Origin of the sequence: Bifidobacterium oedipodis (assembly GCF_012932425.1) — a bacterium.
Classification (GTDB): domain Bacteria; phylum Actinomycetota; class Actinomycetes; order Actinomycetales; family Bifidobacteriaceae; genus Bifidobacterium; species Bifidobacterium oedipodis.
Genome location: NZ_JAAIII010000006.1, coordinates 173,015 through 230,335, shown reverse-complemented (window position 1 = coordinate 230,335; position 57,321 = coordinate 173,015). Strand labels below are relative to the sequence as shown.

General features: G+C 59.3%; 40 protein-coding genes (1 of these 40 running past the window's edge). 9 read left to right on the top strand and 31 right to left on the bottom strand.

What is annotated here, in order from left to right; translation table 11 throughout:
* Positions 1 to 461: 461 nt before the first annotated feature.
* Positions 462 to 1,214, top strand: a complete 753-nt coding sequence (locus G1C95_RS10375) for a Sir2 family NAD-dependent protein deacetylase (RefSeq protein WP_169172862.1) — start codon at positions 462 to 464, stop codon at positions 1,212 to 1,214.
* Between the two features lie 145 nt (positions 1,215 to 1,359).
* On the opposite strand, the gene ilvA is transcribed toward G1C95_RS10375, so the two are convergent.
* From ilvA to G1C95_RS10315, 12 genes are all read right to left on the bottom strand, one after another.
* Positions 1,360 to 2,625 carry a threonine ammonia-lyase gene (ilvA, locus tag G1C95_RS10370; RefSeq protein WP_169172861.1) on the bottom strand — a complete coding sequence of 422 codons (1,266 nt, stop codon included), beginning with the start codon at positions 2,623 to 2,625 and terminating at the stop codon, positions 1,360 to 1,362.
* Positions 2,626 to 2,732: 107 nt separating this feature from the next.
* Positions 2,733 to 3,875 carry a hypothetical protein gene (locus tag G1C95_RS10365; protein ID WP_169172860.1) on the bottom strand — a complete coding sequence of 381 codons (1,143 nt, stop codon included), beginning with the start codon at positions 3,873 to 3,875 and terminating at the stop codon, positions 2,733 to 2,735.
* 12 nt (positions 3,876 to 3,887) lie between these two features.
* On the bottom strand, positions 3,888 to 4,544 hold the full coding sequence (locus G1C95_RS10360; protein ID WP_205832809.1) for an ATP-binding cassette domain-containing protein: 657 nt from the start codon (positions 4,542 to 4,544) through the stop codon (positions 3,888 to 3,890).
* Positions 4,545 to 4,549: 5 nt separating this feature from the next.
* Positions 4,550 to 5,770 carry a hypothetical protein gene (locus G1C95_RS10355; RefSeq protein ID WP_169172859.1) on the bottom strand — a complete coding sequence of 407 codons (1,221 nt, stop codon included), beginning with the start codon at positions 5,768 to 5,770 and terminating at the stop codon, positions 4,550 to 4,552.
* Positions 5,771 to 5,830: 60 nt separating this feature from the next.
* On the bottom strand, positions 5,831 to 6,460 hold the full coding sequence (locus tag G1C95_RS10350) for a hypothetical protein (RefSeq protein ID WP_169172858.1): 630 nt from the start codon (positions 6,458 to 6,460) through the stop codon (positions 5,831 to 5,833).
* 159 nt (positions 6,461 to 6,619) lie between these two features.
* Positions 6,620 to 7,237 carry a hypothetical protein gene (locus G1C95_RS10345; RefSeq protein WP_169172857.1) on the bottom strand — a complete coding sequence of 206 codons (618 nt, stop codon included), beginning with the start codon at positions 7,235 to 7,237 and terminating at the stop codon, positions 6,620 to 6,622.
* Between the two features lie 169 nt (positions 7,238 to 7,406).
* Positions 7,407 to 8,579 (bottom strand): sensor histidine kinase, encoded by a 1,173-nt coding sequence (locus tag G1C95_RS10340; RefSeq protein ID WP_169172856.1) that lies wholly within the window; start codon positions 8,577 to 8,579, stop codon positions 7,407 to 7,409.
* Entirely contained in the window at positions 8,576 to 9,250 is a 675-nt protein-coding gene (locus G1C95_RS10335) for a response regulator transcription factor (protein WP_169172855.1), read from the bottom strand. The genes G1C95_RS10340 and G1C95_RS10335 overlap by 4 nt, the downstream gene beginning before the upstream one ends.
* Before the next feature lie 211 nt (positions 9,251 to 9,461).
* Complete coding sequence (locus tag G1C95_RS10330) at positions 9,462 to 11,288, bottom strand: glycoside hydrolase family 13 protein (RefSeq protein WP_169172854.1); 1,827 nt, start codon at positions 11,286 to 11,288, stop codon at positions 9,462 to 9,464.
* Positions 11,289 to 11,643: 355 nt separating this feature from the next.
* Entirely contained in the window at positions 11,644 to 12,516 is an 873-nt protein-coding gene (locus tag G1C95_RS10325) for a carbohydrate ABC transporter permease (RefSeq protein WP_169172853.1), read from the bottom strand.
* A gap of 18 nt (positions 12,517 to 12,534) precedes the next feature.
* On the bottom strand, positions 12,535 to 13,440 hold the full coding sequence (locus G1C95_RS10320; protein WP_169172852.1) for a carbohydrate ABC transporter permease: 906 nt from the start codon (positions 13,438 to 13,440) through the stop codon (positions 12,535 to 12,537).
* A 22-nt stretch (positions 13,441 to 13,462) separates the two neighbouring features.
* Positions 13,463 to 14,752: an ABC transporter substrate-binding protein gene (locus G1C95_RS10315; RefSeq protein WP_169172851.1), complete on the bottom strand. Its 1,290-nt coding sequence runs from the start codon at positions 14,750 to 14,752 to the stop codon at positions 13,463 to 13,465.
* A 178-nt stretch (positions 14,753 to 14,930) separates the two neighbouring features.
* On the opposite strand from G1C95_RS10315, the gene G1C95_RS10310 reads away from it, so the two are divergent.
* Complete coding sequence (locus G1C95_RS10310) at positions 14,931 to 16,139, top strand: ROK family transcriptional regulator (RefSeq protein WP_169172850.1); 1,209 nt, start codon at positions 14,931 to 14,933, stop codon at positions 16,137 to 16,139.
* Between the two features lie 92 nt (positions 16,140 to 16,231).
* Here the strand turns inward: G1C95_RS10310 and G1C95_RS10305 are convergent, their stop codons facing one another.
* The 6 genes from G1C95_RS10305 to G1C95_RS10280 form a co-directional block, all read right to left on the bottom strand.
* Positions 16,232 to 18,574 carry an alpha-galactosidase gene (locus tag G1C95_RS10305; RefSeq protein ID WP_417852274.1) on the bottom strand — a complete coding sequence of 781 codons (2,343 nt, stop codon included), beginning with the start codon at positions 18,572 to 18,574 and terminating at the stop codon, positions 16,232 to 16,234.
* 294 nt (positions 18,575 to 18,868) lie between these two features.
* The gene (gene tadA / locus G1C95_RS10300) at positions 18,869 to 19,330 is read right to left on the bottom strand and encodes a tRNA adenosine(34) deaminase TadA (RefSeq protein ID WP_417852270.1); all 462 of its coding nucleotides are present in this window, start codon (positions 19,328 to 19,330) and stop codon (positions 18,869 to 18,871) included.
* A gap of 6 nt (positions 19,331 to 19,336) precedes the next feature.
* Positions 19,337 to 21,409 carry a Na+/H+ antiporter gene (locus G1C95_RS10295; RefSeq protein WP_169172848.1) on the bottom strand — a complete coding sequence of 691 codons (2,073 nt, stop codon included), beginning with the start codon at positions 21,407 to 21,409 and terminating at the stop codon, positions 19,337 to 19,339.
* Between the two features lie 208 nt (positions 21,410 to 21,617).
* Positions 21,618 to 22,442 carry a sulfite exporter TauE/SafE family protein gene (locus G1C95_RS10290; RefSeq protein ID WP_169172847.1) on the bottom strand — a complete coding sequence of 275 codons (825 nt, stop codon included), beginning with the start codon at positions 22,440 to 22,442 and terminating at the stop codon, positions 21,618 to 21,620.
* 59 nt (positions 22,443 to 22,501) lie between these two features.
* The gene (locus G1C95_RS10285; RefSeq protein ID WP_169172846.1) at positions 22,502 to 23,260 is read right to left on the bottom strand and encodes an alpha/beta hydrolase; all 759 of its coding nucleotides are present in this window, start codon (positions 23,258 to 23,260) and stop codon (positions 22,502 to 22,504) included.
* A 72-nt stretch (positions 23,261 to 23,332) separates the two neighbouring features.
* Entirely contained in the window at positions 23,333 to 24,217 is an 885-nt protein-coding gene (locus tag G1C95_RS10280) for a hypothetical protein (protein WP_169172845.1), read from the bottom strand.
* 464 nt (positions 24,218 to 24,681) lie between these two features.
* Between G1C95_RS10280 and dcd the strand changes: the two genes are divergently transcribed.
* Both dcd and G1C95_RS10270 read left to right on the top strand, forming a co-directional pair.
* A complete protein-coding gene (gene dcd / locus G1C95_RS10275) occupies positions 24,682 to 25,263 on the top strand; it encodes a dCTP deaminase (protein ID WP_169172844.1) in 582 nt (193 codons plus the stop codon).
* A gap of 91 nt (positions 25,264 to 25,354) precedes the next feature.
* On the top strand, positions 25,355 to 26,809 hold the full coding sequence (locus tag G1C95_RS10270; protein WP_169172843.1) for an FIVAR domain-containing protein: 1,455 nt from the start codon (positions 25,355 to 25,357) through the stop codon (positions 26,807 to 26,809).
* A 274-nt stretch (positions 26,810 to 27,083) separates the two neighbouring features.
* Here the strand turns inward: G1C95_RS10270 and G1C95_RS10265 are convergent, their stop codons facing one another.
* Complete coding sequence (locus G1C95_RS10265; RefSeq protein ID WP_169172842.1) at positions 27,084 to 30,056, bottom strand: cation-translocating P-type ATPase; 2,973 nt, start codon at positions 30,054 to 30,056, stop codon at positions 27,084 to 27,086.
* Between the two features lie 215 nt (positions 30,057 to 30,271).
* Positions 30,272 to 31,558 (bottom strand): MDR family MFS transporter, encoded by a 1,287-nt coding sequence (locus tag G1C95_RS10260; RefSeq protein ID WP_417852273.1) that lies wholly within the window; start codon positions 31,556 to 31,558, stop codon positions 30,272 to 30,274.
* Positions 31,559 to 31,743: 185 nt separating this feature from the next.
* Here G1C95_RS10260 and rlmB point away from each other — a divergent pair, with 185 nt between their 5' ends.
* Positions 31,744 to 32,736, top strand: a complete 993-nt coding sequence (gene rlmB, locus G1C95_RS10255; RefSeq protein ID WP_169172841.1) for a 23S rRNA (guanosine(2251)-2'-O)-methyltransferase RlmB — start codon at positions 31,744 to 31,746, stop codon at positions 32,734 to 32,736.
* A 209-nt stretch (positions 32,737 to 32,945) separates the two neighbouring features.
* On the opposite strand, the gene G1C95_RS10250 is transcribed toward rlmB, so the two are convergent.
* From G1C95_RS10250 to G1C95_RS10240, 3 genes are all read right to left on the bottom strand, one after another.
* Positions 32,946 to 34,358, bottom strand: coding sequence for a DUF4032 domain-containing protein (locus tag G1C95_RS10250; RefSeq protein WP_169172882.1), 1,413 nt, complete (start codon positions 34,356 to 34,358; stop codon positions 32,946 to 32,948).
* A 268-nt stretch (positions 34,359 to 34,626) separates the two neighbouring features.
* Positions 34,627 to 35,607 carry a hypothetical protein gene (locus tag G1C95_RS10245; protein ID WP_169172840.1) on the bottom strand — a complete coding sequence of 327 codons (981 nt, stop codon included), beginning with the start codon at positions 35,605 to 35,607 and terminating at the stop codon, positions 34,627 to 34,629.
* A 614-nt stretch (positions 35,608 to 36,221) separates the two neighbouring features.
* Complete coding sequence (locus tag G1C95_RS10240) at positions 36,222 to 37,349, bottom strand: ABC transporter ATP-binding protein (protein ID WP_169172839.1); 1,128 nt, start codon at positions 37,347 to 37,349, stop codon at positions 36,222 to 36,224.
* A gap of 306 nt (positions 37,350 to 37,655) precedes the next feature.
* Between G1C95_RS10240 and G1C95_RS12665 the strand changes: the two genes are divergently transcribed.
* Entirely contained in the window at positions 37,656 to 37,781 is a 126-nt protein-coding gene (locus G1C95_RS12665) for a hypothetical protein (protein WP_277348212.1), read from the top strand.
* Between the two features lie 34 nt (positions 37,782 to 37,815).
* Here the strand turns inward: G1C95_RS12665 and G1C95_RS10235 are convergent, their stop codons facing one another.
* The 4 genes from G1C95_RS10235 to G1C95_RS10220 form a co-directional block, all read right to left on the bottom strand.
* The gene (locus G1C95_RS10235) at positions 37,816 to 39,177 is read right to left on the bottom strand and encodes an ATP-binding protein (RefSeq protein ID WP_169172838.1); all 1,362 of its coding nucleotides are present in this window, start codon (positions 39,175 to 39,177) and stop codon (positions 37,816 to 37,818) included.
* Between the two features lie 183 nt (positions 39,178 to 39,360).
* The gene (locus G1C95_RS10230; RefSeq protein WP_169172881.1) at positions 39,361 to 39,915 is read right to left on the bottom strand and encodes a GtrA family protein; all 555 of its coding nucleotides are present in this window, start codon (positions 39,913 to 39,915) and stop codon (positions 39,361 to 39,363) included.
* Between the two features lie 155 nt (positions 39,916 to 40,070).
* A complete protein-coding gene (locus G1C95_RS10225) occupies positions 40,071 to 42,497 on the bottom strand; it encodes a glycoside hydrolase family 3 C-terminal domain-containing protein (RefSeq protein WP_169172837.1) in 2,427 nt (808 codons plus the stop codon).
* 199 nt (positions 42,498 to 42,696) lie between these two features.
* A complete protein-coding gene (locus G1C95_RS10220; RefSeq protein WP_169172836.1) occupies positions 42,697 to 43,416 on the bottom strand; it encodes a LytR/AlgR family response regulator transcription factor in 720 nt (239 codons plus the stop codon).
* Between the two features lie 220 nt (positions 43,417 to 43,636).
* On the opposite strand from G1C95_RS10220, the gene G1C95_RS10215 reads away from it, so the two are divergent.
* On the top strand, positions 43,637 to 44,590 hold the full coding sequence (locus G1C95_RS10215; RefSeq protein WP_169172835.1) for a LysR family transcriptional regulator: 954 nt from the start codon (positions 43,637 to 43,639) through the stop codon (positions 44,588 to 44,590).
* A gap of 108 nt (positions 44,591 to 44,698) precedes the next feature.
* Here the strand turns inward: G1C95_RS10215 and G1C95_RS10210 are convergent, their stop codons facing one another.
* Positions 44,699 to 47,602 (bottom strand): glycoside hydrolase family 3 N-terminal domain-containing protein, encoded by a 2,904-nt coding sequence (locus tag G1C95_RS10210; RefSeq protein ID WP_169172834.1) that lies wholly within the window; start codon positions 47,600 to 47,602, stop codon positions 44,699 to 44,701.
* Between the two features lie 346 nt (positions 47,603 to 47,948).
* On the opposite strand from G1C95_RS10210, the gene ucpA reads away from it, so the two are divergent.
* Together ucpA and G1C95_RS10200 are read left to right on the top strand one after the other, a co-directional pair.
* A complete protein-coding gene (ucpA, locus tag G1C95_RS10205) occupies positions 47,949 to 48,749 on the top strand; it encodes an SDR family oxidoreductase UcpA (RefSeq protein WP_169172833.1) in 801 nt (266 codons plus the stop codon).
* 333 nt (positions 48,750 to 49,082) lie between these two features.
* Positions 49,083 to 50,225: an ATP-binding protein gene (locus G1C95_RS10200; RefSeq protein ID WP_169172832.1), complete on the top strand. Its 1,143-nt coding sequence runs from the start codon at positions 49,083 to 49,085 to the stop codon at positions 50,223 to 50,225.
* Positions 50,226 to 50,297: 72 nt separating this feature from the next.
* Here G1C95_RS10200 and bilR read toward each other — a convergent pair whose 3' ends face one another.
* The 3 genes from bilR to G1C95_RS10185 all read right to left on the bottom strand — a co-directional run.
* Entirely contained in the window at positions 50,298 to 52,433 is a 2,136-nt protein-coding gene (gene bilR, locus G1C95_RS10195) for a bilirubin reductase, long form (RefSeq protein WP_205832808.1), read from the bottom strand.
* Positions 52,430 to 55,402 carry a glycoside hydrolase family 3 protein gene (locus tag G1C95_RS10190; protein WP_169172831.1) on the bottom strand — a complete coding sequence of 991 codons (2,973 nt, stop codon included), beginning with the start codon at positions 55,400 to 55,402 and terminating at the stop codon, positions 52,430 to 52,432. The genes bilR and G1C95_RS10190 overlap by 4 nt, the downstream gene beginning before the upstream one ends.
* Positions 55,403 to 55,838: 436 nt before the next feature.
* A protein-coding gene (locus tag G1C95_RS10185; protein WP_169172830.1) for a beta-glucosidase crosses the window boundary here: on the bottom strand, positions 55,839 to 57,321 show its 3' portion. The gene runs 1,400 nt beyond the window's last position; the window shows 1,483 of its 2,883 coding nt (coding positions 1,401–2,883); the start codon falls outside the window, past its right edge; its stop codon occupies positions 55,839 to 55,841.

The window sequence follows — 57,321 nt, the reverse complement described above, 5'->3', positions numbered from 1 at the left end:
CAAAAACCCCAACCCCCATCAACGCCCCTCGGCGACTCCCACCAACAGGCAGGAGCGGGGATCGGACTGGCAATCATTGACTATAAAGAAGTAGTACAAACACACTCTTGAGTTCTCAAACCACCACACACAGCCAACCAGAAGCAACCCCACACAGGAGCAAACCCCTCGCCGACCGGCAGCAAGAGATAAACATACTCCCTTTGGCGACATCGCGCAAATCAGGGCAGCACAAAATGGCGAAAAGCGTTGCAAACACTGGCCTCCCTCGGCGTGTCGCACGCCGGCTTCTTTGGGGCGAGACCATGATGCTAACGGTCATTTCGTCGCTGATACCTTCAGTGTAAGCTGCCAAACTACGGATCGGCAGCTATGCAATCACTATTCGCCAACGTGTCGCGTACCGTTCATCTTGGGATCCTTTCCCTCCTATACCGGCCACAGCGCACTAGGATTGAAGCATGAGCACAACAATCGCAGTATTAACCGGCGCAGGCATCTCCACCTCTGCCGGTATTCCGGATTTTCGTGGTCCCGATGGTGTGTGGACCAAGCATCCTGACCAAATGAGCGTCTATGACATCGATCTGTTTCTGCACAACAAGGAGGATCGCGAATACTCCTGGCGTTGGCAGAAGGAATCACCGGTATGGAATGCACAGCCTGGCGCAGCGCATAAGGCATTGGTCAAGTTGGAGCAAGCCGGCATGCTGTCGCTGCTGGCCACACAAAACTTCGATGCCTTGCATGAGAAAGCCGGCAACAGCAGTGACGTCATTGTGAACCTGCATGGCACCATCGGCACTTCGCACTGTATGAAATGCCATAAGCAATATGCCACTGCGGACATCATGGCCCACTTGGATGAGGAACCGGATCCGCATTGCCATCGCAGGCTGCCATATCGCGGGGATATGCCCTGCAATGGCATCATCAAAACCGACGTGGTGTATTTCGGCGAAGCGCTGCCGGATGGCGCGATGGAAAAATCGTATGAACGCGCCTGCAAAGCCGACGAGCTGTGGGTAATCGGCTCGACCTTGGAGGTCTACCCCGCAGCCAGCATCGTGCCGGTTGCGGCGCAGGCCGGCGTGCCCATCACCATTATGAATATGGGCAGCACACAATATGATCGCCTGGCCACACGTCTTATTCACGACGACATCGCTGTGGCCCTGCCGAAGCTGGTGGACGAAACCATCGCCAAAGGATAGGCCCAGCACGCAGTCAACCGATAGCAATCAAAGGTTTATATAGAAGAAAAGCCCTGCGGTAAGAAGCCATTTGAGGCTTACTACTGCAGGGCTTTCTGCTTACCTAAGCCAAGGGGTCGCCGCTCGGCAAGGCAATAATCAGTAATTAGTAAATGCGCTTGGGGCTGTAGCCTGCGGAGCGCAGAGCAGCGAAGACCCGATCAATATGGTCGGGGCCACTGGTTTCAACGGTGACGCCGAGGGATACCGCGTTCGTGTAATGACCGGAGGCTTTGAACTGGTCGTGGTTCAGAGCGATAACGTTGGCACGCTCCTGCGCCAGCAACGTGGCAACCTTAACCAGCTGGCCCGGAGTATCGGGCAGTTCAACCTCAAAGTTCATGATGCGGCCACGGGCGATCATGCCCTTCTGAATCACTGCACCAATCGACACCGTGTCTTCGTTGCCGCCTGACAGAATCGGCACGACCACATGGTTGCCACCGGCTGCGGCAAACTTGCGCGAGCGCAGATTCAGATGTTCCAGCGCAGCCAGCGACACCGCACCAGCAGCTTCAACCACCAGCTTGTGCTTTTCAAGCATCAACAGAATCATCTCGTTGATATCACGCTCGGAGACGGTGACCAGATCATCCAAGAACTCATTGAGCAGCGCAAAGGTCAGATCACCCGGACGCTTGACTGCCACGCCTTCGGCCGAAGTGAGCACCTGGTCGGCCGGCATCACACGGCCTGCGGCCAACGAGTTCTTCCATGCGGGGCTGCCCTCAGGCACGGCACCAATCACGCGAACTTCGGGTTTGAACGTTTTGATGGCCAATGCCACGCCAGCACCCAGGCCGCCGCCGCCCAACGGCACAACCACATCGGTGACGTTGGGCACATCTTCCAGGATTTCCAAGCCGATGGTGCCTTGGCCGCACAGCACCTCGTAATCATCGAAAGGCGGCACATAAATCATGCCCTTGGTTTCACTAAGCTCCTGCGCATGCGCGGCGGACTCGTCGAACACTTCGCCGACCAGCTCCACCTCGGCCCCATAGGCCTTGGTTGCATCAACCTTCAGCGGCGGGGTGATCTGCGGCATAACGATGGTGGCGCGAGCACCACGTTCGCGAGCCGCATAAGCCACGCCCTGAGCATGGTTGCCGGCCGAAGCGGTGACGATGCCATGGGCCAGTTCCTCATCAGTGAGGGAAGCGATCTTATTGTAAGCACCGCGAATCTTGAACGAACCAGTGACCTGCAGATTCTCCGGTTTCAGCAGAATCTCATGGCCGGTCAGCTCGCTCAACTGCGGGGATGGGATAATTTCGGTATGCTTCGCGGTACCCTTCAACCGCTCGGCGGCAAGTTTCAATTCAGCCGCGTGGTCACGCTGCAATGCTTTGAGGACGTCCTTTTGTTCCATACTGGCTTATTGTATGCGCTGCCCGGCAAACGTCCGATCGCGCGTTCAGCGGGCGGACTGGATGCCATCGCGAGCAGCGAGATACCACCCGCTGGCGATGGGATGAGTCATCGGTTCTTGAAGTAGCGGAAGAGATGTTGCTCGCGAATCATCACAGCTGTGAAAAGCGCTCCGACAAGCCCGCCGATCGCCGCCGCGACAGGCACACGCAACACAGTATCCGTCAGCGCCCATGCGTCCGCATTATTGGGATTATTCAGCCACGTCCATGCGAGAAGAGGACTGGCCAGCAACACCGCAACGACCAACCATAAGCCGGTCTCCAGCATCAGCTGAGTCACCAATGCCTTTTTCGGCACACCGCAGTGCAGGGCGGACGCACATTCCAACCGTCGCATGCGAATAGCGATGACGCCAAGTAGCAGGCCGGCTGCGAGTGCAACGACCGGCACCCATATGGTGAGCCGTTGATGGTAAAGCGCCACGGCGTCAAGTTCTGTGCCATGGGAGGTGTTGAGCTGGGAGACCACCGGCCGTTCCTGCCCGGTGGCACTATCGCCGACGGTGGCCAATTGCAGCAGGCTTTCGATATTGCTAGGCACCGGCCACGCCTTGACCCAGCATGAGTCGAAGCGTTCGGCCCGATCGGCCGGCACCGGTTCCAGCACCGCGTAGGAGTAGCCACTTTTACGGCCGTCGTCCGGCCAGTCGTAGACGCCGCCGATACTCGCCTGACGTCCATCATTCAACGGCACGGTTTCGCCGGCGGAGGCATGCAAGGGTTCCGCAGCCTCGCTGGAAAGCCATATGCCTGAGTCTAAGGCATCTGAGATATCTGAGACGATACTTGCTACGCCATCGGTTGCGCCGCCGGTAGAGTCGGAGAACAATGCAATCGCCCCTTCGGTGACCTCATAGGAGGGCACGCCTGTGGCGGGTAGCGTGGCAAAAGTGATTTTGCTATCGGCTTGCCGGAGGGCGCCTGCCGCACGCACCCCTTGCAATGATGCCAACGATTCGCAAGCCACCGGGTCGATACGACCGGCGTAATTGATGACATATGTGGATCCTCCTGCCGCCACATAATTGTCCACTTGCGCTTGAATGCGACTGATGGTTAGCATATCGGCACCGCAGAGTAGGCCAATCACAGCGGCGAGCGCCACGGCGAACGCACAAGCGTGGGTGGTACCGGAGGTTATGCTGCGGCGAACTTCCCCAAGTACACCCACCAATCGCATGCGCATCATGTCGTCTCCTCTTTACGATTGATAATTCCGCAAATCGATTAGATCGGTGCAGGCGTCGCGTGTGCGCGGATCATGCGTGGCGATGACAACGATTGCGCCCGACATCGACAGATTGTTGAGCCGTTCGTTCACCGTGGCGGCGGTGTTGAGGTCGAGTTGCGCGGTGGGCTCGTCCACCAGCAGCAGTCCCGCGCCCGATGCGACGCCGCGCGCCAGCATCAGACGCTGCGCTTCGCCGCCGGAAAGGTCCTTGAAGGGCTTGCTCTCCACGTCAGACAGGCCGAAGGCGTCGAGCAGCTCCCGCGCATGGTTTTGCGCGTCGCGGCGACGCTCTCCGCGCGCCACGAACGGCAGCGCCACATGGTCCAAGGCCGCGCGACGGGCCACGCCATGTGGGTTCTGCAACACCCATGCGATACGCCCGCAGTCAACGCGCTCCACACGGCCCGCATATGGTTTGACCCACCCCGCGATAATGGACAGCAACGTCGATTTCCCCGAGCCGCTGGGCCCGGTCAGGGCATAGACATGCCGCGGCAGCAATGTCAGCATGAGGTGGCGGAACAGCATATCCTCACCCGCACGGTCGAAGGTATGCCCCACATCGGTCAGATGCACGGCACGCCCGCCAGCATGATCGTCGTAATCGTCGTGATCTTGAGTGGCCATGTCGCTCACCTACATGGCTTGGGGTCGGTAGGATTGACCTCGACCATGGTGATGTCGGCATCGTTCTCGATCTCGACCATGGTTTTGCCCAATTGGCTGGAGATGATGCGCACCGGCACGGATTCGCCAGCGGACGCCACACAACCCAGGCCGTCGGATACATGGGTTACGGCGGAAGGCGGTACGGTAACCGCGCTGATCGGTGTTTTCAGCCGCCATGTGTATGAGACGGAAAGCGCGCCGGAGCCGCCCGTTGAGGATGCTGTACCGGCGTCGGAGGTCATCATGCCTCCCGATGATCCGCCCGAGCCTGCAGACAATGTGGCCAAACGGTATTCCGTGCTGGCGGCGATGGCCGACAGCAGCGCGACATCCGTCAGTTCGGTGGTACCGGAGGGTACGTCAAAGGTCTGTTCACCAATGACGAGCGTGCGGTCGCCCGCAACCACGTCATTCGCGGCGGTAGGAAGCGTGGCTTTGACCGGGGTGGCGGCGGAGACGAAAACCGCCTGCCCGGATGTCGCCTGCTGCCCGACAGAGATGGAGCAGGATGCGATGCCCAAGGATTCAGCGGGCAACCACATAAAGGACTCCGGCCCGATTCCCCATCCCGATTCGGCGGTGAGCCGTTTCGCGCCGACTGTATCAGCGAGCGCGTTATAGGCAGTGATAGTCTCCCATGTCATCCAGTCAGAATCGGGTGCCGCGTAGCCCAACACGCGAAGCGTCTGATTCAGGGACCGTGCGTCGGCACCGCTCATGCCGCTGGTCAGGGTGCGGTACAGCGGCATCTGCGTATGCAGAGCGAGGACCGGCACGGCGTCCACGTCCATCAATGATCCTCCAGAGGCGATCGTGCCGCCGACGGTACAAGTCGAGGCCGTCACCGTACCGGATATCGGTGAAATGACAGTGGTGGATGAGCCGAGCCCCACCGACAACGACACCGAACGCGAATCATCGAATGGGGCGCTGCTTACCGTGATGGAGCCGGCATCGGTCGATGACGTCAACGAGGAGGGAATTCGCGAGCGAGTCAGCAGGAACCCGCCGCCCACTCCGACCGCCACCAGCACCAATGCCAGCACGACGATAATCGACACGGAAACCGCGTTTCGCGCGGCCTTGCGTTCAGCGAGGTGCAGTCTGCGCTGCTCACGACCCTCGGCTCGCTGGTCAGGCTCGTACTCGCCGCCAACGGTGGTATTCGAATCCGTCCCCTTCATTCCGGCCTCCTTGTCTTGCGATACACGGTCTCACCGTGCCCCACGCTTCACGGTTTTCATCTATTCCGCGTGCACCGGATCCGCTTCGCAGTCGTAGAAGTAACGATAATCCTCCGGATTCTGCTCCCAATCCAGATACTGGCCAAATCGTTCCGTATACGCATCGTGGTCCTGAAGCAGGTTTCGATATTCAGGCACTGTCATCCCAGGTTCAAGATACTCATGCCGCACCAGACAATCGATGGTCAGCTGGGTTAAGGCATCATCGCTCAGTTTGTCAGGGTTCTTGTTCACCGATTGGTAGAGGGGCATGATATCCATATAACCGGTCTGCGTCTGGCATTGCTCCGAGGCCGCATCAACGTCCGATTTCTCCGGATTGGGATTATCGGCGTTGCCTGCGATCTGTTCGCCGCTTTCCACGTCGTATGACCACGTCAGGCCATGGGAGGACATGCAGTCCTCGTATTGCTTCTTGAACTCCTCGAATTCCGCATCGGTGATTGTGGAATCCTTCACGATGTCCCGAATCAGCGCATGCTCCGTGCTCTCATACACGTTTTGAAAATCCGCCGCATACGGCCCGGTAAACGTCGCTGCCTCGCCGCTCGCCGCGGATCCGCCGCAGCCCGCGCACCCCATAAGCAACGCCATCGCCACCATAAGAGCCGTCATCTCACGTCTCATCATCCATCCCTCCATGAATCGACTGTCGCCTCATTGCCGAAGCCGCAAGAACAGTACCCAGCTTAAGAACAGGAACGCTCCTAACACACAGCAATATGCTCATCATGCAGTTCTTTCGACTACATATGAGGAATATGACGATGCTTCCGCGCCACGACTTGTTCATGCGGATGGATCCGTCTCACACGAAAACCACTGTTGGGTGTCGGCGCTGTCCGTATCTTGGTAGTAATCGGCAAACGGGCTATTCGCCAACGGATCACTGTCTGTCGAATCCGATGTGGCACCCATGATGTCCTTGTATTCTTCGATACTCATCCCCGAATCAATCAGACCATGCCGTTTCCGGCATTCGAATACCTTCTGCTGAAGCTCATCGTCGCTGACGTTATCGGGATTGGCGTGCATCTGCTGATCCAGCGGAACAAGATCGAAATACCCCGTCTGGTTGCGGCATTGCTCGATTTTTTCGCTTAGCTGATCGGGCTCGTATTGCGAGAACTGATCCGCCACGGATTCGCTGCCATCGTCGCGCGAATAACTTGAGGTCAGGTCATACTGAGCCAGGCACTGGTTGTACGACTCCATAAACTCCTCAAATTCGGCATCCGTAATGGAACCGTCTTTCAGAATGGCGCGAACCATGTCATTATCGGTGCGAGATTCGATGCGTTGTATCTCCGCGCTCCAAGGATTCGCGGATTTCTGCCCTTCCCCACCACCATTCGAACAACCCGTAAGCGTCAGTCCCATGACCAAACACAGAACCGGCAATACCATCCGCGCCTTACTCACCATAGCCGTCCCCTGTGTGCTCGAAAGCTGCTACAACAACTTCGATGGTAGAAAGGCGACATATGGCGACGCCCTCAACAATCCCAACCTGTAGTTCTTTCGACTACATGCGCGGATGTCAAATGTTCACATTGAGCTTGCGGCTTGTTGGCAATCACGACATAGGAATGAAAACGTACAGGTTCCACTGCTCATTCTGAGCTGTTGCCGATAGCATCCCTCCGGCAGCCTCAATACGCCCGTTATATATCTGGAGTCCTTTCCCATATGACGTCCGCGACTCAGACTTGGCGAGCGCATTGGTTTGCGTAATCTCCACTGAGTTATCGCATAACGTTATGGTCATTTGATATGTCCCTTGTCGTTCGCAATGCTTGGAAATATCGACATAGACTTCCGCAAGAACGTCGAACAGCAACCGTTTTCGCGATGCGATTGGTTTGGCGATCAATCCAAAATCGTTAATTCGAGCGCGTCCCTGTAGCCCTTGATTATGCATGGCTTCGTCCTGACGACTACACCATTGAGCAAGCTCATCATGCAATTGCTCCGATATGACTCCGGCATATTCATCAGAAGGCACTAACGACAAGCAATCTATCACCGCATGAAGTTCTTGAATGCTACGCGCCGATTGTTCCGCAACCAGCTGCCAACTGGCGGTGTTCGCGGAATTCCCACTACGCTCAAGATTTTTCTGTGATTCCAAAGCAATGGTGGTAAGACCATTGGCAATCTTGTCGTGCAGCTGTGCAGCGATGGATAGATTCTGTTCATATTGCCGACGGGCTTGGTCTTGTACGAGTTCCGCGGCCTTTTGTTCGACACCACGATTCTTATCAACCACCTGGCGACAGATATAACCAGCCATTGCAGAAAACACCAATACACCAAGCAAACTGACGCCAGACCCATAGTCAAGACCCTGACCGTAGTCGCTGTAAGTAATAATCTGCCCCAATTGCAGTATTGAGAAACCAGCCGCCGCAAGGATGGCGGCGCCTAACGTGCCTTCGCAATATGCAAATAATCCTATTGCGAAACACACGCCCCATAATCGACTTGGGCCACCAACCGCAGGGTATAGGCAACCTGCAAGCTCTAGCACCATCAAAGCCAAGCAGCCTATCTGTGGGAATACCGGCAGCGCGGCGACCACCAGTAAATGCAATACACCAACAACGCAGCTATATGTATTTATCGGGGAGGCTGCCATCCAATCAATAATGCTCAGAACAACAATGAATACTGTTACAGCGCATCGCCAAGGATATTGGCTGATAAATGTATGTGCTCGCTGCACCAGCATGGACAATTGCTGTTTCATGCTGCACGCTCGCCGGTCCAGACGGCTGCGGCTTCGGCGGCTGTGCGCACATGAAGTTTGGCTTTGGCTCGGGCCATCAGGGAGTTGACAGTCGGCTCTTTGCATTCCAGTCGCTGGGCGATCTGCTTATTCGTCAAACCTTGGGCTTTCAGATCCAACGCCTCCTGCTCCCTCATCGACAGCAACTGTCGCGGTGAGCGGGGATGGTTTTTAACCCGCACATGTGCGGTGATCGTTCCTTCAAAACGCTCGCCCCATGTGCCGCCGCAGGCCACGGTTCTTATGGCCGAACGCAACGTATCGCGATCAGCTTTGGAAACAATGCCCTGAGCCCCTGCGATTGCAGCTTCGCGCTCATAAATATGCAAGGGGAAGGATGTCACCGCGAGTATTGCCACGGCATCGGTTCTTTCACGCACCCGCCTGCACACATCGGTTCCGGACAGCGCATTGCGCGATTCTCCCAACGACATGTCCACCAGCAGCACATCGGGCTTCATATCGGCACCTGTTGCCAATCGCACCGCTTCGTTCGCGTCTGTTTGCGTCCAAATCACAGTTCCCATTCGCAGGGATTCCACAATTTCCGTTAATCCGATAATCGTAATCGGATCATTATCAAGAATCGCAAACCGAATCGACGGAACACATCCATCATTGGCCGGCATCATTGTCCTCCCCGCACATCGCACTGCTCTCCGCACACCATAATAGCGACCATGAACTGTGCCGCAGCGACTCGGCTTCGCAGTCACACAAATAGAGCGACAGCGAGAACCGCAGATAGCAGCAGATAGCAGCAGATAGCACAAGGGTCATGCATACTGAGACGACAGCCCAGCACACATGACCCTTGATATGTGGTGTTCAGGTGATTACGCGTTACAGCGCAATGACGACGGCCTCCCAATCGCGCAGCTCGTGGTTGGTCAGGGAAGCCACGGCGTGGGCCGCCCCTTGCGTGGAGATGACGATCTGCTGCTCGTTAACACCGCCTTCGAGCAGCGCGGCGCAGTCAGCGGGAACGTCAACGTCGCGGCCAGAAAGGTTGGCCATAACCAGCAGAGTCTTCTCACCCAGTGTGCGGGTGAAGGCGTAGACGTGCTCACCAGTGGCATCCACCAGCTGGAAGTCGCCGGCGGCAACCACGGGGTCGTTGTGGCGCAGGGCGATGAGCTGCTTGTAGAAGGCGTACACCGAGCTGGGATCGTCGAATTCGGCGGCCGCGTTGATTTCGGCATGGTTCGGGTTGACGGAAATCCACGGTTCAACCGGCGCATCGGGAGCGGTGAAACCGGCGTACTTCGAGCCATCCCACTGCATCGGGGTGCGGGCGTTGTCGCGGCTGATCAATGCCAGGGCGTCCATCATCGATTCTGCACCCTGCACCTTGGCTTCCTCGACCCTCTGGCGGAACGAGTTGAGGGATTCCAGGTCGCGGTACTGGTCGAGACGAGTGAAGTGGGCGTTGGTCATGCCCAATTCCTCACCCTGGTAGACGTAAGGGGTGCCACGATGCATGTGCAGCAGCAGTGCGAAGGCCTTGGCGCTGGCTTCGCGCGCTTCCTCGGTGGAGTCGTCGCCCCAGCGGGACACCACGCGCGGCTGGTCATGGTTGCAGAAGAACAGGCTAGCCCAGCCGGCCTGCTTAACCGCCGACTGCTGATCGGCGAGACGCTCACGCAGGTTCTTCACCTCGAAAGGCACCACATCCCACTTGGAGCCGCCCGGCTTCTGATCCACGCCGACATGGTCGAACAGGAAGAGCATATCGAGCTCCTTGTTCGCCGGGTCGGTGATGTGCTCGTTGCGCGACGGGGTGACGCCGGGAGCCTCGCCCACGTTCATATAGCCTTCACGACCCTCGAACACCTCGCGACGCATCTCTGCCAGGAACTCGTCGACGCGCGGGCCGTCCGAGCAGAACGGGAACGGCGAGGAATAGCCTTCTTCGCCCACCGGGTTGTCGGCGATCAGCGAACCCTCCTCGCCCGGCAGCTTGCCATTGGCGTCGATGGGCTTGGAAATCTGGGTGATCACATCCATGCGGAAGCCGTCGATGCCGCGATCCATCCACCAGTTCATCATGTCGTACACAGCCTTGCGCACGGCAGGGTTCTCCCAGTTCAGATCAGGCTGCTTCTTGGAGTACTGGTGCAGGAAGTACTCACCGCGCTCGGGTACATACTCCCATGCGGAGCCGCCGAAATAGGAGCCCCACTGGTTCGGCTCGGCGCCCGGAGTACCGGGCTCGTGGCCGGGCTTGGCCGGACGCCACCAATACCAGTCCGCATGCGGATCGTTCTTATCCTTGGACGCCTCGAACCACGCGTGCTCGTCGGAGGTGTGGTTCACCACGAGGTCCATCACGATCTTCAGGCCGCGCTTGTGCGCCTCGGCCAACAGCTCGTCCATATCCTCCAACGTGCCGAACAGCGGATCGATGTCCTGATAATCGGAGATGTCGTAGCCGTTGTCGTCCTGCGGGGACTTGTACACCGGGGACAGCCACAGCACATCCACGCCCAGGTCGGCCAGATAGTCGAGACGGGAGGTGATGCCCTTCAGATCGCCGATGCCGTCGCCGTTGGAATCCTGGAACGAGCGCGGATAGATCTGGTACACCACTGCGTTCGACCACCACGGATTCGGCGTCGCGCCGTTAGTGCGGATGGAATCGGCGAGCGCCGGACGGTTGAAATTAGTCATTGCTGCGGTCCTTTCCGTGAAAAATTGAAGATTGTAGGCTTCATTGCTTGTGATGGTTTTATGCTACGAATCGATGGTTTTCATTCCCATTCGTCGCGCATTGTGGCGCGTCGGAAACAAAATATTGCGCGACTTTGCGTGCAATAGAGTGGGCCCGCAGAACGTGTGTTCTGCGGGCCCGGTGTTGGGGGATGTTGTTCTTTACTTAACGGCGTCCTGCAATTGCAGACGGACGAGCAATTACTCACTTGACCGCGCCTGCAGCAATTACGGACCGCCTCCGGCGGGCTCAATGCTACCCTCGTTCGGCTATCGCCTCACTCGGGCGGCGCCTATGAACAGTCCACTGGACTGTTCACTTTACGGCGCCGCGCATCACACCACCGACAACCCACTTTTGGGCGAAGATGTAGACGACGAGGACCGGGGCCATGGCCATGAGGTAGCTGGAGAACGCCATCGGGTAGTTGGTGGCGAACTGCGAGCTGAACACGTACTGGGCCAGCGGGATGGTCTGGTTCGACTGGTCGGTGAGCACAATCAACGGCAGCAGGAAGTCGTTCCATGCCCACAGGCAGGTGGTGATGGCGATGGTGGCGTTGATCGGTCCCATCAGCGGGAAGATGATCTGCCAGAAGATGCGCCAGGTGCTGGCACCATCCATGCGGGCGGCCTCTTCCAGCGAAATCGGAATCGACTTGATGAAGCCGGTGGCGATGAACAGGTTCGTGCCGAGGCCGAGGATCGTGTACAGCACGATCAGACCGAGCTGGTTGTCGAGATGCAGGCTACCCATCTGCTTGGCGATCGGCAGCATCACCACGGAGAACGGCACGAACATGGCGAGGATGAAGAAGTAGTACAGGAAGCGGAAGAAACGCTTGTCCTGGTTGCGGGCCACGGCGTAGGCCACGAAGGTGTTGGTCACCAGCGTGAGCACCACGGCCGCGACGGTGATAATCGCGGAGTTGAGCGCCGCCTTGGGGTAGTTCACCTTGTTGGAGGCGTCAAGGAAGTTATGCCACTCCCACGAAGTCGGCAGGGAGAAGGTGCCGGCCTCGGCCGGGGTCTTCAGCGCCGTGACGACGGTGAAGTACAGCGGCACCAGGATGGTCAGGGACAGCACCGCGATCACGGCGGTCAGCCACCAGTTGATGTTGCGGTCCTTGTGGAATTTGAGATCCTTCGCGCCCGTGGTGGAGGCGACGGTGTTAGTTGCGCTAGTCATAATGCTTACCCTCTACTCTCAGATCTTTTCCTGGCTGCTGGAGATGCGCAGCTGGATGATGGCGATCACTGCCAGCACGACGAAGAACAGCACGGCGTTTGCGGTCTGGTAGGCGTATTCGCCACCGGTCAGACCACCCTTCCAGATGAGATAGGTCACCGTTTCGGTGGAGGAGTTCGGACCGCCGTCGGTCAACGCCACAACCTGATCGAAGGTGTTGAGCGCGTTCTTGAGGCTGATCACCAGGTTGATGGTGAAGAAGGGCCCGATCAGCGGGAAGGTGATCTTCCAGAACTTCTGCCAGGGGTTCACACCATCAATCGACGCGGCCTCGTAGATTTCCTCGTCGATGGTCTGCAGACCGGCGAGATAGAGCAGCACCGAGTAGGCGACGGACTGCCAGACGGCGAGGAACACGATCGGCAGCCAGGCGAGGCTCTCATTGGTGAGCAGCGAGCTGGACAGCCAGTCGATGCCGAGCGCCTTGCCAAGTTCGGGCAGCGGGTTCATGAAGATGTACTTGAACACGTAGCCGATCACCAGCACCGAGAGGGTGTAGGGGATGAAGAAGATCGCGCGGAAGCCATTCTTGAACGCAATCTTGCCATTCAAAGCGACTGCGATGAACATGGCGATCACGTTCACCAAAATGGTGATCACGATAGCGATGGCGAAGGTGAACAGGTAGGCATGGCCGACGCGGTTGTCCTGGAACAGGGCGAAGTAGTTCTTCAAACCGATGATCTTGAAATCACCGTAGCCCTGGGAGTTCGTGAAGGAGTAGAACACACCCTGCAGGAACGGCACGTACAGGAAGGCGGCGAAGATAATCGCTGCGGGCACGGCCATCCAGTAGTAAGCGTGGTCAACCTTGCGGGTGGAGAAGGCGGAAACCTTCTTCTTGGCGGATTTTGCGTTGCTCATGATTCTTCTCTTTCTTCCTCGATCACTCGAAGGTCCTGGCCTGGACCTTGTCCCATTCGGTTTGCATCTGGTTCAGGAAGCGGTCGGTGTTACCGCTGGTCACCATGGTTTGCAGGTAGCCACCAATGTTGATGGACGAGGGGATGTAATGGTCGCAGAAGTCGGCGAGACGGTTCTCCTCGAAGAAGCTGCGCACGGTTTCCAACGCCTCGTTGCCGAAGTAGGTCTCCTTGAGCGGGGTGATGGCGGACTGGGCGTCGGCGTAGGCGTTGAGCTGTTCCTTCTGCATGAGGAACTCAACCAGCTTCATCGACTCTTCGGGGTACTTGGTGTCGGCACCGATGGTGAGCATCACGTCGTCGCCAGCGGTCAGAATCTGCTCGTCAGGATCGTCGGAGGCAGGCATCTGTGCGAAGCCCAGCTCGATGTCGGGGTTGATCAGCAGGATCTGCGGGATGGCGTAGGTGCCAAGCGGGATGATCGCGGCCTCGCCCTTGGCGAAGTTCTGCGTGCCCTGCTGGTAGGTGACGCCGGTATCCGCAGTGGAGTAGGTGAACAGTTCGGCTTCCTTTTTGACCGTGTCGCTCCAAATGTCCTTGAAGGTGGTCTCGCCGGTCTTCAGCTTTGTGTACTCGGTTTCGGGAACCAGCGTGCCGGCCAGCGAGGCGAGCGGCGCCTGCGTGGTCCATGCGTCGGCGACGGTGCCCTGCAGCGGATTGATGCCGGCCGCCTTGAACTTCTCCAGCATGGCGGTGAACTCGCTCCATGTGGTCGGCGGATTCTCCGGATCAACGCCGGCCTGACGCCACAGTTCCTTGTTGTAGATGTAGCCGGAGGCGTTGCCGGCGAACGGCAGGCCGTACAGGCGCTTCTTGGCAGGATCGGTGGTCTGCACCAGGTTCTTGGCGATCTCCACCATGCCGGGGTTCAGCTCGTTGACGATGTCTTCGTCGGTGAAGTCGTAGAACACACCGGAGGCGGCGAACATGCCGAAGCTGATATCGCCGTTGAAGGTGATGACGTCGGGGATGCGGTTCTTAACGAATCGGGTGCGCAAATCGGTCTGCGCGTTGGCGGAGTTGTTGATGGTCACCTTGATGGTCGGGTTTTCGCTTTCGAACTCCTCAACCATCGCTTTGAACTGGTCGGCGGCCTCAGACTTGAACTGGAAGAAGTCCAGTGTCACGGTGCCGGCGGTGCTTGAACCACAGCCTGCCAGTGAGAATCCGACGGCAACGGCGCATAGTGTGGCCGCTGCGCGAGCTACCAGGCGCTTGACCCTGGTGGACGGGGTGGGGGAATCGCACATCATCAGTTTGTTGACTCCTTTATCTTCTTCGTGCTTGCGGCTTCAGTGCCTCAAGCGGTGTACCACTAAGGTACAAGAATCACGTTTTTATTCCCAGCCCCTGCGAGCCTGCTTGCGCAGGCAAGTAAAACGGCGTTATTTTTGTGCGTAGCGCAAATAAAAAATGGCGATGGGGGCAATAATGGCTGATTTCAATGTGATTCCTCAATGGTTTGAGGGATCGGAGCATACGCATCGTGTGGCGGCGGCCATCGCTCAGTACGGGCCGATCGCACGCACCACGCTGGCGCAGATGCTCAGTCTTTCGCAGGGTGCGCTGTCACGCATCACCAGCGATCTGATCTATGCCGGCGTAATCGAGGAACGCCCCTCAGCAGGTGGCGTGCAGGGCAAACTGCCGGAAGGGTTCGTGCCCAAGGAAAGCTCTGATCGACGCGGCCGGCCGCAGACCGCCCTGGTGCTGTGCGCGAACGCACGCACATTTATCGGCGTTAAGGTGCATGGCACATCGGCGGTTGCGGCGGCAGTGAACGCGCATGGCGAAGTGGTATCGGGTCGCCATGAGGAAACATTCACGGCGAATCCGTCTCCCCAGGTTATCTGCGATATCATCGCACGCTTGTGCAAGGATTGCGCGGCAGACATCGCCGCCTCCGGACTGCCCTCCCCCACTGCGGTCGGCGTGGCGGTGGGCGGTCATGTGATCGAAGATTCCGTGGTCACCTTTGCACCGTTCCTGCATTGGGACGGCGAAGTGGATCTTGGCGCGATGGTCGCCGACGCCACCGGCATACCGTGTGGCGTGTTCAACGACATTGACTCGCTGCTGGTGGATGCCTGCTGGTTCGGCCCCGGCGTAGGCGTCAATATCTTTGCAGTGGTCACCATCGGCGTGGGCGTGGGCTATTCGCTTGCCATCAACGGCCAGCCTGTCGCCTATCCGGATAAAAGCTATGGCCTCGTGGGCCATGTGCTGATCGACCCGGAGGGGCCGCGCTGCACCAGTGGTCATATCGGATGCGCACAATGCCTGACCGATGATTCGATTGCTGAACAGTATTCGGCCATTGTGGGGCGCGCGGTAAGCTTCGAGGATTTCGCACGCGATGCACTGGCGCGCGTGCCGCAGGCCACGCAGTTGGTGAATCGCACATGCTTCCGCCTGGGATCACTGATCGCCACCGTGGGCAATATTGCGATGCCCGGTTGCGTGATGATCGCCGGCGAATCAGCGTTTTTGGCGAAACTGGGCACCGATTCCGTGCGCGATGGCATCCGCATGTATCGGCATAGCCAAGCGAGGTCGATGAAGTTCACCGTGATCAATCACGACTGGCAGCTGTGGGCCAAGGCCGCCGCCAGCCGTGTGATCGTCAAGCACATTATGTGAGCTGTATGATCTGACGTTCCTTTTGTGGATTGCGGCCCGACTGTGTTGTGCGCATCACGCACGTAGCACGGTCGGGCCGCAAGTTTTTCACGTCAGGCCAGCACGGCCTTGAACAGCACAGCCTGTGCGGGATGCAGTGCCGGCGGACGGATGCCGTAGCGCTGGAGCGCTTCGCCGTCCATCAGCACGCCGTCGGAATTCCACCAACCGAGCGGGCTCTGACCGTTGGTAATGCCTTGGGCCGCCAAATCGAGGCTCGGGTCGAGCGGGCTGATGCGGTAGGTGCGCTTCGGATCGAGGCCGGGCAGACGCACCGGTGCGGCCGGATAGGTCTGGCTGGTGGTCAGCTGGGTGAAGCGGTAGATGGCGGCGCTCTTGTCGGGCATCACCATGCCGTCCACGCGGATGGCCGGATCGTTCACATCAGCATGCACGCAGGAGTCGATGGCGAACCAATCGCGATGCTTCTTGAATTCGGCAACCCACACGGCCAGCTTGTCGAGGGCTTCGTGAGGCTCCTTGAGCAGGTTCCATTCGATGCCCATGTGCCCGAAGAAGGCCATGGCCATGCGCAGCTCCTGGCTGGTTTCGCGGCGCGTGGAGTGGGCGGGACTGGCACCGACGTGCTCGCCCATCATCGCGGGGGGCACCAGCAGCGAGGTGTAGCGCTGGATGTCGGCGCGCTCGACCGGATCGACGCAGTCGGACACCCAGATACGGCTGGCGTATTCGAGGATGCCGAGATCCACGCGGCCGCCGCCGGAGGAGCAGCTTTCAATCTCAAGACCGGGGTGCTTCTCCTGCAGCGTGCGGAAGATCGCGTACACTGCTTCGGTCTGGGCGTGCACGGCCGGACGGCCGGAACGGTGGGAGGCGGCTTCGGTGACGAGCTTGTTGTGATCCCACTTGATGTAGTCGATTTTCAGCTCGCCGACCAGCTTGTCCATTGCATCGAGGATGTAATCGAAGGCATCGGGATTGGTCAGGTCGACCACCTGCTGGGTGCGACCCTGCATGGGCAGACGACCGGCGGTGGGGGACAGAATCCAATCGGGGTGGTTGCGGGCCATATCGGAATCGGGGTTGACCATCTCCGGCTCGAACCACAGGCCGAATTCCATGCCCTTGGTGTGCACGTAGTCGGCGAGCGCCTGCAGCGACTTCGATCCTTCCGGCCAGACTTCGGGGCTGATCTGCCAATCGCCGAGGCCCTTGGTGTCGTCGCGGCGTGCGCCGAACCAACCGTCGTCCACCACGAAACGTTCCACACCGGAGGCGGCGGCCTTGTCGGCGAGCGCCTTGAGGGTATCGAAGTTGTGCTCGAAGTACACGGCCTCCCACGTGTTGAGGATTACCGGGCGCCCCTTGGAGAAGAGGCGCGGGTGGCGGGAGCGCACATAATCGTGGAAGCGGGCGGAGATTTCGTTGAGGCCGTCGCCGAAGGAGCCGAACAGCCACGGGGTGGTGTAGACATCGTTCAGGTCTCCGGCACCGAGGCTGCCGGCAGCGATGCGCTTGTCGGCTGCTGCGGTTTCGGCATCATCGGCCGGAGTGCCGGCGAGCATGACTTCGCCGCCGAAGAGCAGTTCGCCGCCGCCGATCAGGCCCTGGGTATAAGGCAGTCGTTCAGCGGAGAGCACGGAGTTGCCGGACCATGCCACATGCACCGAGTAGGCTTCGCCGTTTTCGAAGCCGAAGCCGGGCTTGCCGGCGGTCAGCAGCAGGCTGGCATCGAAGTCGGGACGGCCGGCGAGCGCATTCTTTTCGAAGCGGCCGATGGTCAGCTTCTGGCGCTGCGGGCTGCGTTCCCTCAGGTGGTGGCCGGTGGTGGTCAGGATTTCGCCGGCGATTTCGGGCACGGGGAAACCGAGTTCGACCTTGCCGATTTCCAACGGTGCCTGATGGGTGGCGCTCTGTGCGGCGTTCTCATCGACCGGCAGGCCGAGGGACTGCAGTTTGGTCGTCTCGCCGTAACCCCACAGGTTGCGAACCTTCGCCTGCTGACGGGCCAGGCCACCGGGCAGGAGTTCGAGCAGCCAGTCGATGGCCACGCCCTGTTCGCTGTCTTGAGCGGTGATGGTCATGCCGGGCACACGGGCTTCGCCGACGCCGCGAGAGCGTCCGGCAACATCGGTGTAGGAGTCTGCCGTGGCGGAGGCGTCAACGGTTGCCGGCAGTTCGCCGACTTCGGGGCCGACGGTCAGCGCGGTGACGGTGAACTTGGGGAAGAGTTCCACTCCCCCACGGCGCAGTACGATGCGCGGCTCACCGATCCACGATTCGCTTTGCGTGGGCAGAATCGAGGGCCATGCGGTTTCATCGAGCGCGCCGGAGACACGCTGCGGGCGCACGGCGTCATAGGCGGCAAGCAGGGTGGAGGGGTTGGCAAGCGGACGACCCCAGTGCACGATGCGAGGCAGTTCGTTGCCCGGCACAATCAGGCCGATGGCAACATTGGCCGCAGCTTGTTCGAGGTAGACGGCGGTCAGTTCGGTGCCGTCAACAGCGGTGCCGGTGAATACGTTGTTGTCACCGGTAGCGTTGATGGTGATGGTGTTGGGCATGTGTCGCTCCTTCGACGTTGAGGATGGAACCACTACTTCTGCCTTGATGGTATGTGAAATCGATTATGTTGCCCTGATGCTGCGTGTTGGTGAATCGAAGCAAGAAAACATTGATTCCGCGCCTATAACGCAATTCGCAAGCCATAGCGTGCGAGGGCGAGCGGACTACCGCCGGTGTCCAAAGAAGCGCGACAGCACTTGGGCGCATTCAGCTTCGAGCACACCACCGTACACTTCGGGGGCATGCCCGATGTGGGGGTCGCGCGGAATATCCCATATCGAACCGCAGGCGCCGAGTTTGGAATCCCATGCGCCGAACACGATGCGTCCGATATGTGTCTGTACGCAGGCACCCGCGCACATCGGGCATGGTTCGAGCGTAACGACCAGCGTACAGTCGGCAAGGTTCCAGCCGTTGTTCTTAGCGGCGGCCTGACGCATGGCAATAATTTCGGCGTGCGCCAACGGGTCGCCGTCAGCTTCGCGCGTATTGCGGCCCTGGCCGATGATCTGGCCGTCTGGCCCCAGCACCACCGCACCGACCGGCACGTCGCTATCTGCCGCCGCCTGTTCGGCAAGTGCCAGCGCCGCGCGCATTCCTTTGCCGTCCATAGATCCAAGATGCATGTCAGCCTAGATTCCCGAGTCGGCGTCGACCTGCATCACGTAGATGTTACGACGCAACGCACGGGCCTGCGGACGGGTGATGTCACCGGCTTCGAGCATGTCCTGAATCACACCCAGTTCGATAGCGTAGCTTTCGCGCTTCACGTCCTCGGCCTGGCTGATGGCCTGGGCGCTACCGCCCATGTTCGGGCGTGCTTGCAGCGAGGCTTCGGCGCGACGGTAGTCCAGCAGCAGGGCGGAGCAGTGTTCGGTGTTGTAGGTGCTGCGCCCCATTTCATCCACCAGTCGTTCGATAACATGGTGGATCGCCTCGACCTGCAGTTCGCGGGTGCGTGCGAAAATCTGATCTTCGCTCACCAGCGGCGTGGTGTGGCGGATTTTGGAGATGGTGCGTTTGGTGAAATTGCTCATCTGACGCTCCCACATGCGCATGCGGCCGCGAATCTGCGACACTGCGTGCCCGGAGGCGGGGTTGGTGTGCGTGTGGCGCAGCGAATTCATAATGTGGTCGAGCATGCGCTCCGATGCCTCGACGTCAAGCTCCTGCTGTGCCGGGTCGCTTGCCGGATGCGCTTTGACTTCGGCCAGATGATCGCGCACGAACTCCTTCTCCCAATGCAGCGCCTCGATTTGCAGGCGTTCCAATCCTTGCGGATCAAGTTCGCCGATGCGCTGCTTCAAACGGCTGATGCGCTTGGTGTACGAATCGATCACCATCAGCACCGCGCGACGGTTGTCCGGCGTGATGCGCCCGGTGAGCTCTTCAACGGTGGTGCGCAGCACTTCGATGGTAATCGGCACCAAAGCAGCCGACTCGTCTCCCCCACGATTCGGGGCGAGCAGCGGCAGCAAGAAGTTCGCCAGCATCAAGGTCAGCAGGATCACGCCGGAGGCGATGAAAATCAGTTCGTCGCGCATGGGGAATGGCGTGCCGGCGGATAGGGCGTAGGGAATCGTGAACATCAGGGACAGGGTGATGGTGCCTTTGGGGCCGCCAAAGGTCATCACCGCGGCCGAACGCCAGCGTTCAGCCGTCATTTTGCGACGTTTGCCGGTGTTGGTGTCGCGTGCCAAGCGCAGCATGGCCGCCACCCATACGAATCGCATCACAATCACCACGGCGCAGATCAGCACGATGATGCTGATAAGCATGTTGTTGCTGATATACGGATCGGACCAGCTGGCTCGCATGGCACGCGGCAGCTGCATGCCGAGCAGGATGAACACCGCACCGTTGAGGGAGAACGACAGCACACCCCACACCGAGGTGGACACAATATTCGTGCGCGCCACATTCGGTCCGACGCCGGTGCGATCGAATCGGACGAACAAGCCGGCGGCCACAACGGCGAGAATGCCGGAGAGGTGGAAATGTTCGGCACCCAAATACAGCAGGAATGGCAGGAACAGTTCCATCAGAATGCGCGAAGTGGTGGTTTCCAAGCCCAGCGAGCGCACGGTTTCAAACACCCAGTTCGCAGCCAAACCGATGGCAAGGCCGAAAATAGTGCCGCCGATGAACGAGACCACGAATTCGCCGGCGGCCTGCCCCACCGCGAATTCGCCGGTGAAGGCGGCGGCCAGCGCGAACTGGAAGCCCACGATGCCCGAAGCATCGTTGAATAATGATTCGCCTTTGAGCACGCTGCGTTGACGTTGGCTCAATGCGGCCTCGCGGCCCAAGGAGCTCACGGCCACCGCGTCAGTGGGGCCAAGTGCCGCGCCCAAAGCCAAGGCTGCAGCCAGTGAGATGGACGGCCATACGGCGTTGAGCGTGAATCCCACCGCCACCATAGTGGCAATGGCCAGTCCGATGGCCAACGACAGACTTAATCGCAGTGTGCCCAGCAATGCCGATTTGTCGATTTCATGGGCTTCCAGATACAGCAGAGGCGCGATGAACAGCACCATGAACAGTTCCGGATCCAACGCAACGTCGGGAAAGAATGGCAGGAACGCCAGTGCCACACCCAATGCAATCTGCACCAACGGAGTGGAAACACGAGGAATAAACCTGCCGGCGAACGAGCTCACCAGCACCGCCGCGACAATGCATAACACGAGCTCAAGTACCGCCATTGTCCCACCTTTCTCTCAGCCAAGACAAGTATATGGGGAACGCCGGGAAATTGCCGGAAATTACGCCGTCAGTTGCCGTGACTATTGCCTGTGTAGTGCCTCCGAACCGTGCGATTGTCGCCGAATATGCCAGTGGGCGGCCCGCCGCATGACGGACCGCCCACTCTATGTGATGTATCGAAACGTACCGATCGGATGGCACCTGCCGCTAGGCTGCCTTGGCGGCTTGGGCGGCCTTGGTGGCCTTCCATGCCACGAAAATACTGCGCAGCAGCAGTGCGGCCAGGTAGACGATGAACAGCATGGTATTCACGCTCGGGCTGGCGATACCGGCCAACCATGTGCCGAATGGTGTGATGCAGGCGGCGATGATGCCGATGATCAGCGCAGCCTTGGTGTGCACCATGCCACGCTTCACGTTGGCCACGGAAGTGGTGATGGCGTTGGGGAACATGGCCAGCAGCGACGTACCGCGGGCGATCAGATCGGAGGCATTGAACAGAATCGAGAGCGCCGGCACACAGATCGCTCCGCCGCCAATGCCCAGCAGACCGGCCAGTACGCCGGCGACAATACCGAACACTGCCATTTCGATGCCGGTGGCAACGTTCAGGTCGATGGCCGAATCACGCGAGGGCACGAACAGTGCCTGATTGATGATAACGAATACCAGGAACGCCACGAACACCCAGCGCAGCACCAGTTCAGGCAGTCGAGACAGCAGCCAGGAACCTATCTGCCCGCCAACAAACATGCCACAGAACACCAGCAGTGCGGCAATCCAATCAACGTGGCCGTTGAGGGCATAGGAAATCACGCCGGAGATGGAGGTAGGTACGATCGCCAGCATAGAGGTGGCGGCCGCATGCCGCTGGGTCAGTCCCAACCACACCAAGGCCGGTACGATTACCGTGCCGCCGCCGATGCCGAACAGGCCAGACAGGATACCGACTGCCACACCCACCGCAGCCATGATGGCAATGCCACGGGGAGATTCATCCAAATGATTCTCGTCAATCTTTGCTTCACTCATGGCCCCCAGTCTATGCCTACCACGACCGCGAATGATTGCGTCGTATCATCAGACTGCCGTCAGAGCACGCCGGAGGTGATGTCGTTGTCCAGCAGCCACTGGCGCAGATCGGCGAATTCCTCCAAACTGACGTTGTGGTCGAGGGCACGATAGCTTTTGGTTTTGAGCCACGTATGCTCCTCAAGCCATGCGGCGGCGGCGAACAATTCATACTTGGGAATCACCGCATCCCTTTTGCCGTACGCGTAGAACACCGGAATATCAAGATCTGGCAGGCGGTCATCAGCCGGAGCCGTGCCCGGCACCTGACCGGGCGCGTTAAAACCGGACAACGAAATCACCGCACGGTATCGCTCAGGATTGATACGCAGCAGATGCACGGCAATGGCACCACCCTGCGAAAAACCGAGAGGCACCACCGGCCGGTCGACGGCGATGTGTTCGCTCACCCATCGGTCGACGGCCTGGGCGGCGGCATAGGCGTCGTAATCCAAATCCTCACCAATCGGCAGGCAATCATGGAACCATGCGTAGTTGCCGGCCTCGCGACTGCCCTCCGGCGCTTCTTCCAGCACCAGCGGCCCACGTAATGCCACGAAATCGTTGTAGGGGGCGATCAGGCGCATCACATCCGCCATCTCCTCCTCGTTGGATCCCCAGCCATGCAGACACAGGAACAGCGGGTGCGTGGGATGCTGATCATATCCGCCGCGCGAGGTCAACACATGTTCCACGCTAAGAGGGTCTCCAAAACGACCGGGAACCACAGTGGCTTCACGGCCGACCAACGCTGGATTGCTATTCGCTGCTTCGCTCATACTTTCTCAATATATGCGCGCAATGTGCAGCCTCATACCCGTATGGGCATGATTTGCCTCACACTCGTGAATCTACTGAGCCGTAGCAGAGCTATCGGATCCAGCGGAATCCCCGGTATCTCCGGCATCTCCGGCATCAACTGTCGAAATACTGCCACCCCACTGCTGCTGCAATGCGCTGATGGTCGGCGCCTCGCCGAACACCGTCCAGCGTTCGCCGCTCAGCAGCCGCCAGTCGCCCTGCGCCTGCTCGTTGCCGGCGTTCTGGGCAAGCAGCGTGGAAATGCCGCTTTGCACCGGTATGCGGCCAATGGTCGCTGACGCTTCTGAATCGAAGGAGACGAAGGCCACACGACGATCCTCGCACACCTGCACAGTGATAATGCCGGGAAGACCTCCAGAATTCATACCCTGCCAGCCTGATTCACAGGTGCCCGCCACCTGTTCGATACCCTGTTCCATTTGTGCGGTGTTATCCACCGGTGCCACGTCACGTTCCTGCCGTTGCACCAAGCCTTCGGGGAACAGCACGCCAACGGCCACACCGACGGTAAGCAGCACAATCGCCGCCACCAGCGCAACAATGCCGCCGGCACCGACGCCGCCGTGTGTGGCGTAGCGTGGCATGGAGGCGCGTGCCGCAATCACCAGAATCATGGTGATTGCAATCAGTATCGCGCCGGCAAGCGCAATATAGCGGCCGGGCACCGACACCAGAAAGGAAATGGCGAACGGAGCGACTTCATGCACGGCAGAGGCAGCCGATACCAACACGGCCATGCAGCCTGTGAGCAGCGCCAGCTTGCGCAATAGTCGCGATGCAGGGCTGCTGGTTTTCAGTCGTGGGGTGCGGAAGCTGCCAATGCGTCCGCCGCTGCGTCGGCCGGTATGTCGCTGCGGTGAATCCTGGTATTCGGCACCCCCAAAGAAATCGTAATTCTCGTTGTTGTTGGTCATCGACGCCCCCTTTGCCGTTCACCCCAAGTCTAACGCGCTTATGCACTCGAAGCACTCATTCCAAGGAATGAATCAGCCCAATAAGTCGGTTCAACAAGTCAGCCCGCTGAACCAGTCCAACGAGTCGACGGATGTCAGACAAAAAAAGAACCCCGGTGGGGGGACCACCGGGGAGAGAAAGGAGAGAGAAGAAGAAAGGGGTTCAATTGTCGGGAACTGCTGCGGCTCCTGGCCAGCTTCTGTATTTCGCTGACATGTATTATGTAATCACCTGTTCCTGTGCTTATTGCTGTGTTTGTCTGAGAATAACCTGAAAGTTTTTTCTTGCCTTATCCTCCACTCCCCATCATGGCTCGATAGCCGAAGCGTATGGTTCGTAAGCTTCGTAAAGCAAGCCCTACTAGGCGGAAGAGGTTGGGTTAGACTTAGGGGCAGTATTTACCACGCATGCCAAGGAGTTTCATATGCTGCTGTCCGATCGCGACATTCTCGCCGCACAGGCCGAAGGCCATATTGCGATGGAGCCGTGGAGTCCCGAGATGGTGCAGCCCGCCTCCATCGACGTGCGTCTGGATCGATACTTCCGCTTGTTCAACAATCACGCCTACACCTATGTGGATCCGGCTGAGAACCAGGGTGCGCTGACTGAACAGTTCGAAGTCGCTCCGGACGAGCCGTGGATTCTGCATCCCGGAGAGTTTGCGCTGGGATCCACGTGGGAATACGTCAAGCTGGATCCGACCATTGCGGCACGTTTAGAGGGCAAAAGCTCGCTGGGCCGCCTTGGCATTCTGACTCATTCGACGGCCGGATTCATCGACCCTGGATTCGAAGGGCATATCACGCTGGAGCTGTCCAATGTTTCGACGCTGCCGGTTAAGTTGTGGCCGGGTATGAAAATCGGTCAGATGTGCTTTTTCCAGCTCAGTTCGCCAGCCGAGCATCCATATGGTTCCAAGGGCACTGGCTCGCATTATCAGGGCCAGCGTGGGCCGACGCCAAGCCGATCCTACGAAAATTTCTATCGCGCGCGTATCGACGATTAATTCGCGCCGCCTGCGCCATTGTCCGCAATCGCATAGTTATTTGTTCCACAGTGCGCGCAAGCATGTGTTCTCACCTAGGTAAGGAGCGTTCATGACCAATAGCGATGGTGGTTTTGATTTCGATTTCCAGCATCACGAGAAACGCAAGCAGCCTTCGGTGCCTCCCCTGCCGGATATGCCCACTGCAGTAACACAACCAACGCCGGCCGCCACTACGCCAACGCCAACAGCCGGTCAGGACGCTCACAATCAGCCGCAGTATGTGTGGGATCAGGCCACGCAGCGCTTTCTGCCGGCGGATCAGTCCGCGGCAACACAGGCCTTCCAACCGACCCAGGCTGCCGCGCCCACGCAGGCGATGCCGTATACGCCGGATGCCACACAGCCGTACACCTCCCAACCGTATGCTGCCGGCGCGCAATCCTCGACGGATCAGCCAACTGTCGCCGCAACCCAACCTTATGCCGCCGCACAGTTCCCCGTGGATCAGCCGACCATAGCCGCAACCCAGCCGTACACTTCCGGCGCTCTGGGCACGGCCCCAGCTGATTCGTCAAATGCTGCTGCAACCCAAGTGTTCTCGCCAGTCAGCGATGCCAATGCCAGCGCACAACCGCTGACTATGCCTCCTTCAATCGCGCCGATTGATCCTCTTGCCAACGATGGCTCGGATTCCAACGATGCGCCTCAGGGAAAGCGCAAGAGCGGCTCGAAGTCGAACACCGGCAAAATCGTCGGCATTGTCATCGCCGTTATCGTGGTACTCGCACTGATCATCGGCGGGGTGTTCTGGTGGCGTTCCAACGGCACCAAAGTCACTCAGGCTGCGGCGTTGGCCGAATGCCAGACGGCCGCGAAGCAATATGATGCCGCCAAAAAGGAACTGACCACAGCGGTGACCAACGGGCAGAGCGCCGCGCAAACACCTGCAGACCAGGTGACTGATTCCGGTACGCTCAGCACCCTGAACAACGCCCTGCAGAACGCGTCCACTCCAGCGGACACCACTGAATGCACCGCCACACTCACTGCTGACGAACTGAAAAAACGCGCCTCTGATATGCGCGACCAATTGGATACCGTCACCTCGCAGACGGACGCCATCAATGCCGCCGTTAAGGCCGTGGACGATTCCAAGAATTCGGCCAGTGTCAATGCACTGAAATCAACGTTGAGTTCGGCCATTGAGCAGGCACAGAGCACGCTGAATAATTCGGCGGGTACCGTGGCCGACGAAAATACGCGCACGGCACTGCAGTCCGCCATCGCCAGCGCGAATAGCGTGCTGGGCGGCGACAAACCTTCCGAAACGGATGTCAATAACGCGATTTCCGCACTGCAGAAGGCCGAGTCGGATGTGAACGCTTCGATTCAGGCCAAAACCGATGCCGAAGCCAACGCCAACACCAGCGATACCAATGGCACTGACACCAACAACGGCACTGATACCGACGCCAACAATAGCGATACCAATAGCAACGGCAATACTACAGATACCACCACTGGCACCACCGACGGCGAGACGGAATCCGGCACAACCAATTGATTGCTACTAGCTACCGGTAGCTATCGGGTTACGGTTGGCTGCCGCCCGCTACAGCCAACGAGAACCAGCTACTGTTCGCAGTAGTTGATGAGTCAGCCAGTGAGGTTCGTGAGCTGGCAAGCACCGTCCGGCAACCATCGCACCCGTCACCAATTCCACGCATACGAATGCCCCTCAGTGCGGAACTGAACCGCGCTAAGGGGCATTATCGTTATCTGGCTGTTAGTCAGCCTCTATTCGGTGTTCATTACCGGCGTTCGATAAAGGCCTGCAACTACTTCTTGGCCATCATCCTGAGCACCAGCTTGCGCAGCTCGGAGGCGACCAACACGAACGCGGCCAGACCGATGCATTCCAGCCATGCCATCGCCGACAGCGGCGTGGTGCCGAACGCGGAGTTGAGGAACGGTACGTAAATCACCACCAGCTGCAGTACGACAGAGATGCCGATGGCACCCCACAGCCACTTGTTGGAGAACAGACCCACGAACGCGGACTGTGCATGCGAGCGGGAGGCGAGGGCGTTGAACAGCTGGGCGAACACCAGAATCGTGAAGCCCATGGTGCGTGCCTCAACCATCTGCGCCTCATGTCCGAGCGCATCCACCGAACGGTCGGTGAACAGGCCACCCGACAGGTGCATATCCATGCCGATCAGCGTGACAGCAGCCATGATGACGCCGATGTAGATGATGTCGCCCCACATCGAGGCGTCGATCACACGGTCGGTGAGCTTGCGCGGCCTGCGGTTCATCACGTCTTCGGTCTGCGGGTCCACGCCCATGGCCAGGGCCGGTGCCGCATCGGTCAGCAGATTGATCCACAGCAGCTGGGTGGCCAGCAGCGGCACGGTGACGCCCACCGAATCCGGCTGGGAGATGCCGAGGAATCCGGCAAGTACCACGCCGAAGAACACGGTGAACACTTCGCCCACGTTGGAGCTCAGCAGATAGCGCAGGAACTTCCTGATGTTGTCGAAGATCACGCGACCTTCGCGCACGGCGGCGACGATGGTGGAGAAATTGTCATCCGCCAGAATCATCTTGGCGCTTTGCTTGGTGACCTCGGTGCCGGTGATGCCCATGGCCACGCCGATATCGGCAGACTTGACCGCGGGAGCGTCGTTCACACCGTCGCCGGTCATGGCCACGATATTGCCCTGACGTTGCAGCGACTCCACGATCTTGAGCTTGTGCTCGGGGGCCACACGGGCGTAGACGGACACTTCGGAGGTTGCCTTGTCGAATGCGGCGTCGCCCTTGGAGGCAAGCGCGTCAAGCTGATCGCCGGTCAAAGCCTTGCCACCGGACTCGATAATGCCCAGATCGGAGGCGATGCGTGCGGCGGTCAGCGGGTGGTCGCCGGTGATCATAACGGCGCGAATGCCGGCGCGGTGAGCTTCGGCCACGGAGTCGCGCACTTCGGTGCGCGGCGGATCGATAATGCCCACCATGCCGTTCCAAATCAGGTCGGTTTCGATGGCACCGGACTGTTCGGCGATGTCGGAAATCTGTCCGGCAGCGTTCACGGCGATGCCGGGAACCTCGGCCAGCGAACTGGTTTCCAACGGGCGATAGGCCTGTCCCAGCGTGCGGTAGGCCTCGGAGGAAAGGCGTTCCACGGTGGCGAGAATATCCTGACGATCGCCGTCGGTCAGCGGGCGCACATGGCCACCCACCTGAATGCGCGAGCAGTAGCTCAGCAGCACATCGGGCGCACCCTTGGCGAACACCGTGAGCTTGCCGGAATCGGCGTCATCCTTGGCAACGATGGCCATGCGCTTGCGTTCCGAAGTGAACGGAATCTCGGCGACGCGAACGTAATGCTTTGCTTTGCGATCGGCCTTCACCTTGCGCGCGGCGACAACCAGCGACACTTCGGTGGGGTCGCCCACGATGTCCCATGCGCCAGGCTTGTCGCCTTCGCGCAGTTCGCCATCGTTCGCCAGCGTGCCGGCGATCAGGGTGGCGGTGACTTCGTCGCGGATGGCCATGCCTCGTTCGGATTCGCCGTCCACGCCGGCCGGCAGCACCATGCGGCCTTCCGGCGCATAACCAGTGCCGGTGATCTGCACTTCGCCGGATGGCGTGACCACACGCTCGACGGTCATCTCGTTGCGGGTGAGCGTGCCGGTCTTGTCCGAGCAGATCACGGAAGCGGAACCGAGGGTTTCCACCGAATGCAGTTTCTTGACGATGGCATTGTGCGCGGCCATGCGTTGCACGCCAAGAGCCAGCACCACGGTCAGAATCGCAGCCAAGCCCTCCGGCACGGCGGCCACAGCCAGTGAGACGGCCAGCAGCAGCGAGTCGATAACGTCGTGGATGTCATGGAAGCCTTCCATGATGGCGAGCGCCGCCAGCACCACAACGGCGATGATGCACACCGCGATGCCCAGAATCTTGGAAACGTAGTCCATTTCCTTCTGCAGCGGGGTTTTCTCGTCTTCGGTGGCGGACAGCATGTCGGCGATTTTGCCGACCTGCGTGTTCATGCCGGTGCCGGTCACGATGGCGCGGCCGGTGCCTTGGGTGACGGAGGTGCCGTTGAAAATCATGTTGGCGCGGTCGCCCAACGCCTTGGCCTGTGCCAGGGTTTCGGGTTTCTTGCCTACGGGCACGGATTCGCCGGTCAGCGAAGCTTCTGCAATGCGCAGGGACGCCGCGGTTACCAAGCGGCCGTCGGCGGAGACGGAGTCGCCTTCGGCGAGCACGATGATGTCGCCGGGTACCACATCAGCAGTATTGATACGCACCACTTTGCCGTCGCGCAGCACGGAGGTTTGTGGCGCAGTCATTTGCGCCAGCGCTTCAACGGCGGCTTCGGCCTTGGCTTCCTGAATATAGCCAAGCACGGCGTTGACGACGAGGATCAGCACAATTACCAGCGCATCGAAGGGCAGCGCCTCGCCACCTTCGGCACCGGGGGCGGTGTTGGCGCGTTCAATGAACCATGCGATCACCGAAATCACGGTGGCCGCAAGCAGCAGGTAGACCAGTGGATCCTGGAACTGCTGCAGGAACTTCTTCCACTTGGGCACGGGAGGTGCTTGGGCCAGCTCGTTCGGCCCGAATTTCTCACGGCGGCGCTTGGCCTCCGCCTCACTTAAACCGACATTGGGGTCGACGTTCAGAGCCTTGGCCACATCGGCCACATCGGTCAGGCTGGGGTCGGCATCGGCCAGCAAAGCCTGCTGGGCCGCAATGCCCTTATCGACAGTCGATTGATCGTTGCTGTGATCAACCATGGTAATCTCCTTGAGATTGCCGCGGAGTAGTCAGCCCGCTTGATTCGGCTGTGGCCGCGCCCCTTCCGCGCCACCACAACCTCGTCGCGCTGCTGCGCGGTTGTGGGCACCGGCGCAAACGCCACCGATGCATACCTGCCCCATTATTCCACACCTTGGTTTGCACTCGGCGTAACCTGCGCACCTATTCGCGCGACATCTCAAGTTTTATAGCCTTATACGTTGATTTCCTTCAGGGTGCGGGCGGCACCACGCTCCCGGGAGGCCTTGGACAGCGCAAGACCGACGGTGACGATAACCAACACCACAGTGCAAGCGATCCACAGGCTGCGGCCACCGAAGCCGCTGATCACCCATCCGCCAACCAACGGCGCCAAAGCGATGGAAACCGACCACAGCACGTTGTAGACGCCCTGGTAGGTGCCGCGCGCGTCCGCCGGGGCCATTTCGGCAACCGTGGTAGTGGCGATTGGGAAAGTGCCAAGCTCACCAAGTGTCCACAGCACCACAGCAAAGGCGAAACCGACCCATGAGTGCGCGAAAATCTGCACGGCATAGCCGATCGCGGTAACGGCAAGCCCGGCCACCAGCACACGGGCGTTGCCCATGCGGGCGAATAGTTTCATTGCAGGAATCTGCAGCAGGCATAGCATGCCACCGTTGATGGTCAGCAGAATCGAATACTCGCCGGTGCCCATGCCCAGCTCGGTCATTGCGATGGGCAGGCCGGAGGTGGATTGGAAGTAGACAATGTAGTAGCCGAACATCAGCACGGCAAACAGCATGAACGGGCCATCGCTCAAGGCGCGAATGTAGTTGCGCGCCATGGATACCTTGGCCGGCGCATTATCCGTTGTATCGCCGGCCGTATCGCCGGCACGCTCCTGGCGCGCCTCTCCGGGTTTCGGCAGCGACAGCCCCAGATGGCGGGCTTCGCGGAAGAACGCAACCAGCAGTATGGCAACGGCGACCATCACCACCGCTTCGACGTAGAACATCAGCGCATACGACACCTTAACCAGCTGGTTGGCGATAATCGGGCCGATAGCGTAGCCGAAATTGATGGCCCAGGATTGCAGCACATATGCGCGCTGACGATTCGGGGCCGGCACCACGTCAGCGATATAGGCGGCGATGGCTGGGCTGGGCAGCGAGGCGAACACGCCATAGACGAACAGCGCCACGCCCAGCGAGATTGGTTCGATCAGGAACGCCATGGTCAATATCGCGACGGCGGCACCGATTTCACCGATGATAATCATTGGCTGGCGGCCGAATCGGTCGGACAACGCACCGCCGAACAGGCAGCCGAAAATGGAGCCGAAGCCATACATGGACACAACCGTGCCAACCACGCCCTCATCGATATGCAGAGCGGATACCAAATAAATCGACAGGAACGAGGTGACGAAGCGACCCATCCACAGGATTAGCAGTGCCAGCCACAATCCCCAATACAACATTGGCAGCCCGAACAGGTTGCGCGTGGTGCGCAGCTTCATAGTCGCTGCCGCCTTGCGCGTATTCGTCGCCTTATTCCCGGTCATGGTCGTCACCGCCTTGCATCGCTGTCAAGCAAACCAACCAGACCACTATACGCGTAGGACGCTCCGCATGCGCGGACGCCTCGGCACCAACCGCACGCGGCAGCGGTCGATTGGGCTGGGGTGCTGGGACAATAACACCTATGGCATTGAAAAAAGGACCGACCAAGGGGTCGGGTGGTAAGCATCGTAACGCGCTTCGCGGCAAGGGGCCGACCCCGAAGGCCGAAGATCGCGTGTATCACAAGGCATATAAGGCAAAAAAGGCCGCTGACAAGCGCAAGATGGCGGATCCGCGTTTGGCGGCCCGTCGTCGTGTGGACAAGTTCTCCTCCGCCGACACCACTGATCTGGTGTTCGGCCGTAACTCCGTGCTGGAGGCGCTGCGCGTAGGCGTGCCCTCCTCCACGCTGTATATCCTCTCGCGCATCGAGCATGATGATCGCACACGTGAAATCGTGAAAATCGCCGGCGCGAATGGTTTGCACATGATGGAAGCCGACCGTCTGGAAATGGATCGCATTGCGCGCTCCGGCAACCATCAGGGCATTATCCTTAAGGTCAATCCGTTCCAGTACTCCTCGCTGCACGAAATCGCCGAACGCGCGGAGAAGAAGGCTAAGGCGATGGAGGCCGCGAACTCGGCCGTCGCACGTATCGCCGCACGCCCGCTGTTCATCGCGCTTGATGGCGTGACCGATCCGCAGAACCTCGGTGCCGTGATTCGTTCCGCTGCGGCATTCGGTGCCAATGGTGTGATTCTGCCCGAACGTCGCTCCGCTTCGGTGAACGCGGCCGCGTGGAAGGTGTCGGCCGGTGCCGCCGCGCATATGCCAGTGGCGCGCGTGGTCAATCTCAACAAGGCGCTCGAAGGCTTGAAGGAGCGCGGCTACTACGTGGTCGGTCTGGACGGCGGCGGCGACAAAATCGTCGGCGAAACCGGTTTTGAAACCGATCCGCTGGTTGTGGTGCTCGGCTCGGAAGGTTCCGGCCTGGGCCGTCTGGTGCGTGAGGCCTGCGACGCCATTGCAGGCATTCCGATCTCCTCGTCGGTGGAATCGTTGAACGCATCCGTGGCTGCGGGCATCAGCCTGTATGCCGTGTCCACCGCGCGCCGCAAGGCCGCCGAAGCGTAAGCATTTGGCGCAAGCTGGTACTTGTTTGTCGGCCTTGCCGGCATCATAGCCAATAATTACAGCACTACAAATGAAGCCCTGCTTATTGGCAGGGCTTCATTGTTATTCGGCATTATCCGACGTTCATGGTGCGTTGCGCGACGCGCCACTTTTCAACTTTCCAACGCTGTTCCCGCCATACCGGCGGTGGCAGGTATCAAGCCGTGTGTTTAGTGCGACCAGACAGCCGCATCCGGGTCATCGTCGGGATTGTAATCGTCGTCGGGATCGTTATACGTGGATTCGTCATCGATCACACCGGCGTCGGCTTCTTCGAGCAGCGCGTCGATATCCTTCTTATCGAGCTTGTATTCGGGCAGCACATTGTCGATGTAGCTGGTCACAGCCTCGCCCATCGGCACGTCATGACCGGCCTTTTCGGCCAAATACCAACGGTGGGTAAGCACTTCATGGAAGAACTGTGCCGGTTCGATCTGCGAACGGTATTCGCGCGGAATCATGCGCACGGTCGGTTCGAATACCTCGCGCATCCAGTCGGTGGCTACAATCTCCAGGTCTTCGCCTTCGCGCCAAGTGGAGGCACGGTAGGCGTCCAGATCGTTGAGCAGACGACGGGCCTGATTCTCCTGCACATCCAAACCAGTCAGACGCAGCAGCTTGCGGTTCGCATAGCCAGCGTCCACCACGCGAGGACGCACCAACACACGCTTGCCGTCCTCGGCGGTTTTCATCTCCAGCTCGTCCACATCGAAGCCCAAATCGTTGAGCTTGTTGACGCGCTGTTCGATCTTCCACATTTCGTCGGGCCCGAACTTGTCGGTGTTGGTCAGAGCGCCCCACAGCGAATGGTAGCGTTCCACCAGACGGTTGCCGACCTCAATTTCGTCCACATCACCGGGCAGTAGCTTGCCGGAGCTCAAATCCATCAATTCACCAATGATGTTGGTGCGGGCCAGATCGATATCGTATTCGCGCTGGCCTTCGGTCAGCGTAATCTGCAAATCACCGGTTTCCGCATCGACCAGGAAGGCGGTGAAGGCGTCGGCATCGCGCAGGAACAGCACGTTCGACAGCGACACATCACCCCAATAGAAGCCGGCCAGATGCAAACGCACCATCAGCACGGCAAGCGCGTCAATCAGACGCTCGGCGGTGTCAGGGCGCAGGTTGCGGGCGAACAACGCACGATACGGCAATGAGAACTTCAGGTGCTTGGTGACCAGAATCGCCTCCAGCGGCTCGCCGTTCTTATCGTGACGGCCGGTAACCACGGCAATCGGCGTGACAGTGGGCAGTTCCAGCTTCTGCAGACGGCGCAGAATCTCATACTCACGCTCGGCGACCTGTCGCGTGATCTCCTTCATTGCGTACACCTCGTCGCCCACATGCACGAATCGCACCACGTGGCGGGAAATACCGCGAGGCAGGTTGGCGAGTAAATCTTGGGGCCAAGTGGCCAGAGGTTTGTGCCACGGCAGCGTGAACATTCTCGGGTTCGAGCTGGCGGCGGTAATCTTCAGGGCCTGCGGCTCCACCGAATTGGCATGTTCATCCTCTGCCTGCACGGAGGTGGCCTTAGCGGCTCGCGGGTCCAACTGCGTCAAATCCATTGCTGCTTGCATCATAGGTACCAGCGTACCCGCTGCCCGTTCCATCCCAGCCCCGCGCCTGTCATGCCCAGCCGCCCTCAGCCGTACCTCGTACCTCCTAATTGCCATCTGCTACTGTTTCCTGCCATTTGTCGCGGTCGGGCTGTCAAGCTGCACGGTTCGACTGACAGTTTGCACGGTCGGACTGACAGTTTGCACGGTTGGCCTGCGGAATTGTTACGTAGGTATGTGACAATCCTGCAGTCGAACCGTGCAGAATGGCAGTCCAACCATGCGTGGGCTACGCCGTATTCAGCCGTGCTCCCCGTGGTAATCCCGCAGCTACCAGTTTGTTAACCAACGGTACACGGCGTCTCACCTCTTCGAAGGTGCATCTCACTATCTCCGCTACACCGCAAGTTTGCAAGGTTGCCTCACGCCTACGTTCATCCGCCACTACTTCACCGGTCGTTCTGCCACCGGTCATGGTTGGATCGTCGTATTTCCTCATGCCATCAAACTCAATCACCACCAATCGGCCATCTTCGCGGACAGCCACAAAATCAGCTCGCCGACGATCATTGGCATCCTGCGGATTCACAAACTCAACCTGCTGCCGCACATCGGAAAACCCCTCCTCCAACATCGTTGCGTAGCAGAAGGATTCTCCACCATTCTCGTTCAATCCCGTCGCATGTTGAGCCACCAACAGCGCTTTATCCTGACAAACTCCTAAACGAGGCGTTTCAAGATATTCGAGAAGCTCATCACGGACAACCAAACCTTGTGCGATAGCCGAATCAAAGAACGCCATAGCATGGCGAAACTCGTATGCTCGCCCACAGTCGAGCAATGTTCGTTTGATACCGGTGACATTCACACCGTCGCGGGACTGCACTGATTCGCGCTCCCAATCAGGAAGATACGTGGCGCATAGCTTACCGTTATGGGATGGTGTGCGACGGTTCGATGCGGAAGAAACAATAATCGCCCCTCCCCTATCGAGGTATGTGGAATGTTCCAACCGCCATAGGCATGCAGCGGTTAAACCACCGAACACCCTGTTCGGGTGACGTTGCCCCATGGTTCTAGCGACTATTCTGGTACGTTCGGCCGCAGGTATCGACTGCCAATACGCCTCCCGAGCATAATAATTGGAGAAAGGATTGCAAAGATACCCCTTAGCAGCCCATCTGCGCAGGAACATATACTCTTGCCTATCTGCTGCTACGAGACAGATGCGGCTGTGCTCGCATTGAGTCAGCTTCTGTTGCATACCCATACGCATCGTTGCGCGACTTAATCGTGTACTACCCATATTGCGAGCGTATGAGCGTAACCGCCGCAATCGCAAGCCATACTGACAATGTGGAGAGAGCTTGCCGGAGACACCGACTTATCCACTTTTGCTGTGGATAAGCTGGTGGATAACCAAGATGCTCGAACCTCATCCATAGTTGTTGAGTACCGACATGACTTCCGCCCACCCATTGCCGTGATTTACCTGCTAATCCGCACGATCGGACTGGCGCTTCGCACGGTCGGGCTGTCAAGCTACACGGTTCGACTGATAGTTTGCACGGTTCGACTGCGGAATTGTTACGTAGGTATGTGACAATCCTGCAGTCGAACTGTGCAAATTGACAGGTAAAGTGTGCTGACGGGACAATTGGAGTGTTTCTGCGTTGTCGTCATCACACAAAATAAGGGCATAAACAAGAAAAGCCCCGCAGCTATGCAGGGCTTTTCCAACGAGGCTATAAGAGAGGAAGAGAATCGCCTCGTTTAATGGTTGACCGAGCCTTGTCAGGCGCAGCCAAGTTTTAGTTATTCGACCACCCGACCGGTATTCAAACCAGCCGGTTGGTCACTCGTACGGTCAAACGACCGATTCGACTAGTTCAGACGCAGCTCGGTCGACGGAGCGAACAGGTGCATCTTGGCCGGGTCGATCTTGATCTTGACGGTCTCGCCGACCTTCGGCAGCACACGCGGGTTCACACGAACCGTGGTGAGCTTGTTCTGGTCGGACATGAGCTGGGATTCCTCGGCGGCGGAGCCATCGGTGAGGATGTTGCCGTAGATGTAGCCATCGGAGCCCAGATCCTCGACGTTGACGACCTTCAGGGAGAAGGCGTTCGGATCATCAGCCGGAGCCAGGGTGGCGTCTTCCGGACGGAAGCCGACGACGATCTGGCCATTGTCCTCAGCGGTCAGCTTGGCGACAGCCTCGGCCGGCAGATCGACGGTGTCTTCACCGATCTTCGCCTTGCCGTTGACCACCGGGTGGGTGTTCAGGTTCATCGACGGGGAGCCGATGAAGCCGGCGACGAAGACGTTGGCCGGACGATCGTACAGCTCGGTCGGAGCGCCGACCTGCTGCAGGATACCGAGCTTGATGACGGCGATGCGATCGCCCATCGTCAGGGCCTCGGTCTGATCGTGGGTCACGTACAGGGTGGTGACACCCAGCTGACGCTGCAGAGCGGCGATCTGGGTACGAGTCTGGACACGGAGCTTGGCGTCGAGGTTGGACAGCGGCTCATCCATGAGGAAGACCTTCGGCTCACGGACGATTGCACGGCCCATGGCCACGCGCTGACGCTGACCACCGGACAGAGCCTTCGGCTTACGATCGAGGTACTCGGTCAGATCGAGGATCTCAGCGGCCTTCTCGACGCGCTTGCGGATCTCTTCCTTCGGAGTGCCGGCGATCTTCAGAGCGAAGCCCATGTTGTCGGCGACGGTCATGTGCGGGTACAGAGCGTAGTTCTGGAACACCATTGCGATGTCGCGGTCCTTCGGCTGCATCGTGGTGACATCCTTGCCACCGATGAGGATGCGGCCCTTGTTGACCTCTTCCAGACCTGCGAGCATGCGCAGGGTGGTGGACTTACCACAGCCAGAGGGGCCAACGAGAACGAGGAACTCGCCGTCCTTGATATCAAGATTCAGGTCGTCCACAGAGGGCTTATCGTTGCCCGGGTAGACACGAGTGACATGGTCGAAAATGACTTCTGCCATATTTGTTCATCCTTTCAGAGGCAGGTACGTGCCTCACGATCCGTTGTAAAGGGATTACTACGGTGCTTCCGCTCGTTGCTGGCCATCAACAACATCATTTTCAGGCCTGCCGCAAACTTCGGCGTTTACTTTTCTTCGCGGTTCGGTGAAGAGCTCTCTTCGCTGAGCCACGTTCCACTATACACATGGATACGACTTTGGCAAGGGACGCGCCGACAATACGGCGTTTCTTGATAGGAGATGGCGACAATGGTATCCGGGATTTCTACCCTGTAACGCGTTCACGATTAATGCGCATGGATTGGCATGGGCATCAACCATCTACCGATTGAGCATCCCGGGCCATATGCCGGCAGTCATTTTGTCGCACGAAAACTGCAACAAGCACCCAGCATCGAACAGGCTGTGGATTTTTACAATCACATCCCATGACCGGAGGATTCAGCTTCAATTTCTCCGACGCAGGTCACAAGCATCCGCTCATATAGAGAGGAAGGGCGATGCGATCCCCATCCACTTGAAGCTGCTTCGGATGCAGCACATATTCTTTGCCTAACCGCTGACCATATGCTTTGCGGAATTTGTCTAGCGAAGACGTCCCGTACTGTTTGGTCGACTTCACTTCCACCGGGCTCACTCGTTGTTTCATGGCGGCATTGTCGTACTCACGCACGATAAGGAAGTCAATCTCCATGGTCTTCGTAGCATCGCCTTTCGCGTACCTGGAGAAGAAGAACAGACGGCGCCCAGCTGCCTTAAACTGTTGGGCCACTGCATTCTCCACAAGCATTCCTTCATTCAACGAAAGCTTGTCGAAAAGAATATCGCGGTACACCTCGTCAGGAGTGGCTTGCTGATCCGCAAACGTCTGAGAGACAAGCAGGCCAGTGTCCGCCATATAGCACTTGAACGACGCGCTATCCTCATATAAACCAAGTCCGACAGTCGGATCAGTCGAATTATGGCATATATTGACCAGACGAGCGTCATCCAACCAAAAGAAGGCAGCGTCATAATCCCGCGAGCGCGCATCTGGGGTAATCGAGGCGAGCGTGAACTTCTTCTCATGTTTGGACAACTGGCCTGGAATCTGTGCGAAGATGCCGCGAACTCGCCCGGCATCACCGTTCGCGAACTTGCCGATATCATCGCCGTACAACCCTAAAATATTACGTTTGATTCTGTCGGCTTCGCCGAAGTCCCTATTGGTCACATATTCATCCACAACCTGAGGCATGCCCCCCACCAGCATGTATTCGCGCCACAGTCTCATCGCGCGCTTGTGCAACGCATCCGGCATTGGCTTCAATGCGACGAAAGATTCTCGTATCGCCTCGGATAGCAGGCGCTCTCCCATCGCCCAGCAGAATTCCTCGAAATCCATCGGTTCCATGTGAAGTTTCGATTCCTCAGAGGGAATCAGGATATTCTCCACATTCCGTTTGATGGAAATCAAAGACCCGGTCTCCACATAGTCGTACCGTCCGTCCGCCACCAGATGTTTGATCATCTCTCGCGCCGGCGGATACAACTGAACCTCATCAAAAATGATCAGAGACCGTCGCCGCACAAGTTGAGTTCGATAATAGACGGAAAGCATCATGAAGAATGTGTCCAGGTCATCTTTCTGCTCTTCGAAAATTGACCTGACATCTTTGGGAAATCGTGAGAAGTCCACGAGAATGGTGGACTCATACTCGGTTCTTCCGAATTCCTGCGCCACGGTGCTTTTCCCCACGCGACGAGCTCCTTCGATCAGCAAAGCCTCTTTGCCATTCGTGCGTTTCTTCCAAGAAACCAACTCCCGCAATACTTTTCGTTCCAGCATGTCAACCCCTTATCACGATGCCGCCGTGTGGAGATATTCAGTATAACACGATGCCGCTGTGCGTAGACCCCCAGATATACACGATGCCGCCGTGAAGCTTTGGCTGCACGGCGGCATCGTCAGGGAAGGAGTAGAGGAAGAAGAATGGGATGGGCTGCGACTGGGCGGTCGCAGCCGCAAGGATTATTCGGCGTCAGAGGCTTTGGCGTCCTTGTTCTTGGGCATGATCCAGAACTTGAGCAGCGGGTAGCTCACGACAACCGCAAGCACCGTGTTCACCACGGAGGCGATGGTGCCGGCGAGACCGGCGTTCAGACCCCAGCCCTGGCACAGCGAGGTAACGTAGCCCGGCAGCACAAGGTTGACGACCACGATGACAACGGCGAGAATCGCGTACTTCCATGCGGCGTCCTTGAAGCTGGAGTCGGACTTGAACACCCACTTCATCTGCACGAAGAAGTTCACAACCTGCGCGATCACCTCGGCGAAGAGGAAGGTCAGGAAGCCGCCCAGACCGTTGCCGGACTCGGGGTAGTTGAAGATGAGGAAATGGAACGGCGCGGTCAAGCCAAGCCCTGCGACGAACACCGCGGTGCCAATCCACGTGACCACGAAACGAGCGATTGTGGAAATGTTCGACAGGACGTTGAACACAATGAATTCCCAGATGGTCGGGTGGTCCTTGATCCATTGGCGGATCGGGCCGAGCTGCTGGGTTTCGGCGTTGGTGTTGGTCATGATGCGCTCCTTAGCGTGCTTGAAGTTGGTCTCGTTGTCTCTGTTCATGCGTCGGCCTTTCGGCAGCTCAGCCGATGGCCGACGCATGCGTTGCTATAAGTGGGATGCGGATTGTTCGCAGGATTCCTGACTGTTAAGGATTCAGGACTCTGAACTCAGGACTCCAGTTCCTTCGCGGTTTTCTTGTTGGCAGACTGGTTGCGGAAGAATCCGGAGATCACCGTGCCAAGTCCGCGGAAGGTGTGGCCGTTGGCGATTTTGACGATGCCGTCGACCATGGCCGCGTCAACCATGCCCTGGGTCATCTTGCTCATGGCGCGCGGCGGCATGTTGAGCACGAACAGGGAGTTCAGGTCTGGCTGGCCGGTCTTCTCACGCGTCTTGCGCTCCTGGTTTTGCAGCGTTTTGGCGACGGTGCGTGCCACAAAGCCCTTGGAATCCGCCCACGAAGAGATCGGATCATTGACACCGAAGGTTGTCGGTTTGCCGGGCGCGATGACGTTATGGCCGAACAGTGCCACCATTTCAGCGTCGGTCGCCTCCTTGACCTTGCCGGTCAGGTAGGCGCCAAGTGCCGGATCAGCCGGCTTCGGCTCCACCGTGCCAACGACGGTGAACGTGGTGGACAGCACCATGCTGTGCGCATCGGTGCCGACCATCAGCGTCCACTCGCCGGACTCGGTCTGCCAGGAATTGCTCGATACCTCGAAATGGCGGAAAGTGTATCGATCGAAATCGATGCGGACGGACTTGGTTTCGTGAGCATCGAGCTGAACCTTGGCAAATCCCTTGAGTTCGTGGTCGGGGCGCAGCACGCCGCCCTGAGGACCGCGAACATACAGCTGGGCGACGGTGGCACCCGGCACGTCGGAGTCATTGGTAATGGTGAAGCTTACGCCCTGCTTGTCGGCCTTGATATTGGCATAGGAGAACGTGGCATAGCTCAGACCGTAGCCGAACGGGAAGCGCACGGGTACACCGGCGGTTTCGTAGTAACGGTAGCCGACGAACGGGCCTTCACGGTAGATGGCGTCGCGGCCGATGGCCGGATACCAGCCGGCGGAGGGGCAGTCCTCGTAGCGGATCGGCCAGGTTTCGGCCAGATGGCCGGAAGGATTGACTTGGCCGGTCAGGGCGCGGGCGGCGGCAGATGCGCCGGCCTGGCCGGACAGGCCGATATAGAGCACGGCGTCCACATCGGCAACCCAGTCGGTTTCGACCGGGGAGCCGGCGACCAGCACGACGACGATCGGCTTGCCGGCATCCTTAAGCGCCTTGACCATATCAAGCTGCACGTGCGGAATGGCCATGGTGGAACGGTCGAGGCCTTCGGATTCGCTGCGTTCGTCGAGGCCGATCACGGCGAGAATAGCATCCGTATCTTCACGGGCTGCGAGCGCGAGCGCATCGTTGATCAGCGCGCGGTTCTCGCCGCCCTGGCGCTCGTAGCCCTGCGCGAAGCCGACTACGGAGACGCCGTCGATGGCGGTGAGCTCGTCGAGGATGTTCTCTTCGCGGGTGGCGTTCACCTTGGAGGAACCGGAGCCTTGGAAGCGCGGGGTTTTGGCCATGTCTCCGACGACGGCCACACGGGTGCCGTTCCTGAACGGAAGCACCGCGTTCTCGTTCTTGAGCAGCACGGAGGCGTTCTCGGCCACGCGGCGGGCGACCTCGTGATGTTCGGCGATGATGGCGTCGGTGAGCAGATCATCGCGGCCTACGCCGGTGGTTTTGGTGAGTCGGGCGATTTTGGCGACTTCGGCCGCGCGGGCGTTGAGGTCGGCTTCGGCGAGGGTGCCAGCGTTCACAGCACCGACGAGTTCGCGCACGGAGGTGAAGCCGGGGCTGGGCATCTCCAGGGTGCCGCCGGCCTTGACCGCGGCAACGGCGGAGTTGGAGCCGCCCCAATCGGAGACGACCATGCCGTCGAAGCCCCATTCCTTGCGCAGAATGTCGATGAGCAGGTGCGCGTTCTCGTGCGCATACACGCCGTTGATCTCGTTGTAGGAGGTCATGATGGTCCACGGCTTGGCGTCGCGCACGGCGATTTCGAAGGCGGTGAGATACAGCTCGCGCATGGTGCGCTCGTCGATCACGGAGTTCGAGGCCTGGCGGCGCAGCTCCTGGCTGTTCACCGCGAAATGCTTGGGGCAGGCGGCGATGCCGTTGGACTGGATGCCTTTAACCAGGCCGGAGGCCATACGGCCGGCGACCTGAGGATCTTCGGAATAGTATTCGAAGTTACGGCCGCACCACGGGTTGCGCTTGATATTCATACCAGGTCCGAGCAGCACGTTCACGTCGAGGTCGTGCGCTTCGCGGCCCAGTGCCTCGCCCATGTCTTCGGCGAGTTCGGGATCCCAGGAATTGGCCACGGTGGCGGCGGTCGGGAAGCAGGTGGCGGGCTTGGACTGGCCGAGGCCCAGATGGTCGCCTGCGCCGAGCTGACGACGCACGCCGTGGGGGCCGTCGCTCATCACAAAGCTGGGGATGTCGGCACGTTCGATGCCGCGCGAATCCCATTCGGAAGCGCCGGACAGCAGCGACGCCTTTTCCAGCACCGACAGGTTTTCGATCTCCATGGTTCTCCCTTGCACTCGAGGACTTACCAACGAACCGGAAGCATGATGTGCTGCGGCGCACAGGTCTCACCGATTCATCGCTAGTTTGATTGAATCAGACTTTCGAGTGTCATAACGCGGGTTTTCACAACCTGTCGTTTTCACCGCACAATCGGTCGGCTTCTGCGTTACGCGGCACATCGGATCCCGCGGAATACATCTACGCCACGAAGTCGGCGAGGGCTTGAATGAACGGGGTTTTGCAGCGGCGGGAGATGCCAAGACTGACGCCGCCGCGCACGTCGCAGTTGTCGCGCTGCACGCTAGTCACGTGACGCATATTGACCAGATAGCAGGCGTTGCATGATGCGAAACCGCGATCCTCCAACTGTTCTTTGAAGCTTTTGAGTGTGCCGACGAATTCGTAGGTGGCATCGAAGGCATGCACGATCACCTTGTGACCTTTGCCGCTTTCGAGATATTGGATGTCGCCGAGCGGCACACGCGCCACACCGCCGGCGACGCTCATGGTGAGCATATCGGTTTGGCTGCGTCGTTTGGCGGCCACGCAACGATCGAGCTCATGTTCGAGCGCGAAATACGAGACCGGCTTGAGCAGGTAGCTTTGCGCGCCCACCTCGTAGCCACGGATCGCCATCTGCGAGATGCTGGTGACGAACACCAGACTTGTCTGACGATCGTATTGGCGCAGCCCGTGGGCGATGTCGAATCCATCCGCGCCTCCCATCATCACGTCCATCAGCACCAGATCGAATTCGCAACGATAGCCACGCAACAGCTCTTCGCCACTTGAGTATTCACAAATAGTGAATACCGCCGGATGTTCCTGCTCGTAGCGATGCAGCAATTCGACCAGACTGGCACGAATCGACTGCTCGTCGTCGACAACAGCCACTGAAAGCTTCTCTACTGTGGTCATGTCAGTCCTCCATGACTTTTCGCGATTACGCCTACAGTTCCGTTCTATCGAGAAATCATGGGATATGGAATAGCGGACTTCTCCAAGCCTGTATCAAGGTAAACTTGACACTTACGGATGTACCATACCCGCACAAGACTTTCGGCATCGCTGCCAAGTCTCGTCCATACCCCAACATGCCGCCTACCAGCCGTTGCACAGCACCCACGAAAGGAGACTTATGCTCGACCAAGCCGTCAACGTGTTCCTTCAAGTCGCGCAATGCGGCAGCTTCACCAAGGCCGCGGAACAGCTCTATGTCACATCGACCGCGGTGATGAACCAAATCAACCGGCTGGAACGCCATCTCAGCGTCAAACTTTTTAATCGCAGCCCAAGCGGCGTAATACTTACCGAGGCCGGCGAAATCTACCGGCAAGGCGCACAACAGTTGGTCGACCTCGACCGGGAGCTGTGCGAACGCACACGTCATGCGGCCACACGCACCTTCACTTTACGTATCGGCGATTCCCTGTTCAGCCGCTGTGACAAGCTCCCCCACATTTGGAGCAGTTATCTAGCCGAACATCCGCAGTCCGAGATGCACAATCGATATGTGTTGCAGATCATTCCTTTCCGCGATGGCGATAACATCAACGGAACGGCCCCCGAAGGACTGGGGGTTGATTTCGACATGGTGATGGGTCATTTCGACCAACATGCCCTTGCCGGGCGCTATCGATTCCAACAGTTCAGCAGCACGCCATGTTGTCTGCTGGTGCCGCGGTCACATCCACTGTTCGGCCGCTCAAGCGCACATATATCCGAACTATCAGGGCAACGGCTCGCCATCCCGCAGAATTCTCGTTTCACCGTTTCCGGCGAGATTCAAGCCTGGTTGCGTGAGCGTTACCCCGACATCATTCTCGAATTCGTGCCGTATCGTAACGATTTGGCCGTATTCAACCAATGTTCGCTGCAGGGCACGGCTATGCTAGGGCTGGATTATTGGAATGAGATTTACCCGGCGATGGCACCTGTGCTGCTCAATTGGGATTTCTGTATACCCCACGGCATGGCTTGGGCGGCGAGCGCTCCGCCCGAAGTACATCGTTTCGCCGAACTGATCTGCGCGCAGGTCAACGAGTACCGCACACGCCACCCCGATATGCCGACGCCGCCGATACCGGACTAGCCAGCGCCCTGATATCGGCGGATGACGGCGACAGGGCGGGGCAATCTTGCCGATCGCCTCACCCTGAATATTCAATAGTTACTTCCTACCAATCGGATTGCGATGGAATCAGGCATCGCCTCCCTCGGCCGGCGTCACGGTGACGACCGTCTTGCGACGACGCAGGTAGCGCATCACCGTCAGCACTTCCAGTCCGACGATGGCAACCGCCAGCACGCCGACCGACGCCCAGGTGATGGTCTTCCACAGCGGCATTTCGGACTTGGGCTCGCCGTCTGCATAACGCCATCCGCTTACCGAGGTGTAGAGGATGTTGTGCACCGCGGTGCGCATCGCCTTCACCGAAGTCGCGGACTTATCGGTGATGTGGTTGGTGGACTCCATCGGTGCGAGCATCGCGTCGTTACCATTGCGGATGGCCTGGTCGCCGTACATGTAGCCGAGCCCGTTGAAGAAGTCGGTGAGCACATGGCCTTGGAAGCCCCACTCGCCGCGCAGCACGGTCTGCAGCAGGCTGGAGTTCGCGCCGGACCACGTGGTGCCGATGTAGTTGTAGGAGCTCATTGCGGCCTGTGCGCCACCGTCCTTGACGGCCATTTCGAAGGACTTCAGATAGATTTCGCGGATCGTCTGCTCATCAGCCCAGGTGCACAGCATGCTGTGACGGTTGGTTTCCTGATCGTTGAGCGCGAAGTGCTTCATGTAGGAGTACACACCCTGCTCCTTGGCACCGGCGATCTCCTGCGCAGCCATCACACCGGACAGGTAGCCGTCTTCGGAGAAGTACTCGTAGTTACGGCCGGAGAAGGTGGAGCGGTGGATGTTCATGGCCGGCGCATACCAGCCATCACAGTCGATTTCCTGGGCCATCTGGCCGATCATCAGACCGAACTCGTGAGCCAAATCGGCATTCCACGTGCAGGCGAATGCCACGGAGGCGGGGAAGCCGATGGAGCCGGAGCCGGTGAAGTTGCTGTTGAGCGAGGCCGGGCCATCAACGTCGTTCATCTTGACCTTGCCGATGGACTCGATTTCAGCGGTGCCATAGCCGGCGTTGGCGATGAGGTTGTCCATTTCGTCGAAGGTGAGCTGGTCGAGCAGATCATCCCACAGTTCGTCGTCGTAATCCTTGCCGCGCAGGTCGGCCAGACGAACGCCGTTGTCGGCACCGGTGGTCGGCATCTCGTCATCGTCGTTGTCATGCGATTCAGGATCGTAGTTCTGGATATTGGTGAACTTCGCCTTGTCCTCCTCGGGCATCGAATAATCGCTCGGGGCGGCCGTGGCGGTCTCGTAGTTGGCGAAACCGTCGGCGCGAGACAGCGTCTCGTAGTTGCCGTGAGCATCGTCGAAGGCGTTGGTGGCAGCGGTCTCGTCGGTAGAGCGCGGGTTGTCTTCGTCGTAGACGATGGTTTCGGGCACGTTGACGGTCTGCTCGTCGATCACGGTGTGCGAGTCGGACTTGATGGCGATTTCGTAATCGCCCTCCTCCAGCACATAGGCCTTCTCGTCCTCGTAGTCGTAGGAGGCCATGTCCTCATCGGTGAACTCGATGGTCACGGTCTGGCTTTCGCCCGGCTCCAGCTCGTCGGTTTTCTCGAATTCGACAAGGTTGGCGGTGGCCTTTTCGATGCCGCCGTTGGTGTAGGGCGGGTTGTAGTAGACCTCGACGACGTCCTTGCCGGCCGTGTCGCCGGTGTTGGTGACGGTCACGTCGAAGCTGATCGTACCGTCGGAGCCGTAGGTCACCTCACCCATCTCCTGCGAGAAGGTGGTGTAGCTCATGCCGTAACCGAACGGGTAAAGCACCTGATCCTCATAGTCGATGAAGCCTTCGTCGGCGGCCGTCTCATAGTACTTGTAACCCACGTAGATGCCTTCGACGTAGTTCACGAAGGTCGGCGTGGTGTCCTGACCGGTATCGGCGGAGTTGCCGGTGAATTCGCTCATGTTGTCGTAGTCGAAGTCGCCGAGGTTGTTGAAGCTCGGAGACTGGGTGAAGTCCACGGCGAAGGTGTCGGAGGTCTTGCCGGAGGGGTTCGTCTCACCTGTGAGCGCCTCGCCCAGCGCGATGAAGCCGGTCTGGCCTGCAGGCGGGCACCACAGCACGGACTTGATCTGCGGATAGTCCTCGACGAAGTCAAGTTCGAAGGCATTCGCACCGTTGTACACCAGCGTGACATTTTCGAAGTTCTCAGTGACCAGCTTGATCAGGTCCTCTTCGGTCTGGCTGAGCTCAAGGAAGTGCTCACCTTCCTCGAAATCCTCGTATTCGGTGGAGTTGTTGGTGTAAGTGATGCCGTCGGCCTTCATATTCATCGGCAGATCGGCACCTTCACCACCGACGCGGGAGATGACGATTACGGCCTGATCGGAGAATTCCTTTGCGTTGGCAATAATCTCGTCGGAATACTGGTTCGCAGGCACTTCCGGCAGGGTCCAATCCTGCGTATTCATACCGACTTCAGGGCGGTCGGAGCGATAATCGGTGTACAGCTGGCTGAGTTCGCTGTTGGTCTCCAGGCCAGCCTGAGCGAAGCCATCCAGCAGCGAGGTGGTCTCATAAGTGCCATTGAGTGAACCGGAGCCGGTGCCACCATAAACCGGATTGGTGGAGGCCCAGCCGAACACGTTGACCTTGGTGTCGCTCATCGGCAGATTGTCGTCTTCGTTCTCCAACAGGGTGACGGATTCGCGGTACACGTCGGTGGCGAGTTCCTCCGCCTGCTCGATCGTTGAGTCCGACAGCGCGTACGTTTTCTGCGAAGCGTTCGTCAGCAGAGTGGAGAACGGGCCGTACAGCATCATGACCACGGCGACGATAATAGCCACCAAGGCCACCAGCCAGGATTCGGAATGTACGAGCTTACGCGCCGCCGTCTGCTTGACGGTGTTCTTGTTCACGGCAAAGGTGATGACAAGCGCCAGCACCAATGCCACGCCTATCGCCACTAAGTACGGTGTTGCCGACTGCAGCACCGTTTTGACGTCCATCATGTTGACTTCCAGCATGCGAACCTCTCCTTCGGTAATTGATTCTCTTGGTCGAACTTCGAGGCGACCTATGACCTGTATCCACGCTGAAGTCGATCACGCTTCCATGTGTGATCGTCAACTGCAACAAATCATTCGCCGCTTCGACCATTCCATTCCATCAGCGTCCATACAGTTGATGCCCCTGGTTTTCAAAACAGGCAGACCGCCGTTCAAAACTGGTAAACGTCACCCGCTTTGACGACCCCATCGCCATGGACATATCATCATGCATAACAACGGGTGGAAGACACCGACGCCTTCTGCCCCAACCACACAATCACTCTTATCAGAGGCTTCTACGCCCCGCACGAAGGAGAATATTATGGCAAAGCTTGACGGCAAGGTCGCCCTCATCACCGGTGCGGCGGCGGGACTCGGCGAGGGCATCGCCGAAGTGTACGCCAAGTACGGCGCGAAAATCTGCATGGTGGACCTCGACCCGGCCGTGGAGGCCACGGCCGAGCGCATCCGCGGCATGCATCCGGACGCGCAAATCATCACCGCAATCGCCAACGTGGCCGACCGTGCGCAGCTCGACGAGGCCGCCGCGCGCACCATCGCCGAATTCGGCACCATCGATATCGCCTGCGCCAACGCCGGCGTATGCCGACTGGCACCGTTCGAGGACATGCCCGACGAGATGCGCGACTTCCATATCGACGTGAACATCAAGGGCGCGTGGAACACCTGCAAGGCGGTGATTCCCGCCATGCTCAAAGCCGGCAAGGGCGCAATCGTGATCGCTTCCTCCGTGACCGGCGACATCGTGGCCGACGCGGGCGAGGCAGCCTATGCGATGAGCAAGGCCGCGCTAGTGGGCCTGACCAAGTGCCTGGCGGTGGAGTATGCGGACCGCAACATCCGCGTCAACTGCTCGCAGCTGGGCTACGCGCGCACCCCGATGGTTGAGAAGATGGCGGTGGAGTCGAATCCGGACGATCCGGAGTCGGCGATCAACGACATCGCGGTCGGCGTGCCGATGAAGCGACTGGCCAAGCCGACCGAAGTCGGCGAGCTGTTCGCCTTCCTCGGCTCCGACGAGGCGAGCTACATCACCGGCGAACAGATCGTCATCGACGGCGGCAGCACCCTGCCCGAAACGATGAGCATCGGTACCAACTAAACGAAACGCTAGACGCTTCGGCGGACGCGAAGGGCGTGCGACGGTTCCAGTCGCACGCCCTTCTTTGCGTTCCGAGTGGAATGCCGAGAAAGCGATATGGCCAAATGAGGAAATGAAAACCGTCCAAATGAGGAAGTCAAAACGGTCCAAATGAGGAAATGGCCTCTGAGATGCTAATGATTCCAAGGGTTTGCCGTCGACCGACAGTCACCGTTTTTATCGCTTTATATTCTTTTATACTCTTTTGTAGTTTTTATATTCTTTTATATTGTTCTATACTCTTCTATAGTCTTTATATTCTTCGTATTCTGAATTTCACCCTAGGAGGCACCAATGGCGGCAACGACGAATCCGTTCAAGCCCACTGCCGGGCGCACTCCCCCACTGCTCATCGGCCGTGAATCCGTTATCGAAGATTTCGAGGAAGGTCTGGAAAACGGGCCGGGCGCCCCAGGCAGACTGATGCGCGTCACCGGCGCGCGAGGCGTGGGCAAAACCGTATTGCTCACTGAATTCGGACGTATCGCCAAAGCCCGCAAATGGGAGGTGATCGACGAAACCGCATCCGCCGGCTTCACCCAGCGTCTCCTTGACCGACTGACGGCCTCCTCATCGACGTTCAGCGCCACCATCAAGCCGACCATAACGATTCCCGGCCTCAGCGCCTCGCTTGGAGAAGCACGCATCTCCCCCAATATCATGCCGTTGACACTGCGCGAAGCGATCGGTGCCCGGCTGGACGTTCTGGAAAAGAAGAAAGCCGGTCTACTCATCACCATCGACGAAGCGCAGGCGGCCGAACGCGACGACATCGTGGCCATCGCCACAGCGGTCCAACACCTGATTCGGGAGGACCGCAATATCGCATTCGTATTCGCCGGGCTGCCGTCCATCGCATCGAAATGGCTGAATGACGAAGTGCTCACCTTCCTGCGTCGAGCCCAGCCGGAACAGCTCGGAGACATTCCCCTGTATGCGGTGCGCGACGCTTTGGAAGACACTTTCACGCAATCCGGCTTCACTTTCGAAGACAAAGCGTTAAGCATGGCCGTCGACGCCACCGAAGGCTACCCGTTCATGATTCAGCTGGTGGGCTACCATATCTGGCGTCTCGTCAACCGGCACCGCGACCGCAGCACATCCGCCAGCGAGCAGGATGCGCGGGACGGTATCAGCGACGCGCTCAGCAGACTGGGCGACACCGTGCACGGGCCGGAACTCGACGGGCTTTCGGCGGTCGACAAAACCTATCTGCTCGCCATGGCACAAGACGACGGACCTTCGTCCACCGGAGCGATAGCCGAACGTATGGGCAAAACCATCAACTACGCCAACACGTATCGCACGCGCCTTATCGAAGCGCAGGTCATCAAAGACCTCGGATACGGATTGGTCGACTTCGCCATCCCCTACCTGCGAGAGTATCTGCGAGAGCATGCGGCATTCATCCGACTGTCCACGGAGAGCCAACGGTGACGGCATAGCCAAATGAGAAAGGGCCCGAACCGGGTGGTTCGAGCCCTGTGGGATGGGAGCCGCGACGCTGGATTAGGCGGCGATGGCGGCTAGGTAGCCTTCTTCGACGGCACGATTGATGTCGGCGGCGCGGCCGTTGCAGTCGCCGGCCAAGGTCACCTTAATGCCGGCGGCCTCAAGCGAAGTTGTGTCGAAGGCGACCGGGGCGGTGCCAAGCGCCAGCACCACGCAATCGCAGGGGATGGAGACGGCTTGCGTTTCCGGCTCGGGTGCATCGGCGGGAGTGGCACCCGGAGCACCACCGGGAGCGGCAGGACCGCCGGGACGTACGCCAGCTCCGGGGGCACCGGCATCGGGACGAGAGCCAGACGCACCAGCACCCGGACCTGCGGGGCGACCGCCAGGAGCACCACCGGGGGCACCGGGGCGTCCGGCGGGGGCCGGCGGGTTTAGGGTTTCGGTGGCTTCGACCGATTCGGCAGTGATGCGGTCCACCTTGGTGTTGGTTTTCAGCGTCACGCCGTGCTCGGCGAAGTCGGCCATCATCACCGGCTTGATGGTCTGCGATTCCTCGGCGGCAATCTGCCCCATCATCTCCACGATGGTGACCTCGCAGCCGTAATCGTCGCCTGCGATCAATTCGGCTGTTTCCGCGCCGACCAAGCCGCCGCCGATGATAACGGTGCGGCCGTGGGGCTTGACTGTGCCGTCCAGCACGGACCATGCATCCATGACGTGCGGCAGATCCAGACCGGGGATGGGCGGGGCAGCATTGCGGCCGCCGACCGCAACAATCACTTCATCGTAGCCACCTGCAGCCAACGACTCCGCCGTAACCGTACTGTTGAGCCGCACATCCACGCCTGCAGATTGCAACGCACGCTCATACCATGCGGCCACACGACGCATGGTTGCTTTGCGCGGCGGCACGCTGGCGATGCCGAGCTGGCCGCCCAATTCGCCGGCCTTTTCGAACAAGGTCACCGTATGCCCGCGCAATGCGGCCACACGTGCGGCCTCCATACCAGCCGGACCGGCACCAATCACCGCAATGCGACGCGATGTTTCCGCCGGTTTGATTACACGCTGGTATTCATAGCCGTTCTCAGCATTGAGCACGCAGGAGATGAAGCGACGGCTGGCGATGGCGTCCGTGCAGCCGCGATTGCACATGATGCACGGACGGATAAGATCCTCCTCGCCGGCGGCCACCTTGTTCGCATAGTCCGGATCGCACAGCATCGGACGACCGAGACCCACATAGTCGCAGGCGCCCTCGGCAATCAAACGTTCCGCTTCGGCGGCCGTGGGAATCGCACCGACCGTGGAGACCGGCACCGGCACCACAGCCTTAATACGCCGCGAATATTCCTCCATGAAGCAGTCGGGGCGCGTGCCCATTGCGGGAATCGTGTCGTTGAGGTTGCCGGTGTGGTTGGCCTGACCCACATGGAAGGTGTCGACACCGTCTTCGACAAGCAGTTTCGCCAGTTCCACGGCCTCGTCGATGAACAGTCCGCCGCGGCCAAGCTGCGGGTTCTCGGTGATAATCGGCAGCTTATAGTCGATGCAGATATCGGGCGATCCCTCACGGATTGCACGCACCACCTCGCGGGCGAAGCGGGTGCGATGTTCGAATGATCCACCGTATTCGTCGTCGCGTTCGTTGATCAGCGGCGAGCAGAGTGAGCCGACCAGTCGATCGCCGTGCACTTCAATCGCGTCGGCACCGGCAAGCGCAGCGCGGCGGGCGAGCGCCTTGATGGATTCGAGGATCTCACCGAGCCGTTCGGCCGACACTTCGTTGATGTAGTGAGCCATATCGTGATGGAGTTTGGCGCGAGCACCCATCATGTCGCCTTTGGCGAAGAGTTCAGCAACTGCCACTGTGTCGTATTCGGGGTGGAATACCTGCAGGCCGAGTTTGCAGTCGAATTCGTGCAGGGCATCGGCGAGCGCGCGGAAGCTGGGGATTTGTTCGTCGGTGACGAGTTTGGGCGTGGGCGAGATGGTGTGTACCGGAGTCACATCGCCGAGCACAATGTAGGCGGCGCCGCCTTCGGCCACGCGCTTGTAGAAGTTGATGCTCTGTTCGGTGATCGATCCGTCGCGAGCCTCATAGCCGGTGGTCATCGGTGGGAACATCATGCGGTTCTTGAGCCGCATGTGGTTGATTTCCAGTGGTTCCAGCAGTCGCTGCAATGTCATTGCACGCCTCCTTGTAGTGGTAATGGATTACTCATTTCGTTCGACGGCGGGGAGCCGGCCTTGCGCCACTTGCGCCAGCGGTGACGGCGGATCACGCCGCGCGTGGTGAGGAACAGCAGACCGATGATCACCAGGCCGACCACGGCCTCAATACCCCACAGCCACTTCTGCCAGATTGGGGTGATGTGTTTCACGCCGCTGTCCGCGCCCATGGTGTTCATGGCGTTGGAGTTGGCGATGGCATACACCACGTTCTTGGCGGCGCGTTGGAAGTCGGCCTGTACGGCCGGCGTCATCTCCGCGTCGGAGAGCTTCCACAGGGTGGAGCTGGAGTTGAGCCACAGGTCGGTGCCCGCGGCCAGGCCTTCGCGCAGATCGGAGTAGCCGAAGTTCGGGAACGAGGTCTGGTCGGTGATGGCCACGCCCTTGAATCCCCATTCGCCGCGGGTCACGTTGGTCATCAGGCCCTTGTGACCGCCGGACCAGCGGGCACCGATGCGGTTCATCGAGGTCATCAAACCCATGCAGTCGGCATCGCGGATGGCCATTTCGAAGGGCTTTAAGTAGATGTCACGCACGGATTGTTCATTGGCGAACATCGCACCGCCCATACGGTTGGTCTCCTGATCGTTGACCACATAGTGCTTGAGGAACGGGATCACGCCCTTGTCCTGCGAGGTGGCGATGATCTTCGCGGTCAACTGGCCGGAGAGCATCGGATCTTCGGAGAAGTATTCGAATGCGCGGCCGCCGTAGGGCGAACGGTGGATGTTGGCGGCGGGGCCGTACCAGCCCGCCACGCCGAGGGCGAGCGAGTCCTCGCCGATGGCATTGCCGAAGCGTTCGGCCAGCTCGTCGTTCCATGTTGCGGCGATCACGACTTCGGGCGGGAAGCCAGTGCCGGAGGCGCCACCCACCAGAGTGGAGGAGATGCCGGCGGGGCCGTCCTTGTCGATGGTGCCGGGCAGGGCGATGGATTCGATGGCGTTGGTGGTGTAGCCGCCGTTGCGCACCAGAGAATCAATGTCGGCCACGCTCATGCGCTCGACCAACTGCATCCAGCCTTCGTCGTCGTAATCCTTGCCGATCATCTCAACCGTCTTGCTCGGGCCTTCGGTTCCCTCAGTAGTGACCGAGGTCGCGTCAGAGCCGGGAGTGGTGTCGATTTCCAGCGCGTCAACAAACTCGTCGGGCGCAGTCCAGGAGCCATCGGCGTAGGTCGTGGGCCAAGTGCCGGTCCAGTCGGAACGGCTCAGGTAGGTGAAGGAGTCGTCGTAGGTGCGGATGTCCACATCATCGAACTGGTTCTCAATAGCTGCGCCGGTGGCGACGGCCGTCGCATAGGTGGTGGCGTCGCGTTCGGCGATAGTGACCTGCGAGGTCAACGCCGCATTGCCGTCCGCATCCATGCCGTCGTCCGTGGTCTTGCCTTTGGCTGCGAGCACGTTATTGAGCGCATTATGCGCATCTGTGCCGGCGGTGAAGTAGTAGTCGCCCGCGTCGACGATGTAGGTGCCTTCGCCGTCGGCGTCATAAGCCTTCATCGACTCCTTATCGACGGTGACGGTGACGGTCTGCTTCTCACCGGGATCGAGAAGGTCGGTTTTCGCGTATCCGACGAGTTCGACGGCCGGCTTCTCGATGCCATTGGCCTTGTCGTAATCGGTGTAAGGCGACTGCATGTACAGCTGCACAACGTCCTTGCCCGCCACGTCGCCCGTGTTGGTGACGGTGGTAGTGAACTCATAGGAGTCACCGGCCTCGCGCATCGCAAAGTCGCTCCATGAGAAGTCGGTGTAGCTCAGGCCGTAGCCGAAGGGGTACTGCACCAGCTTGCCATAGTCGAAGTCGCCCACGTTGCCCTGCTTCAGCACCGCGTCCTCGTAGCGGGTTTCGTAGTAGCGGTAGCCCACGTAGATGCCTTCGGCGTAGACCATGTATTTAGTGCCGGAGGTGACGGAGGAGTTGGCGATGGTGTAGTCGCCGGTGTTGATGACGCTGGGCGCAGAGTCGAGATCGTAGGCGAAGGTGTCCACGAGGTGGCCGGAGGGGTTGATGGTGCCGTTGAGAATCTCGCCGATGGCGTTCGCGCCGGTTTCGCCGAACGCGCCGACCCAAGCGACCGCGCCCACGCCGGTGTCGGCGAGCGGTCCAAGCTCGACCGGGTTCTGTGTGTTGAGCAGTACGACGACCTTGTCGAAGTTCTCGCAGGCCATGTTGATCATGTCGAGTTCGTCGGGGTCGAGCTGCAGATATTCCACGCCGGATTCCAATTTGCCGATGGGCAGGTCGGAGCTTTCGGAGCCGGAACGGCCGATGACTACGATGGCCGCGTCACCATAGTCGGCGAAGCTGTTCTTCACCTCATCGGTATAGACGCTGACGGGCACCTCGTTTACCGCAAAGGAACCGACACCGGTTTCGCCCGGCAGGGTGCGGCGGTAGTCCTTGCCAGCGCCGGTCTCATAGAAATCGGTGAGCGTTGGATTGACGGAGAAACCGTCTTCTTTGAGTGAATCAACCAAAGTATCGGCATTGGTCACGTCGATGGAGCCAGCGCCACCACCGCCGTGGATAAGGTCGACCGAACCTTGGCCGAATACCGACAGTCGCGCGCCAGATTTGAGCGGCAGAGTGGCATCATCGTTCTGCAGCAGGGTGACGCCTTCGCGCATGATGTCGGTGCCGATTTCGCGATTGGCTTCCTTACGTTCCGCATCCGAGGAATAGTCGGATGCGAAGTAGGTGGCCGACGAATCGGGATTGGTGATTTCGGAATTCGTCTGTCCGGCGAATGAGGTGATGAGGTTCGCGTAGCTGCCGGACAGCACGATAACCGCGGTGAGGATGATCGCTAGGATCAGGGTGAAGAGATAGGAGAGGATGGACCAGGCCAGGAACCATCCTTTGTAGGGTTTACCATTTTTCTTGAACTTGATTTTCAACGGCTTCGCAGTGTTCCGTGACATGGTGACGCGCTCCTTTCATACCGCAACCGAAGCACCATTACTCCAGTTCTTGTTCGCGTCGCTTGCCCGATATCAGGCTGTTTCGGATGATGACTGACTGATTATTCCTAGCTAAATATCTCAAGAATTTCAGTGGGAGTTCCGAAGCAACGTCGCCTCGAAACCCGTTTTTGTTAGGCCACTTAACAGTATCATATTCGGCACGTCCACACACCAGCGCATAAGCAGTGGTTAGGCAATGAGGTTCCTCGACTTCGGCTACGCCTGCGCTCGGGATGATGGATGGATTATCCGGGATGATGGCAAAAGACATTGAAGAGCAGCGAAAAGCGGGCGGCACCCGGATTGCTCCGGATGCCGCCCGCTTGGCTACTGATGAATATTTGTTAAGGTTCCGCCGCTGGAGGAGGCGGAACCTTGGGGTTCAGGCTTGAGCTCAGGCCTGGATCTCGGCGGCCGCCTTCTTGCGATCGAGGAACTTCTTGATCGCCAGGGCGCTCAGGCCGAGGAACAGAACCGCGGTGACGCCCCAGACCACGTAGGTGATGGTCTTCCAGATCGGGGTGGTGACCTCGGGCTCGCCATCCTCGTACAGCCAGCTGTTGGCGGCCGTGTAGAGGATGTTGTGCGAGGCGGTGCGCATCGCCTGGAGCGAGGTGGCGGACTTGTCGGTGATGTGGTTGGTCACGTCGGTGGTGGCCAGCATCAGATCGTTGCCGCCGCGGATGGCGCGGTCAGCGCTCTGGTAGCCGTAGCCGCCGAAGTAATCGGTCAGGACCATGCCACGGAAGCCCCACTCGTCGCGCAGAACGGTGTTGAGCAGTCCGGTGTGGGAGCCGGCCCATTCGGTGCCGATGTAGTTGAAGGAGCTCATCACGGCGCCGGCGCCGCCTTCCTTCACACTCATCTCGAAGGGCTTCAGGTAGATCTCACGGATCGACTGCTCGTTGGCCCAGGTGTTGAGCTCGGAGAGTCGGCGGGTCTCCTGGTCGTTGAGCGCGTAGTGCTTCATGAAGGCGTACACGCCCTTGGACTGGGCGCCACCGACCTGCTCGGCGGCCATCACGCCGGAGAGGTAACCATCCTCGGAGAAGTACTCGAAGGTACGGCCGGAGAAGGCATTGCGGTGGATGTTCATCGCGGGGGCGTACCAACCGGCCACGTGCATGTCGTGGGCCATGTCGCCGATGCCCTCACCGAACTGGCGGGCCAGATCCTTGTTCCACGTGCAGGCCACGGAGGTGGACGACGGGAAGCCGATGGAGCCGACGCCGGTGAAGTTGTTGTTCAGGGAGGCCGGGCCATCAACGTCGGTCAGGGCGACCTTGCCGATGGAATCGATGGCCTGGGTGCCGTAGCCGCCGAAGGCGATCAGGTTGTCCATCTCGTCGAAGGTCAGCTGGTCGAGCAGCTGGTTCCACAGCTCGTCGTCGTAGTCCTTGCCGGTCAGGTCGGCCAGACGCACGCCGTTCTTGGCACCGGTGGTCGGCATTTCGTCGGAATCGTCGTTGTATTCGGCAGGATCGTAGTTCGAGTTGTTGCGGAACTCGGCCTTGCGCTCCTCGGACAGGCTGTAGTCGGTCGGCGCGGCGGTGGCTTCGTCGTAGTTGGCGAAGTGGTCGGCGCGAGACAGGTAGGTCACGTCGCCGGCGGCATCGTCGAACACGTTGGTGGCCACGGTCTGATCACCGTTGTGGGTGTTGTCTTCGGAGTCGTAGGTGATGGTCTCGTCGACGGTCACGTTCTGCTCGTCGATGGTGGTGTGGGAGTCGGACTGGATGGACACCGCGTAGTCGCCGGCTTCCAGCACCCACGCCTTGGCGTCGGCGGAGTCGTAGGAGGCCATGTCGTCGTCCTCGAATTCGATGGACACGGTCTGGCTTTCGCCCGGCTCAAGCAGATCGGTCTTCTCGAAGGCC

Coding starts and splice junctions, on each gene's coding strand:
- G1C95_RS10360 (WP_205832809.1), bottom strand. CDS start 4,544: ATGGCCACTCAAGATCACGACGATTACGACGATCATGCTGGCGGGCGT.
- G1C95_RS10325 (WP_169172853.1), bottom strand. CDS start 12,516: ATGACTAGCGCAACTAACACCGTCGCCTCCACCACGGGCGCGAAGGAT.
- ilvA (WP_169172861.1), bottom strand. CDS start 2,625: ATGGAACAAAAGGACGTCCTCAAAGCATTGCAGCGTGACCACGCGGCT.
- G1C95_RS10240 (WP_169172839.1), bottom strand. CDS start 37,349: ATGGCAGAAGTCATTTTCGACCATGTCACTCGTGTCTACCCGGGCAAC.
- G1C95_RS12665 (WP_277348212.1), top strand. CDS start 37,656: ATGGGCATCAACCATCTACCGATTGAGCATCCCGGGCCATATGCCGGC.
- G1C95_RS10335 (WP_169172855.1), bottom strand. CDS start 9,250: ATGATGCCGGCCAATGATGGATGTGTTCCGTCGATTCGGTTTGCGATT.
- G1C95_RS10245 (WP_169172840.1), bottom strand. CDS start 35,607: ATGGGTATGCAACAGAAGCTGACTCAATGCGAGCACAGCCGCATCTGT.
- G1C95_RS10295 (WP_169172848.1), bottom strand. CDS start 21,409: ATGGCGGTACTTGAGCTCGTGTTATGCATTGTCGCGGCGGTGCTGGTG.
- G1C95_RS10320 (WP_169172852.1), bottom strand. CDS start 13,440: ATGAGCAACGCAAAATCCGCCAAGAAGAAGGTTTCCGCCTTCTCCACC.
- G1C95_RS10250 (WP_169172882.1), bottom strand. CDS start 34,358: ATGCAAGCAGCAATGGATTTGACGCAGTTGGACCCGCGAGCCGCTAAG.
- G1C95_RS10230 (WP_169172881.1), bottom strand. CDS start 39,915: ATGACCAACACCAACGCCGAAACCCAGCAGCTCGGCCCGATCCGCCAA.
- G1C95_RS10340 (WP_169172856.1), bottom strand. CDS start 8,579: ATGAAACAGCAATTGTCCATGCTGGTGCAGCGAGCACATACATTTATC.
- tadA (WP_417852270.1), bottom strand. CDS start 19,330: ATGCATCTTGGATCTATGGACGGCAAAGGAATGCGCGCGGCGCTGGCA.
- G1C95_RS10355 (WP_169172859.1), bottom strand. CDS start 5,770: ATGAAGGGGACGGATTCGAATACCACCGTTGGCGGCGAGTACGAGCCT.
- G1C95_RS10345 (WP_169172857.1), bottom strand. CDS start 7,237: ATGGTATTGCCGGTTCTGTGTTTGGTCATGGGACTGACGCTTACGGGT.
- G1C95_RS10225 (WP_169172837.1), bottom strand. CDS start 42,497: ATGGAGATCGAAAACCTGTCGGTGCTGGAAAAGGCGTCGCTGCTGTCC.
- ucpA (WP_169172833.1), top strand. CDS start 47,949: ATGGCAAAGCTTGACGGCAAGGTCGCCCTCATCACCGGTGCGGCGGCG.
- G1C95_RS10280 (WP_169172845.1), bottom strand. CDS start 24,217: ATGACCAACAACAACGAGAATTACGATTTCTTTGGGGGTGCCGAATAC.
- G1C95_RS10290 (WP_169172847.1), bottom strand. CDS start 22,442: ATGAGTGAAGCAAAGATTGACGAGAATCATTTGGATGAATCTCCCCGT.
- G1C95_RS10190 (WP_169172831.1), bottom strand. CDS start 55,402: ATGTCACGGAACACTGCGAAGCCGTTGAAAATCAAGTTCAAGAAAAAT.
- G1C95_RS10315 (WP_169172851.1), bottom strand. CDS start 14,752: ATGATGTGCGATTCCCCCACCCCGTCCACCAGGGTCAAGCGCCTGGTA.
- dcd (WP_169172844.1), top strand. CDS start 24,682: ATGCTGCTGTCCGATCGCGACATTCTCGCCGCACAGGCCGAAGGCCAT.
- G1C95_RS10270 (WP_169172843.1), top strand. CDS start 25,355: ATGACCAATAGCGATGGTGGTTTTGATTTCGATTTCCAGCATCACGAG.
- G1C95_RS10330 (WP_169172854.1), bottom strand. CDS start 11,288: ATGACTAATTTCAACCGTCCGGCGCTCGCCGATTCCATCCGCACTAAC.
- G1C95_RS10220 (WP_169172836.1), bottom strand. CDS start 43,416: ATGACCACAGTAGAGAAGCTTTCAGTGGCTGTTGTCGACGACGAGCAG.
- bilR (WP_205832808.1), bottom strand. CDS start 52,433: ATGACATTGCAGCGACTGCTGGAACCACTGGAAATCAACCACATGCGG.
- G1C95_RS10210 (WP_169172834.1), bottom strand. CDS start 47,602: ATGCTGGAAGTCAACATGATGGACGTCAAAACGGTGCTGCAGTCGGCA.
- G1C95_RS10215 (WP_169172835.1), top strand. CDS start 43,637: ATGCTCGACCAAGCCGTCAACGTGTTCCTTCAAGTCGCGCAATGCGGC.
- G1C95_RS10365 (WP_169172860.1), bottom strand. CDS start 3,875: ATGATGCGCATGCGATTGGTGGGTGTACTTGGGGAAGTTCGCCGCAGC.
- G1C95_RS10260 (WP_417852273.1), bottom strand. CDS start 31,558: ATGAAGCTGCGCACCACGCGCAACCTGTTCGGGCTGCCAATGTTGTAT.
- G1C95_RS10350 (WP_169172858.1), bottom strand. CDS start 6,460: ATGATGAGACGTGAGATGACGGCTCTTATGGTGGCGATGGCGTTGCTT.
- rlmB (WP_169172841.1), top strand. CDS start 31,744: ATGGCATTGAAAAAAGGACCGACCAAGGGGTCGGGTGGTAAGCATCGT.
- G1C95_RS10285 (WP_169172846.1), bottom strand. CDS start 23,260: ATGAGCGAAGCAGCGAATAGCAATCCAGCGTTGGTCGGCCGTGAAGCC.
- G1C95_RS10375 (WP_169172862.1), top strand. CDS start 462: ATGAGCACAACAATCGCAGTATTAACCGGCGCAGGCATCTCCACCTCT.
- G1C95_RS10235 (WP_169172838.1), bottom strand. CDS start 39,177: ATGCTGGAACGAAAAGTATTGCGGGAGTTGGTTTCTTGGAAGAAACGC.
- G1C95_RS10265 (WP_169172842.1), bottom strand. CDS start 30,056: ATGGTTGATCACAGCAACGATCAATCGACTGTCGATAAGGGCATTGCG.
- G1C95_RS10310 (WP_169172850.1), top strand. CDS start 14,931: ATGGCTGATTTCAATGTGATTCCTCAATGGTTTGAGGGATCGGAGCAT.
- G1C95_RS10200 (WP_169172832.1), top strand. CDS start 49,083: ATGGCGGCAACGACGAATCCGTTCAAGCCCACTGCCGGGCGCACTCCC.